This is a genomic window from Actinokineospora terrae, from assembly GCF_900111175.1.
Lineage (GTDB): Bacteria > Actinomycetota > Actinomycetes > Mycobacteriales > Pseudonocardiaceae > Actinokineospora > Actinokineospora terrae.
Map to the genome: position 1 here is coordinate 482,194 of NZ_FOGI01000001.1, position 56,467 is coordinate 538,660.

Consider the following 56,467-nt stretch of genomic DNA (forward strand, 5'->3'; position numbering starts at 1 on the left):
GCAAGAAGCGCCAAGCCTGACGCTCGCCCAAGAGCCGACCCACACGCGCCCCATCGAGCATCCCTCAGCTCACCACCCCCGGCCCGAAGACGCACCCGACCGCCTCACCCGGCCACCGTCATTGCCCCGGCCCCGCCCGTCGAGGCCCTCGCGCGCCCAACTGCTCGATGGGTCGGACTTGTTTCGCGTGGGGGGACGGCGCCCGTAGCGTCGTTCGCGGACAGGGCCCTGCTTTTCGGCCCCTGCTTTGCGGTCCTGCCACGGGTGTCGTAGGGGCCCCGCGCGAAACAAGTTCGCCCCATCGAGCACCCCCACCCCACCACCCCCAGCCCGACGACGCACCCAAGCACCCCGCCCAGCCAGAAGACCCACCCGAGAGCGGCAAAGCCTAGTCGCCCTCCCTCTAGCCCGTTCAGACCATCGCGGCGTGGCGTTCGGACTAATCGCGGTTGGTTTGTCACCATCGGGCGCATGAGATTCCCGGGTTTGCTCAGCCGCTCGCAGCCGCCGCGCCCCGGGATCACCGGGTCGGCCAAGGTGGATCGGCGGACCGGTGACCTGCTGCGACGGCTCTCGCCGGGCGACGTCGTCGTCCTCGACCACCTCGACCTGGACCGGGCCACCGCGGACGCGTTGCTGCGCGCGGACGTCGCCGGGGTCGTCAACGCCTCGCCGTCGATCTCCGGGCGGTTCCCGAACCTGGGGCCGGAGTTGCTGGTCAACGCGGGCATCCCGCTGATCGACGGTGTCGGCCAAGACGCGCTGCGGGTGATCAAGGAGGGCAGTCGGGTCCGGCTGCACGAGGGCGGGGTGTACCTCGGCGACAAGGAGGTCGCCAGCGGCACCCGGCAGACCGCGGAGACCATCGCCGACCAGATGATCGAGGCGAAGGCCGGGATGTCGGCGCAGCTGGAGGCGTTCTCCGCCAACACCATCGAGTTCCTCCGCCGCGAGCGCACCATGATCCTCGACGGCATCGGCGTCCCGCAGATCCCGGTGCAGATGCGCGGGCGGCAGGTCGTCGTGGTGGCCCCGGGTGTCGACCACGTCGACGACCTGCGCGGTCTGCGCCGCTACATCGCCGAGCACCGGCCCGTGCTCATCGGCGTCGAGTCCGGTGCCGACGCGCTGCGCGCCGCGGGGCACCGGCCGGACGTGATCGTCGGCGACCCGGACGGCATCTCCACCGACGCGCTGCGCAGCGGCGCCAGGATCGTGGTGCCCGCCTACGTCGACGGGCACGCCCCCGGCCTCAACCGGGTGCAGGACCTGGGCATCGAGGCGGTCACCTTCCCCGCCTCCGGCAACTCCGAGGACCTGGCGCTGCTGCTGGCCGAGGCGCACGAGGCGACCCTGGTGGTCGGCGTGGGCTTCCAGGCGACGCTGCGCGAGTTCCTCGACCGCGGCCGCTCCGGGTCCAACCCGTCGACCTTCCTGACCCGGCTCAAGCTCGGCGGCAAGCTCGTCGACGGCAAGGCGGTGGCCACCCTGCACCGCAGCCGGGTCTCCGCGGGCGCGGTGGTCGTCATGGTCGGTGCCGCGCTGCTCGCCATCACCGCCGCCATCGCCGTCTCCGGGGTCGGCGCCGCCTACGGCGACTGGTTCACCGACACCTGGTCCGCGGCGTTCTCCTGGGTGAAGGGGCTGTTCTCGTGATCACCTTGCGCTACCACATCACCTCCATCGCCGCGGTCTTCCTGGCCATCGCGGTCGGGGTGGTGCTCGGCTCGACGACGCTGAGCCGGTCCCTGCTGTCCGGGATCACCACCGAGAACAGCGACCTGGGCACCCAGGTGACCCAGCTGGAGCAGGACCGCAACGCGCTCAACGCGCGGCTGGCCGACGGCGACTCGTTCGCGGGCGCCATCGGGCCGCTGGCGGTGCGCGGCGCGCTGGACAAGCGCACGGTCGTGCTGATCACCACCGCCGACGCGCACCCGGCCGACCGGGACGCGGTGAAGGCGTTGGTGACGGCGGCGGGCGGCAGCGTCACCGGCGAGCTGCAGCTCACCGACGCCTTCGCCGACCCGGCCAAGGCCGACCAGCTCAAGGAGATCGTGACCAGGTTGCTGCCCGCGGGAGTGCAGCTGCCGACGGTGACCGACCCGGGGACCCTCGCGGGCGGGCTGCTCGGTCCGCTGCTGCTGATCAGCAAGGCGGACAACAAACCGCAGGCGTCGCCGGAGGAGACCGCGGCCGCGCTCGCCGGGCTCACCGAGGGCGGGTTCCTCGCCGCCGCACCGGACATCGCGCCCGCGCAGCTCGCCGTGGTGCTCACCGGCGGAGCGTCCACAGGGGACGACGCGGGCGACGAGGCGGCCACCATCGCCCGGTTCGCCACCCAGGTCGACCGCGCGGGCGCGGGCACCGTGCTGACCGGTGGGCTCGGTTCCGCCGAGGGTTCCGGCGCGGTCGGGGTGGTCAGGGCCGACACCGCGGCGACCTCCATTCTGTCCACAGTGGACAACGTGGACACCCCGGCGGGCCGGGTGGTCGTGGTGCTCGCGCTGGCCGAGCAGGTGGCCGAGCGGGCGGGCCGCTACGGCAGCGCGGGCAACGCGCAGGCCGCCGCGCCCGGCGCCCCTGCGGAGTAAGGGCATCGCTCGGGAGGGTGACGTGGTCGCGCGGGGTCATGAGCATCCCTCACCAACGCGTGAACGGTACTCCCGGACGGGTACGGACCATGATCAGCTGGTCATTTTCCGACCGTCGGAACCGATGACGCCCGTGGTGGAAGTCCGTTCCGCCACGGGAGGTCAAGGAGCAACCATGGGGCACATCACCAAGGCGCGGATCGCGTTCACCGCGGCAGCCGCGTTCACCGCGCTGATCGCGACCGGCACCCCGGCGCTGGCCGTCGCCGCGCCCGGCACCGCGCACATCGGGTCGGCCAACCTGGTCCGGTTGGGCATCCCCACGACCCTGCAGCCCATCGCCCAGTGCTCGGTCACGGGCCCGAGCACGGGCTCCTCCGGCGTCGTCAGCGCCGCCGGGGTGAAGTTCGGTGGTGGCACCTCGACGTGCACCACCAGAGTCGTCGACGCCGACGAGGGCCTGACCGAGACCAAGTCCGAGGCCACCGGCTCGAACTTCGAGCTGTCCGCGCTGGTGCTGCTCGGCGGGCCGCGGCTCAAGATCGGCACCTGGAAGGTGAGCTGCGTCGGCGACAACGAGGGCTCCACCGCGGGCTGGTCGTTCGGCGGGCTCACCGGCCTGGCCGCGCTGCCCAACCCGCTGCCGACCAACTACGTGCGCGAGCTCAAGGGCGGGCTCAACGAGACCCTGGCGACCATCACCTTCAAGGAGGTGACCACGCCGCCGGACGGCAGCATCACGCTGAACGTGGCGCACATCCGGTTCCTGCCGCCCTCGGGCATCTCCGGGGACGTGCTGGTCGGCGCGACCACCTGCTCGCCGACCCCCTGACCCGATCCGCGGCCCCGCCACCGCCCCCAACCGGGGCGACACGGCGGGGCCGCGCGCTGTGCGGACCCGCGCGCGGCTGGTGTTAGCATGAAACCCCGTGGACCGGCGCGGTCAGAACGCCGCGGCCAGCGCGATAACACCACCGCGACCTAGACCACGGGAGCCCTCTTGGTGCAGCACGCTCGGACGACCAAGCACGTCTTCGTCACCGGAGGCGTCGCCTCCTCGCTCGGCAAGGGCCTCACCGCCTCCAGCCTCGGTCAGCTGCTGACCGCGCGCGGCCTGCGGGTGACGATGCAGAAGCTCGACCCGTACCTCAACGTCGACCCCGGCACCATGAACCCGTTCCAGCACGGCGAGGTGTTCGTCACCGAGGACGGCGCCGAGACCGACCTCGACATCGGCCACTACGAGCGGTTCCTCGACCGCAGCCTCTCCGGCAGCGCGAACGTGACCACCGGCCAGGTGTACTCGGCGGTCATCGCCAAGGAGCGGCGCGGCGAGTACCTCGGCGACACCGTCCAGGTCATCCCGCACATCACCGACGAGATCAAGGCCAGGATCCGGGCGATGGCCGAGCCGGACGCCTCCGGCCGCGCCCCGGACGTGGTGATCACCGAGGTCGGCGGCACGGTCGGCGACATCGAGTCACTGCCGTTCCTGGAGGCCTGCAGGCAGGTCCGCCACGACGTGGGCCGCGACACCGTGTTCTTCCTGCACGTGTCGCTGGTGCCCTACCTGGCCCCCTCCGGTGAGCTCAAGACCAAGCCGACCCAGCACTCGGTGGCCGCGCTGCGCAACATCGGCATCCAGCCCGACGCGATCGTCTGCCGCGCCGACCGGGAGATCCCGGCCGGGCTCAAGCGCAAGATCGCGCTCATGTGCGATGTGGACACCGACGCGGTCGTGGCCGCGCCGGACGCCCCGTCCATCTACGACATCCCGCGCGTGCTGCACGGCGAGGGCCTCGACGCCTACGTGGTGCGCCGCCTCGGGCTGCCCTTCCGCGACGTCGACTGGACGGTGTGGGGCAACCTGCTCGACCGGGTGCACAAGCCGACCGAGACGGTCCGCGTCGCCCTGGTCGGCAAGTACGTCGACCTGCCGGACGCGTACCTGTCGGTGACCGAGGCGTTGCGCGCGGGCGGGTTCGCCCACCGCGCCAAGGTCGAGGTCGTCTGGGTGCCCTCGGACGCCTGCGAGACACCTGCCGGTGCCGCCGCCGCCCTGTCCGGGGTGGACGGTGTGCTGGTGCCGGGCGGGTTCGGCGTGCGCGGCATCGAGGGCAAGATCGGCGCCATCACCCACGCCAGGGTCAACCGGGTCCCGGTGCTGGGCCTGTGCCTGGGCCTGCAGTGCATGGTGATCGAGACCGCGCGCAACCTGGCGGGCATCGCGGGCGCCAACTCCGCGGAGTTCGCCGACGAGACCACCGACCCGGTGATCAGCACCATGGCCGACCAGCAGGACGTCGTCGCCGGTGAGCGCGACATGGGCGGCACCATGCGGTTGGGGTCCTACCCGGCGGCGCTGGCCGCGGGCTCGGTGGTGGCCGGTGTCTACGGTGAGCGCGAGGTCACCGAGCGGCACCGGCACCGCTACGAGGTCAACAACGCCTACCGCGACCGGCTCACCCAGGCCGGGGTGCACTTCTCCGGCACGTCGCCGGACGGGCGGCTGGTCGAGTTCGTCGAACTGCCCGCCGAGGCGCACCCGTTCTTCGTCGGCACCCAGGCGCACCCGGAGCTCAAGAGCCGCCCGACCCGCCCGCACCCGCTCTTCGCCGGGTTCATCGGCGCCGCGCTGACCTACCTGCGCGCCGAGCGGCTGCCGGTCGACCTCGACGAGCCCGAGAAGGTGGACGCGTGAGCACCCGACCGGGCAGTCACGCCTTCGAGGTGGTGTCCACCCGCGACATCCACGTCGGCCGGATCCTGGCGCTGCGCCTCGACGAGGTCGCGATGCCGGGCGGCACGACGGCCAACCGCGAGGTCGTCGAGCACCTCGGCGCGGTCGCCGTGGTCGCGCTCGACGACGACGGTTCGGTGGCGTTGATCCACCAGTACCGGCACCCGGTGGGCGACCGGCTGTGGGAGCTGCCCGCCGGGTTGATCGACCACGCCGACGAGGACCCGCTGGAGGCCGCGCGCCGCGAGCTGGTCGAGGAGGTCGGGCTCGCCGCCGCCGACTGGTCGGTGCTGGTGGACCTGGCCGTCTCGCCCGGGTTCACCGACGAGGTCGTGCGCGTCTACCTGGCCACCGGGTTGTCCACTGTGGACCGGGTGGTGCTCGGCGACGAGGAGGCCGACCTGGTCATCGACCGGGTCCCGCTGGCCGAGGCCGTGCGGCGGGTGCTGGCCGGGGAGATCACCAACGCCGCCGCGGTCGCCGGGTTGCTTGCCGCGCACGCCGTCACCACCGGCGCGGTCGGGGCGCGGCCCGCCGACGCGCCGTGGGAGGGCAGGCCGAGGGCGTTCGAGCGCCGCGGCTGAACCGCGGGGGCGGCGGGGGTCAGTCGCGCAGGCGCCGACCCTCGCCGTCGTGGCCGCCGCTGACCAGCAGCACGACCCCGTCCACCAGGCACCAGATCCCGAAGCCGCCGCAGGTGAGCAACTGGGCGATCGCGATCCCGTAGTGGCCCGTGTAGAAGCGGCCGACGCCGAACGGCAGGAAGATCTGCAGCAGGCCCGCGACCACTTTGGACTTGTCCGACGGCATCATCTCGTACGGGACCGGCGGACCGAACGCCTGGTTGACCGGCGGGTAGTACGGCAGCGGCTGGGGCGGCGGGGCGGCCCAGGTCGGCGGCACCAGGAACGGCGGGTGCGGCGCGGGCAGGTCGGCGAACAGCACCCGCAGGTCGCCCCGGGTCACCGCGTCCGCCGCGGCGCCGACCCGCTGCTCGTACTCGCTGATGGGCAGCCTGCCCTGCGCGAAGTGCTCGCCGAGCGCGCGCATCGAGTCCTCGCGCTCAGTGGTGCCGACGCGCACGGAATCGGGACCACCTGGGACGCTCACGCCGCCCACGATACGTGAGTGCCGCCCCCGGTTCGGCCGGTCCGGCTAGGCTCGGCTGATGGGTTCCGGCGGCGGTGGCACGGTCGAGGCCGCGCTGCGCACCTACCTCGACCACCTCGCCGTCGAGCGCGGCACCGCGACCAACACCCTCGACGGGTACACCAGGGACCTGGGCCGCTACCTCGACCACCTCGCCGCGCACGGGGTCCGCGACCTGGCGGCGGTGGGGGAGCGGCACGTGTCCTCGTTCCTGGTGCTGCTGCGCGAGGGCGACACCGACCACCCGCCGCTGGCCGCGTCGTCGGCGGCACGGGCCGTGGTCGCCGTCCGCGGGCTGCACCGGTTCTCGCACCGGGAGGGTCTCGTCGAGCACGACGTCGCCAGGGGCGTGAAACCACCGATCCCGCCGCGGCGGCTGCCCAAGGCCCTGCCGGTCGACGACGTGCTGCGGCTGCTGGAGGCCCCGCACGGCGACGGGCCCGGCGAACTGCGCGACCGCGCGCTGCTGGAGGTCCTCTACTCCACCGGCGCCCGCATCTCCGAGGTCGTCGGCCTCGACCTCGACGACATCGACGCCACCGACCGCACCGTGCTGCTCGACGGCAAGGGCGGCAAGCAGCGGCTGGTCCCCATCGGACGACCCGCCCTGGACGCCGTCGACGCCTACCTCGTGCGCGCCCGACCCGGCTTCGCCGCCGCAGGCCGCGGTACCCCCGCGGTGTTCCTCAACCGCAGGGGCGGTCGGCTGTCGCGGCAGAGCGCGTGGACCGTGCTCAAGGCCGCCGCCGAGCACGCGGGCATCGCCGCGCCGGTGTCGCCGCACACCCTGCGGCACTGCTTCGCCACCCACCTGCTCGAAGGCGGCGCCGACGTCCGGGTCGTGCAGGAGCTGCTCGGGCACGCCTCGGTGACCACCACGCAGATCTACACCCTGGTCACCGTGACCACCCTCCGTGAGGTGTACGCCACCGCGCATCCGAGAGCGATCGGCTAAGAGTGCTGGTCAGTCGGCGGTTGAGGTGAAAACTCCCCAAGTCAACCTGTTTTCGATGATCCTTCCCCTACTCTGTTCCGCCGGAGGTGCGCGATGGGCGCGATGGGCGAGGTTGACGAACCCGGGCTGGAGCGGCTGACCCTGCCGGAGGTGCTGCACGCGCTCAGCGACCCGACCAGGCTGGCCGTGGTGACCCAGCTCTCGGACGCGGGCGAGATGTCGTGCGGGCACCTGGACGTCTCGGTGGCCAAGTCGACGTTGTCGCAACACCTGCGGGTGCTGCGCGAGGCGGGGGTGACCCACACCCGCCGCGACGGCAACCAGCGCTGGCTCTCGCTGCGCCGCGAGGAGTTGGACCGCAGGTTCCCCGGGCTGCTGGAGTCGGTGCTCGGCGCCGTCATCCGGGTCGACGGCTAGCCGCCCCGGCACCCGGGTGGTCTTGACAACCGGCTCGACAGGTGCGGCGCGCACCGGCGAGCCGCGTTGGTGGCTGACCGGCACCCGCTTACGCTGCGCGTGACAGCAACGCAGGCGACAAGGAGCTAGATCGCCATGTCGACACTTCCGCACGGGGGTGCCGTGGAGCTGAGTATCGCGCCGCGCGCAGCCTCCGACGCTGACGACGACGGCCCGGAGGAGGTAGGCGGCACCGGGGTCGGCCCGACCGGTCGGCCCAAGCGGCACATCCCCGAGCCCGCGCTGCTCGACCACCACGGTCCGGCGCGGGTGCTGGCGATGTGCAACCAGAAGGGCGGCGTCGGCAAGACCACGTCGACGATAAACCTGGGCGCCGCGCTGACCGAGTTCGGCCGCCGGGTGCTGCTGGTGGACTTCGACCCGCAGGGCGCGCTGTCGGTCGGCCTGGGCATCCCGGCCCACCAGCTCGACCGCACCATCTACAACGTGCTCATCGAGCGGTCGGTCGGCATCGAGGACGTCGTGCTGCGCACCGGCGTCGAGAACATGGACCTGCTGCCCAGCAACATCGACCTCTCCGCCGCCGAGGTGCAGCTGGTCTCCGAGGTCGGCCGCGAGCACTCGCTGCTGCGCACCATCCGGCCGGTGCTGCACGCCTACGACTACATCCTGGTCGACTGCCAGCCCTCGCTCGGCCTGCTCACCGTCAACGCCCTCGCCGCCGCCGACGGCGTGCTCATCCCGCTCGAGTGCGAGTTCTTCAGCCTGCGCGGGGTCGCGCTGCTCATCGACACCATCGAGAAGGTGCGCGAGCGGCTCAACCCGAAGCTGGAGATCACCGGCATCCTGGCCACCATGTTCGACCCCCGCACCCTGCACTCGCGCGAGGTGATGGCGCGCGTGGTCGAGGCGTTCAAGGACACCGTGTTCGACACCGTCATCAACCGCACCGTGCGGTTCCCGGAGACCACCGTGGCCGGTGAGCCGATCACCACCTGGGCGCCGCGCTCGGCGGGGGCCAAGGCTTACCGCCAGCTCGCCCGCGAGGTGATCGCCCGGTGACCAACCCGCTCGACCCGGTCCCCGGCGGCACGCCGCGCCAGAAGCACAGCTCGAAGATCACCGTCTACGTCTCCGACGAGGAGCTGCTCGCCCTCGAACAGGCCAGGCTGACCCTGCGCGCCGGGTTCGGCGTCGCCGTCGACCGCGGCCGGGTGGTGCGCGAGGCGGTCGCCACCGCGCTGGCCGACCTCGCCGAGAACGGCGCGGACTCGGTGCTGGTGCGCAAGCTGCGCCAGGACGGCGGCCAGTGACCGAGGAGGAACCCGCGGTCGCGGTGAGCGGTCGGTTCACCGTGCGGCTGTCGAACTTCGAGGGCCCGTTCGACCTGCTGCTGCAGCTGATCTCCCAGCACCAGATGGACGTCACCGAGGTGGCGCTGCACCGGGTCACCGACGACTTCATCGCCCACATCCGCGCGCTCGGCGACGACTGGAGCCTCGACGAGACCACCGAGTTCCTCGTCGTCGCCGCCACCCTGCTCGACCTCAAGGCCGCCAGGCTGCTGCCCGCAGGCGACGTCGAGGACGAGGAGGACCTGGCGCTGCTGGAGGCCCGGGACCTGCTGTTCGCGCGGCTGCTGCAATACCGGGCGTACAAGCAGGTCGCGGCCCTGTTCAGCGAACTGGAGGCGGGGGCGCTGCGGCGGTACCCGCGGTCGGTGGCGCTGGAGGACCGGTTCCAGGAACTGCTGCCCGAGGTGCTGATCGGCGTCGACCCGGAGCGCTTCGCCGCCATCGCCGCCGCGGTGTTCCGGCCCAAGCCGCCGCCGGTCGTCTCCCTCGACCACCTGCACATGGGGCGGGTGTCGGTCCGGGAGACCGCGGCGCTGCTGCGGGTCAAGCTGGCGGAGCTGGGGCGGGCGAGCTTCTCCGAGCTGGTGGCCGACTGCGAGCACACCATCGAGATCGTGGCCCGCTTCCTGGCGCTGCTGGAGCTGTACCGGGAGGCGACGGTGCTGTTCGAGCAGCCCGACGCGTTGGGGGACCTGCACGTGGAGTGGACCGGCGGCGCGCTGACCGAGGCCGCCGCGGCACCGGTCGGCACCGAGGACGAGGACTATGGCTGACAACGACCAGACCGAGACCCCTGCCGTGGTGGACGAGGTGGCAGTGGACGGGGATGCCACGCCGGTAGACCAAGAGGCTCCGGTGGACCAAGAGGCACCGGTGGACCAGGCGGCTCCGGTAGATCAAGACGTGCCGGTGGGCGAAGAGGCTCCGGTGGGGCAAGAGGCACCGGTGGGCGATGAGGCACCGGTGGACCACGACGTGGCGGTGGATGACGAGGCCGCGCCTGAGGCGGACGCTGATCTGGTGCAGACCGGGTCGGGGTTCCCGGACCTCACCGAGGACGCCGAGTTCGAGTCCGCGCTGGAGGCCGTGCTGCTGGTCGTCGACTCGCCCGCGGAGGAAGAACTGCTCGCGACCGCGACCGACCAGCCGGTGCGGCGGGTCCGGGAGACGCTGCGGCGCATCGCGGCCCGTTACACCGAGCAGGGCAGTGGGATCGACCTCCGGCGGGTCGGTGAGGGGTGGCGGTTCTTCACCCGTGACCGGTACGCGCCGGTCGTGGAGAAGCTGCTACTCGATGGCCAGCGGGCGAAGCTCACCAGGGCCGCTTTGGAGACACTGGCCGTCATCGCCTACCGTCAGCCGGTGACCCGGTCCCGGGTCGCCGCGGTGCGCGGGGTGAACGTCGACGGCGTCATCCGCACCCTGGTGGTGCGCGGGCTGATCGAGGAGACCGGGACCGATCCCGAGACGGGTGGGATCCTGTACCGCACGACCGAGTTGTTCCTGGAGCGGTTGGGGCTGTCCTCGCTGGAGGACCTGCCCCCGATCGCCCCGTTGCTGCCAGAAGTGGATGCGATCGACGATGTCAACTAGCCCAGAGGGCGTCCGGCTGCAGAAGGTCCTCTCCAGTGCCGGGGTGGCCTCGCGCCGCGCGGCCGAGGACCTCATCGACCAGGGCCGGGTCAGCGTCGACGGCGAGGTCGTGCGCGAGCAGGGCAAGCGCGTCGACCCCGACGCCGTGGTCATCCACGTCGACGGCGTGCGCGTGGTGGTCCGGGAGGACCGCGTCTACCTCGCGCTGAACAAGCCGCGCGGCGTGCACAGCACCATGGAGGACGACCGCCGCCGCCCGTGCGTCGGCGACTACCTGCGCGACCGCAGCGACCGCCTCTTCCACGTCGGCCGCCTCGACGCCGACACCGAGGGCTTGCTGCTGTTCACCAACGACGGCGACCTCGCCCACCGCCTGATGCACCCCTCGTTCCAGGTCCTCAAGACCTACCTCGCCGAGGTCCCCGGCCCAGTCGCCCGCGACGTGGGCAAACGCCTCCGCGACGGCGTGATGCTCGACGACGGCCCCGCCTCCGCGGATTCCTTCCGCCTGGTCGACAGCTACGCGGGCAAGGCCCTGGTCGAGGTGGTCCTGCACGAGGGCCGCAAGCACATCGTCCGCCGCATGCTGGAGGAAGTCGGCCACCCCGTCCTCCAGCTGGTCCGAACCCAAATAGCCGACGTCCGCCTCGGCAACCAGCGCCCAGGCTCCCTCCGAGCCCTCAACCGCACCGAGGTAGGCGCCCTCTACACCGCCGTCAACATGTAACCCACCCCGGCACCCGCATTGTTCACTGAAGAGGCCGTCAATCATGACGGCCTCTTCGTCGTCGAATCAGCCGACTGCGGCTGGCGGTGATCGCCATGATGTCCGGTCGATCGGTGAACGACGCCCTCGTCCTCTGGCTGGTCCTGTGATTCGGGAGCCGAGCCTGCGAGTAAGATCGAACTTCCGCGCCTGGTGGGCGTTGCCAGGAGGCGAGAGCCTGTGGAGGGTGGTTGAAGTTCAACACGAGCGACCCCGACATCTCGACCATCGTGAACCGCATCGAGGACGGCACATACGACCTTCAGCCGGATTTCCAGCGCGGCGAGGTGTGGACGCGAAGCAAGAAGCAGAGATTGATCGACAGCATCCTCCGCGAGTGGCACATTCCGCCAATCCACCTGGTCGAAAAGGAAGACAATACGTTTGACGTCCTGGACGGCCAGCAGCGCTTGACGGCGATACGCGACTTCGTGCGCAACGAGTTTCCCGTCGATGGCCGGATCGAGCCGAACGATGCCTCGATCGTCACCCTCCATGACTTCACGTACGATCAGCTCCCGCCGTCGCAGATGCGAAAGTTCAACCAGTTCTCCATCCGGGTCTTCGCGTTGACCAACTACACGTCAGACGAGCCGCACGAACTGTTCTTCCGTTTGAACCAGCCCACGATCCTCACTGAGGCGGAGAAGCGCAACGCTTTCATCGGCGGGCCTCGCAACCAGGTTCGCGAGTTGGTCTCCTGGGCCGTCGAACGCGGTCTGGTCGCGGAGCGGATCGGCTTCTCGAACGCGCGGATGGCATACGACGATCTGATCGCGCGCTTCCTGCTGACCCTGGAGAAGCGCACGTTGACGGAGAAGGTGACCGCTCAGCGCATCACCAACCGCTACCGGGCGCCTGTGATGTTTCCCGACACCACAGTGGCCCAAGCGAAGGAGTCGCTCCAGTTCGTGCTCGACCTCCCCTTCCTCGGGCGAGGGGGCTCGCGGCGTCCCAACAAGGCCACGATCCACACCTGGTTGTGCATGGCCGCCAAGTTGCATCGTCACAGCAGCCTGGACGTCTACGGAGCCGCGCTCGCCGACATCATCGACCTCGTCGAGCAGAGCCGGGCCAAGCCCGGCCCGAGTCTCTACCGCGCTCGCCATGTCCTCTCGGTGTTCAACGATCGCGCCACATCCCGCGTTGCCGACGTGTCATCGGTCGTCTTGCGGGATCTCACGGCGTGGATGTTGTTCGTTGAACGCGTTCCCATGGCGGCGGCCGCGGGGCCGTTTATCGACGAACTCGAACAGGCCTGGAAACACGTTGATCAACCCGATTTGGATCGGTCGCTGTACGAGTTCGCGGTGAGGCAGAAGTGGGGGGACAACCCGTGGCTCTGAGGCAGGCGGCGAGAGAGCGCACGCTCCGGAAGATGTCGAACCGTCCGTACACCACTCGGCTCGCGAAGGCCGAGTTCCACGGGGGCGGACAGGTCTTCGAGCTCACTTTCGGGCCTGGCGTCACCGTGCTGTGCGGCGGAAACGGTGCCGGGAAGTCCCGAACCCTGGGTGCGTTGATCAGGTGTATCGCTTCGGGTGATGATACAGATAACCAGGTGTACTCGCCGGAGTTGCCGCATTGGCTCTCGTCTGTCTCCGTCGCCGGGAGCACGGCGGGCGAAGAGTGGACGATCGAGTTCGACGGCAGGACGCACAACCGATCGGGCCGGGTCCCCGCAGCGGTCGTCTACATCGATCCTTCGATGGAGACTGAGACGCTGATTCGGAGATTCCGCGATGACGACAACCGGGAAGACCTCAAGGAAGGCGTCGACCCGGCTCCGCTGCACGACAACGACGTCCTGCGGATCGGCTACATCCTGCGCCGCTCGTACACGGCCATCCGGGTGTACGAGGTCACAGCATTCAGCGAGGACGACACCCCCACTCCCTACTTCGAGGTCGACGCCCACGGTCACTCCTACGACCTGCTCGGAATGGGTCGCGGTGAACTGATGGCTACTTACCTGCTGTGGCGGCTGCGTGACCTCGAGCCGGGCACGGTGGTGCTCATCGAGGAGCCGGAGAGCCATCTGGCGGCCTTCTCGCAGCGAGCGTTGATCGACGCCATGGTGTCGTTCGCCGCCGACCGGGATCTCACCATGGTCATCTCGAGCCACTCGCCCGGCTTGATCAACTCCCTGCCCGACGACAATGTCGTGCTCCTCAAGGGACCGCCGGAGCAGGGCTTCCGGCAGGGCATGGGCATTCCCGCGATCACCGGTTTCCTGGGGATCCCAGCCACTCGAAACGCAATTGTGGTGGTGGAGGACCTCGTCGCCGCGCAAGTCCTGCGGGCCCTGCTCCAAGCCGTTGCGCCCGCCTTTGCCGCTGTCGTGAGTATCAGGTACGCGCACACAGGCGAGTCAGGAGTGCACAGGGTCCTCGGCGAGCTGCGGCACATCGCCCCGGACGGGTTCGCGCTGGTCGGCATCCTCGACGGCGACCAGCGCGGCAAGACCGATGATACGAACCGGCTTTGGCACCTCCCAGGCACTGTGGCGCCGGAGGCGTTGCTGCGCGGTGCTGCGGAGCGGTGGAGGGCTGACACCGCCACGACGTGGACCCCGAATCTCCCCGGCGGCGTTGAACGTCTTCGGATGGCGCTGGAGAACCTGGCGGGTCAGGAACACCACGATTGGCTGATGGGGCTCGGCAAGCACTACGGCGACACCGCTCAGGTGATCAGCGCCGTGGTGGACCTCGTCCTTGACGACGAGCAGCACCGACGTGAAGCCGAGGAACTCGCGGACTGGTTGAAGCAACGATGCGACCCCGCACCGTGACACCTTCGCCCAGGTCGGCGCTTGCTCGCGGCCCGCGTACGAGTTGTGACGCACAGTGTGAGATCCCCCCACTCTGTCAGTCCCCCACGGCATGATCCCCCCATGACCGACGAGGGGTTCTGGCAGTTGATCGGTCGGGCCACGGAGCAGCCTGGGGATCGGGACGAGCAGAGCGAGTGGCTGACCGAGGAGTTGACGCGGTTGCCGGTGGGGGAGGTGGTGGAGTTCGCGCGGCGGTTGGCGGAGGTCAGGCGGCGGGCGGACACCTGGACGATGTGGGCGGCGGCGCACCTGATCGAGGAGGGGTGTTCGGCGGACGGGTTCTGCTACTTCCAGTTGTGGTTGTTGACGCTGGGGCGCGAGGTGTTCGAGCGGGCGGTCGCGGATCCGGACAGCCTGGCCGAGGTGCCCGGGGTGTTGGCGTTGGCGGGGCGGCCGATGCGGGAGTGGTCGGACCAGGACTGGCCGGAGTGGGAGAGCCTGGACTTCGCCGCGCACGAGGCGCACCAGGAGGTGACCGGGGTGGAGTCCGGGCTGGAGCGGCTCGGGTTGCCCGGGGCGGCGGCCACGCCGGTCGACGCGGAGTGGGACATCGAGGACGAGGACGAGGTGCGGGCCAGGCTGCCGCGGCTGTGGTCGCTGTTCGCCGCGGCACGCGCGCACGTCTGAAGGAACGAAACGGGCACCGGGCTTGTTACCGTGGTGTGGTGAACGTCGAGGTGACCCCGCTGCCGGGGATCGGGACCCGTCATGACTTCGTGTCGCGCACCGGGCGGCGCATCGGTGTGATCACGCACCGGGACGGCCACTTCGACCTGGTCGTGTCCCGCCACGACGACCCGGACTCGTGCGTGGCCTCCATCCCGCTGACCGTGGAGGAGTCCGCCGCGCTGGCCAACCTGCTCGGCGCGCCGAACCTGGTCGCCCAGCTGCGCGACCAGGCCCCCGGGGTGAGCACCCGGCAGCTGCCGATCGCGCCGAACTCCCCGTACGACGGCCGCACCCTCGGCGACACCGCGCTGCGCACCCGCACCGCGGTGTCCGTGGTGGCCGTGGTCCGCGCGGGCACCGTGCACCCCTCGCCGCAGCCCGACTTCGCGCTCGGCGGCGGCGACCTGTTAGTGACGGTCGGCACGGGCGACGGCCTGGCCAAGGCCGCCGAAGTCCTCGAACGCGGCTGAGCGGGGCAAGGCTCTTGCACGATTCCTCCATCTCGTTGATCGAGCTGGGCGCTGTCTTCTTCGGGCTGGGTGTGCTCGGACGGCTTGCCTGGCGCATCGGCGTGTCCCCGATCCCGCTGTACCTGGTCGGCGGGATCGCGTTCGGCGCTGGCGGCCTGGTGCCTTTAGAAGGCATCGAGGGGTTCACCGAGATCGCCAGCGAGATCGGCGTCGTGCTGCTGTTGCTGCTGCTCGGCCTGGAGTACTCGGCCGCGGAGCTGGTGACCGGGCTGAAACGGTCCTGGGTCGCCGGGGTCGTCGACATCGTGCTCAACGCCGTGCCCGGCGCCGCGGTCGCGTTGTGGCTCGGCTGGGGTCCGGTCGGCGCGCTGGCGATGGCGGGCGTCACCTACATCTCGTCGTCCGGGATCATCGCGAAGGTTCTCGGCGACCTGGGGCGGCTGGGCAACCGCGAGACGCCCGTCGTGCTGTCGATCCTGGTGTTCGAGGACCTGGCGATGGCCGTCTACCTGCCGATCCTCACCGCGCTGCTGGCCGGGGCGACCCTGCTCGGCGGGCTCACCGCGGTCGGGGTGTCACTGGTCGCGGTCACCGTCGTGCTCGTGATCGCGCTGCGCTTCGGCCGGTACGTCTCGGTGCTGGTCGACAGCCCGGAGCCCGAGGTGTTCCTGCTGCGCGTCCTCGGCGCCGCGCTCCTGGTCGCCGGCCTCGCCTCGCAGTTGCAGGTGTCAGCGGCGGTGGGCGCGTTCCTGCTCGGCATCGCCATCTCCGGTTCGACCGCGGAGAACGCCACCAAGCTGCTCGAACCCCTGCGCGACCTGTTCGCCGCGATGTTCTTCGTGGTCTTCGGCCTCAACACCGATCCCCGCAGCATCCCGCCGGTCCTGGGCTTCGCGGTGGCCCTCGCCGTGGTCACCACGGTCACCAAGATCGGCACCGGCTGGTTCGCCGCCAGCAGGCAGGGCATCGCGACCCTCGGCAAGGCCAGGGCGGGGGCCGCGCTGGTGGCGCGCGGCGAGTTCTCCATCGTCATCGCGGGCCTGGCGGTCAGCGCGGGGGCCGTGGACAACCAACTGGCCGCCCTCGCCACCGCGTACGTGCTGCTGATGGCCATCATCGGCCCGGTCGCCGCGCGCGTCGTCGAACCCGTCACCCGTGTGTTCATGCGCAAGCCCCGCCCTGCCACGGCCTAGCGACCTCCGGCGCCAAGCCGTGGCAGGCGAGTCTCAGCGGTCGAGGTCGGCCAAGAGGAGTCCGCTGCGGGGCTTCGGCGTGAAGTAGGTGCTCTTGCGGGGCATCCGCCCGCCCGCCGCGTGGACGGCCAGGACCTGGGCGAGCGGCACCGGGGCGAGCCTGAGCACGGCGTCCACCTCGGTGTCCGGTGCGCGGCCCTCGGGCAGGGGGCGGACGTGGGTGCCCTCCGGGTCGAGGTGCAGGGCCTGGCGCAGCAAGAGCGTCTCGACCTGGGCGTGGTCGAGGGCGGTGGACGGCGGCAGGTCGACGCACAGGGTCCGGCCGTGGGTCTCGACGACCACCGAGCCCGGGTGCTCGGGCGGTGCCGCGGCGGCGACCTCGGTGACCTGCAGGCCGATGGCGCGCCAGGCGGCGCTGAGGGCGTCCGCGTCGAGGCCGGTGCCGGTGAGGACGCGGTGGTAGCCGCCGATGCGCAGGCCGGGGCCCGCGGTGACCAGCGCGAGCAGCCCACCCAGGTCGGCCGCGGCCGCGGCGGCGACGCGGTGGTTGCCGTCGGCGACCATCAGCGGGCGGGCGGCGACCACCGACAGCACGGCGTCCTGGATCGGGCCGGGGCCCAGCAGCCACACCCGGTGCCTGCGGCCACCGCTGTCCACTGTGGAGATCGCGGGCGCCCCGGCCGCGGCGATGGCCTGGTCGACGGTGTCGGTGAGCACCTGGCCGTCGACCACCGGGATCAGCAGCGCGGCACTGGTGGCGCACCCGAGTCCGGTGAGGACAGCGGCCCGCTCGGCCACGACCTCCGGGTAGACCTGCTCGCTGTGGCGCACCCACGACACCCCGTCCGCCCCGACCGCGGCCGGGTCGACCAGGCACAGCACGCCGGTGGCCGACCCGTCCGGACCGTCCACCCGGTAGGGCGCGATCACGTCCGCGACCGGCCGGTACGCGGTGCGGGTCAACTCCCGCAGCGTGCGCCGCGCCTCGGCGAGGACGTCGAGCAGGTCGTGCCCGGCGGCCAGCGCGGTCGGCGTGCGGTGCGGGTGCTGCACGGCCAGCAGCGACCCCCGGGTCCCCGGCCGCGCCAACGCCGCCACCACCCGGTCGGCGTCAGCGAACTCGTCGACATCCGGCCCGGGCACCTCGCCGCGGACCAGCCAACCCCGCCTGATCGGGCGGACCCACTCGGTCATGCCCGCTATCGTGCCGCACCCATGATCGCCCCCGCCAAACTCACGCCGCCTCGACCACCAGGTAGACCACCTCGGCGCCGCTCCCGTCGCGCACGAACCGGACAGAACGCCGCACATCGGTGTCCGCGGGCGTCACCCCCGTCGCGGGCTCCGGCTCCCACCCGGGGTCGGCATCACTCGCCGGATTCCGGAAAGCCCCCTGCACCGGCGCGGGTTCCGCCAACCCGTTGTCCTTCCTGAACCGGTCAACCGACCCGACCCTGACCCGCGCGGCCAGGTGCCACTCCTGGAAGTACGAGTACCACCCGGCCACCAGCTCATCGTCCTCGGCGAACACCAGGTCCGACACCTTGGACACTTCCCCCAAACCCACCCGCCGCGGCGGCTCCCCCAGGCCCACCCGCTCAGCAGGCGCCGACTGGCACCCGGCCACGAGCGCCAACACCACCACCCACCACATCCGCATACCGGTGGGAGCCCCTGATCCCGCACTCGGTTCCCACCCGGCACCGGTTCACACGGTGCGCGCCCTGGGGGCTACTTGCGGAAGAGGGCGCGGGCGATGATCTCGCGTTGGATCTCGGAGGTGCCCTCGTAGATCCGGGGGGCCCGGACCTCGCGGTAGAGGTGTTCGAGGAGGTGGCCGCGTTCCAGGGCCTGGGCGCCGTGGACCTGGATGGAGAGGTCGACGGCGTGCTGGGCGGTCTCGGTGGCGAAGAGCTTGGCCATGGCCGAGAGGGACGCGGTGGTGCCGGGGGCGGCGTCGTAGGCGGTGGCGGCGTCGTGGACCAGGAGGCGGGCGGCGTGCAGGCGGGTGGCCACGTCGGCCAGCTGGTGGGTGAGGCCCTGGAAGGTGGCGAGGGGTTTGCCGAAGGCGTGCCGGTGGGTGGCGTGGGCGATGGCGGCGTCGAGGGCGGCTTGGGCCATGCCGACGGCGAAGGCGCCGACGCTGGGGCGGAACATGTCGAGGGTGCGCATGGCGACCGACCAGCCGCCGTCGACCTCGCCGAGGACGTTCGCGCGGGGCACGCGGGCACCGGTGAAGCGCAGGCGGCCGATGGCGTGCGGAGCGAGCAGGTCGAGCTGCTCCCCGTCGAGGCCGGGGGTGTCGCGGGGGACGGCGAACGCGGTGATGCCCTTGGCGCCGGTGTCGCTGGTGCGGGCGAACACCGAGTAGACGTCGGCATCGGGGGCGTTCGAGATGTAGGTCTTCTCCCCGGTCAGCAGGAAGTCGTCACCATCGGGAACCGCCCGCAACAACAGGTGCGCCGCGTCCGAGCCCGCCTCCGGTTCCGTCAGCGCGAACCCCACCACGGCATCCCCAGCGGCCACCCGGGGAACCCAGTAGTCGACGATCGAGGCACTCCCCGCCAGCACGATCGGGTACGCACCCAACCCCTGCAACGCGAACGCCGTCTCCGCCTCGGTGCAGTGCCGCGCGAGCGCCTCCCGGATCACACACAGCACCAACGCTTTCGGGGTCTGGTCGAAGACCTCCGCCAACACCCCGTGCTCCGCCAGCGCCTTCACCAGCCCCCGGTTCACCCGCCCCGGCGCCCCCTGCTCGGCGGCCGTCCGCAGTGGACCCTGGGCCAGGGCTTCGCACCGCGCGCGCAGGTCGTCGAGTGAACTCACGCCGCACCCCCTGGGATCACGGCGGTGGCGACCAGCTCGATCAGGGCCTCGTCGTCGAACAGGCGGGTCACGCCGAGCAGGGCGACGGCTGGGTAGTGGCGGGTGAAGTGTTTGCGCCACAACGGGCCCAGCTCTGGGAGGGCGTCCTTGTACGCGGCCACGTCGGTCACGTAGATGATGAACGACACCAGGTGCGACGGCTGGGCTCCCGCTGCCGTCAGCGCGGACACGACGTTGCTCGCGGCCTGGTCGAATTGCTCCGCCATGGTCGTGCCGACGATCGCCCCGGCCGGATCCAGGGCCGTCTGGCCGCCCAGGTACACGGTGCTCCCCGGTGCCGCGACCACCGCGTGGGCGAAGCCCACCGGCGGGGCCAGGTCCGGTGCCGTCACGACGCGGTGCGGGGTCATCGGCCCCTCCAGACCGGGGGGCGGCCCGCCGACCAGGCCGCGTAGAACTCGGCGTGGTCGGTGGACTTCATCAGCAGGGCCTGGCTGATCGCCTCCAGTTCGATCGACGACGCCAGGTCCAGGTCCTGTTCGCGGGTCAGCAGCACCTTGGTCATGGAGTACGCCAGCGCGGGCCCGTCCGCGAGCCGGCGGGCCAGCGAGTCCGCCGCCGCGGGGAGATCGTCGACCACCGTGCCCAACCCGAGCTGCTCCGCCCTGGCCGCGTCGACCTTCTCGCCCAGGATCAGCAGTTCCGTCGCCCGCCCGAGCCCCACCAGCCGCGGCAACAGGTACGCCGAACCCATGTCGGCACCGGCCAGCCCGACCTTGGTGAACAGGAAAGAGAACGACGCTTCCTCTGCCAGCAAACGGAAATCCGCCGCCAGTGCCAGCACCGACCCCGCGCCCGCCGCGACCCCGTTCACCGCCGCGATCACCGGCATCGGGCACTCGCGCAGCGCCCGCACGACGGCCCCGGTCATCCGGGTGAACTCCAGCAGCTGCGCCGCCGCCATCGACTGGAGCTCGCCGATGATCTCCTCGACGTCCCCGCCCGAGCAGAACCCGCGCCCGGTTCCCCGCAGCACCAACACCTTCGCGTCACCGCGGTGCGGCAGCTCGGCCACCAGGTCGCGCAGGTCCGCGTACACGTCGAAGGTGAGCGCGTTCAGCTTCTCCGGCCGGTCCAGGGTCACCGTGGCGACCCCGTCCTCGACCGCGAACCCGAAGTGGCCCCACTCGCCGGTCACCCCGGGTGACGCCCGGAACGGGCTCATCGACTGCCTCCAACACCGGTCACTGGACTCCTCCTCCGTCGAGCACGAGCGACTGCCCGTTCACCGCGCCCGCCTCCGCCGCGGCCAGGAACACCACCGCGAACGCCACCTCGTCCGGTTCGAGCAACCGCCCCAGCGGGGATGCCGACGCCAGCGCGGCCTCCGCGTCCTCGGGTGTGCGCCCGGTCCGGTCCACAATGGTGCGCACCGCCTCGGCGGCGATGTCGGTGCGGGTGAACGTCGGGCACACCGCGTTCGACGTCACCCCGGTGCCCGCGACCTCCGCCGCGACCGCCCGCATGAGGCCGATCGCGGCGTGCTTGGCCGACGAGTACGCGGCGGTGTACCGCTGCCCGACCTTGCCCGCGGTGGACGCCACGAACACGACCCGCCCGGTGTCGCGCTCCAGCATCCGCGGCAACACCGCCCGGGTGCACAGGAACCCGCCCAGCGCGTTCACGTCGTGCTGCGTGCGCCACTGCGCGACCGTGGTCCTCGCCAGCGGCGCGCTCGAGGCGATCCCGGCGTTGTTGACCAGCACGTCGACCGGCCCGAGGTCGGCGAACAACGCCGACACCGCGGCTTCGTCGGTGACGTCGCAGTCGCCGCGGCCCAGCGCGAGCACCTCGTCGCCCGCGTCCCGGAACCGGGTCGCGATGGCCGCGCCGATGCCCCTGGTGCCACCGGTGATGACGACGCGTCTCATGAGGACACATCCAACGCGCGCAACGCCCTGCGGTCGAGCTTGCCGTTGGTGGTGCGGGGGAGAGTGGCCACGAAGACCACCCGTTCGGGGGTCTTGTGCGGCGACAACCGCTCGCGGACGAACCGGCGCAGGTCGTCCTCAGTGGCCTGTCCGGTGACCACCACGAACGCGTACGGCCGGATCAACCCGTCGCGGTTGTGCCCGAGGACGGCGCACTCCACGACATCCGGGTGCCCGATCAGGCAGTGCTCGATCTCGCTCGGTGCCACCCAGATCCCGCTGACCTTCAGCAGGTCGTCCGCGCGGCCCCGGTAGTGGAACTCGCCATCGGGATCGCGCACGACCAAGTCTCCCGTGTGGACGGTGTCGTCCCCCGGGAAGGTGGTCGCGGACTTCGCCGGGTCGCCCACGTACTCGGATGCCGCCGTGGCGCCGGTGATCTCCAGCGTCCCGACCTCACCGTCCGGGACCTCGACACCGTCCGGGTCGACCACGCGCGCGGTGTAGCCGGGGACCAGGGACCCGATGCTGCCGGTTTTGGCCGCGCCGGGCCGGTTGGAGATGTAGATGTGGTATGCCTCCGACGAGCCGATCCCGTCGATCACCTCGACGCCGAAGGTGGTGTCCCACTTGCGGTGCAGCTCGGGCGGCAGCGCCTCGCCCGCCGACGTGCACAGCCGAAGGCAGCTCAGGTCCTGGTCGGCGGCCAGCGGGTGCGCGACCATCGCGGCCATCATCGTCGGCACGTTCACCAGCACGGTCGGCCGGTACCGGGCGATCAACGCGAAGACCCGCTCCGGCGTGGTGCGCTCCGGGAACACGATCCCGGCGCCGCCGACCCCGAACGGGAACAACGCCGTCAGGTCCCGCGCGTAGCCGAAGAACAGCTTCGGCACCGGCAGCACGATGTCGTCCTCGGTCAGGCCCAGCACACCGCGCGCGTACCACTTGTGGCTGTTGAGCGGACTGCGGACACCGTGCGGACAGGCTTTCGGCGCACCGGTGCTGCCGGTGGTGAACTTCCACAGCGCCACGGCCCCCTCGGCGCGTGGCACAGGGTCCAAAGTGGACTCAGCGCCCAACGCCAGCGCGTCGAGGTCGTGCTCGGTGGAACGCAACTCGCCCGCGCCGACTACCAGAACGGTCCGATCCTGGACGCCCGCCTCGCGGAGCCGGTCGAGCGTGAGGGAGTCGGCGATGATCACGGTGGCGTCGGTGTAGTCGAGGAAGTACGCGTAGTCCTTGGCGGTCAGGAAGGTGTAGACCTCGGCGGTGATGGCGCCGACCTTCTGCGCCGCGTACCAGGCGGCGACGAACTCGACGCCGTCGGACAGGGCTAACAGCACCCGATCCCCGGGTGCGACGCCGAACCCGAGCAGGACGTTGCCGATCCGGTTGGTGAGCGCGGCGAGGTCGGCGTAGCTGGTGGGGCCGGTCGGGCCGAGCAGGGCTGGGCGGTCCGACCGGCCCTGGTCGAGGTTGCGGTCGAGGAAGTGGCTTGCGAGGTCGAGCTGCGTCGGCGGCACCGTGCTCCTCTCAACTCACCTGGTCGCGGATGGCCTCGACCAGCAACTCGGTCAACCGGGCGAACGTGTCGCGCCCCTCGTCGGCACTCGCCTCGGCCGGGGCGCCGCAGTAGGCGTCCCCCATGCCCATCTCGGCGAACCCGTGCGCCCCGGCCCCCATCGCGGCGGGCATGTCGACCCGCAGCGGGGGAAGGGTCGCCATCACGTCTGTGTCGACGAGTTCGGGGCGGTCGGCGAGCACGAGCGAGGTCTCGTACCGGCCCGCGTGGCAGGAGCCGGACTGGAACTCCTCGGTCAACCGGGTGACGGCCGCGCGACGGAGCAGGTCGAGGTAGGTGGTGCGGATCCCCTTGTCGGCCAACGTCCTCACGGCGGTCCGCAGCGCCGTCACATGCCCGGGCTCGAAGTGGTTGTTGACGACGACGACCCTGGGGAAGCCCTGCGCGGCCAACGACGAGCAGATCTCGACCACCAACCGCCCCAGCGTCTCCGCGCTGATCCCCACCGCTCCCGCGAACCCGGCCCCGAACTCGGTGACCCCGTAGGAAAGCGCGGGCAGCACCTTCACCGTGACCGGATCCCCGGCGAACCGCTCGGCCGCCCGCGTGCACATCCCCGCCGAGATGAGCGGATCGGTGTCCAGCGGCGCGTGCGGCCCGTGCGGCTCCACGGCTCCGACCGGCAGCAGCAAGACGGTCGTGCCTTCCCGCAGGGCGGCGGCTTGCGGTGAGGTGAGGTCCGCGAACTGGTGGCTCACGGCGCCTCCGTGAGCACGCACAGGTCGGCTCGCCCAGCGGCGACAACGGTGTTGACCTCGTCGAGCGTGGTCAGGTACCCGCCCACGAGCGTGGGGATGCCCGCCTCGTTGCGGACGCGGTCGGACAGGGTGGTCAGGTAGCCGCGCCGGTAGTCGGGCCGGAAGTCCGGGGTGGTGTGGCCCGCGCGGACGTGGACGAGGTCGGTGCCGTGGGCGTGGAGTCGGCGGGCGAAGGCGATGCCGTCCGCGATCGTTGTGCCGCCGGGAGACCAGTCGGTCACCGTGAGTCGGACGGACAGGGTGCGGGGGAAGGCCGCGCGGACGGCGTCGAGCACCGACAGCGGGAACTTGTGCCGGTCACCCCACTCGTCGGTGCGGCGGTTCGTCAGGGGCGACAGGAACCCGGCGAGCAGGTGCCCCTCCGCCATGTCCAGCTCCAGCAAGGCGAATCCGGCCTCGGCGGCCCGCGCCGCGTGATCGGCGAACGCCTGCCGGACCTCGTCCAGGTCGGTCAACTCCACCGGCACCGGCGCGCCGGGTCCGTACGGCACAGCGGAAGCGGCGATTGGCTCGGCCCCACGCGCGCCGAAGTGCGTCAGCCGAACCCCGAGCGGCGCGTCGATCCCGGCCCAAGCCTCCAACGGAAGAGAATCCTGCCCCGTGACCCCGACGGGCCCCGTGAGCACGAGTCCGTACCCGTCCACGGCCCTCGCGGCAGCTTCGTCCGGTGTGGACACCTCGGCCACCAACCGGTTCGCGAACTCCTTGAACGGCGCGAACACCGGCGGCGGTGCGATGGCCCGACCGGCGATCCACGAGTCGACCCGCCGTACCAAGCGGGGATCGCGCTGCGCCAGGTTCGCGTGCGTGACCCGTCCGCTGCGGGTCAGCAGGTTCACCGCGAACTGCACGGGCTCGAACGACGTGTAGTTCGCCGTGCGCCCGAAGTACGCCGCGCTCTCCGCCGCCGCCTGCTGGAAGCGCTCCACGGCAGGCTGGCGCTCCAGCTCGTAGTCCGTCAGCGCTGCCTCAAGCGAAGGCGTGCGGGCCAGCGAGTTCGCCAGCGCGATCGCGTCCTCCATGGCCAGCTTCGTGCCGGAGCCGATGGAGAAGTGCGCGGTGTGCGCGGCGTCACCCAGCAGCACCAGGTTCCCCCTGTGCCAGCTCCCGCACCGCACCAGCGGGAAGTCCAGCCACAGCGAGCGGTTCGACCGCAGCGTCGCCCCCGCGAGGTCGTCGGCGAACAGCCGCTCGCAGAACGCGATGCTCTCCTGCTCGGAGGCGGTGTCGAGCCCCGCGCGCCGCCACACCGGCTCCGCGCACTCCACGATCCAGGTGCTGGTGTGCTCGTCGAACGGGTACGCGTGCGCCTGGAACAGCCCGAACTCGGTCTCCCGGAACGCGAAGGTGAACGCGTCGAGCACCAGGTCCGTGCCGAACCACACGTACTTGCCGCCCTGCGTGGACACCTTCGCGCGGAAGTGCCGCTGCCGGGTCCTGCTGTTCGCGCCGTCGGCCGCCACCCGCAGGTCGGCGTCCGGCGGTTCGTCCACCTCGGACCCGAAGCGCAGGTCGGCGCCCAGCTCGATGGCCCTGGCCTGCAGGATCGCCAGCAGGTGCCGCCGGGCGATGGCGGTGAACGAGTGGCCGGTGGAGCGCACGACCTGGCCGCGGTGGCGGATGTCGATGGTCGACCAGCGGGCGAACGAGTCGGTGATCTCCAGGTGCGTCGGCGGGTCGGCGTCGCGCAGCGCGCCCAGCGTCTCCTCGGAGAACACCACGCCCCAGCCGAACGTGGCGTCCGGGGCGTTGCGCTCGTGCACGGTGACGGTGTGGCCCGCCTTGCGCAGCAGGATCGCCAGGTACAGCCCGGCCGGTCCGGCACCGAGGATCGAGACGTCCATCAGATCGCCTCGGCCAGTCGGTCGATGTCGGCGACGTCGAGCGTGGTGGGGAACAGGATCAGCTCGTCGCAACCCGCGTCGGCGTAACCGCGGATGTAGTCCTTGATGGCCCGCACGCTGGTCAACGCGCCCGCCGCGATCTTGTCGGCGAACGGACCGGTGAAGGCGTAGTAGTCGCTCAGGTAGTCCCGCCCGCGATCCGGGTCGCTCACCGCGAGATACCCCTGACCCCACAACACAGGCTGGCCAGACCTGCCGTGGTCGTACCAGGCGGCCCTGGCCTTGGTCGCCGCCGACGCGAACGCCCTCGGCGGACCACCACCATGCGCGTACCCGTCGGCGTAACGGGCCATGCGCGCCAACGCGGAGCCGGAACTGCCGCCCACCAGGATGTCCATTGAGGACTCGCCGTCCGCGCGCAACGCGGCCAGCTGCGTCGACAGCGCGGCGCCACGGGTGGACGGGTCGACACCGGCGGCCGCGTAGTCGTCGTGCCTGGCGCCGATGCCGAGACCGAGGGTGAACCGCCCGCCCGACACCTCGTGCACCGACTGCGCCTGCTTGGCCAGCACGCCGGGGGAGCGCAGCGGCCCGATCGCGATCATCGTGGCCAGCCCGATCCGCTCCGTCACCGCCGCGGCCGCGGTCAGCGCGATGAACGGGTCGACGCTGTCGTAGCGCAGCCGGTCGAGCACCGCGAGCGTGGCCAACCCCGCCGCCTCGGCGCGACGGGCCCAGTCGAGCAGGGTCCCGCCGTCGCGGGCGGGGACCGTGTTGGGGAGTCCGATACCGACCTTCACCAGCGTCACACCCTTGTGGCCGGGGTCACTGGCGAAAACGTTACGGTTGATCCCGCTTAGGTGTCAACTAAGCTCACCCCCATGTTCGACGCCGCGCCGCAGGACCTCGTGCTGACCATCCTCGGCGCCCACCTGCGCCCCCGCGAGCGCACCACGGTCTGGTCCGGCGGCCTGGTCTCACTACTGGGCGAGTTCGGCTCCACCCCCGGCGCCGCCCGGGTCGCCCTGACCCGGCTCGTGCGCCGCGACCTGCTCGAACGCGTCCGCGACGGCCGGATGGTGCACTACCGGATCACCCCGCGCGCCGCCGCCGTGCTCGCCGAGGGTGACCGCCGGATCTTCAGCCTGGGCAGCCGGACCAGCGACGCGGGACAGTGGACCGTGCTCTGGCACGCCATCCCCGAGGACCAGCGGGTCGCCAGGGCCAGGCTGGTGCGCAGGCTGCGCTTCCTGGGCTTCGGCTCGGTCCAGGACGGCACCTGGCTGGCCCCGCACGACCGCGCCGCCGAGGTCGCCGCCCTGCTGGCCGACCTCGGCGTCGCCACGCACGCCGGGGTCCTGGTCGGCGCCCCGGCCGCCGTGCCGGACTTCGCCGACTTCGTCACCCGGGTGTGGGACCTCGACGCCCTGGAACGGCGCTACCGCGACTTCGTCACCGAGTTCGCCGACCGCGACCCGGACCCCGACCCGGCCACCGCCTTCGGCTTACGCGTGCGGCTCACCCACGCCTACCGCCAGTTCGCGCTGCTCGACCCGGAACTGCCCGAGGGCATCGCCCCGCCACCGCCGCACCGGCGGGCCGCGGTCGCGCTGTTCCACGACACCTACCCCGCGCTGGCCGAGCAGGCCCAGCGCCACTTCGACGGAGCGATGACCCCGTGACCGAGACCGGCACCAGCCCTGCCGATACGGCAGCCGCCCTCACCTACACGTCCTACCTCGCCCTCGACGAGGTCCTCACCGCCCAGCGCCCGCGCTCCGACGAGCACGACGAGCTGCTGTTCATCGTCATCCACCAGGTCTACGAGCTGTGGTTCAAGCAGCTGCTGCACGAGCTGATCCACCTGCAGGCCGTGCTGCTCAAGGGCGACACCGCGCACGCCACCCGGGTGCTGCGCCGGGTGCTCACCATCCTCAAGGTGATCGTCGCCCAGATCGACGTGCTGGAGACGATGACCCCGCGCCAGTTCACCAGCTTCCGGGCCAGGCTCGACGCCTCCAGCGGCTTCCAGTCCGCCCAGTTCCGCGAGCTGGAGGCCGTGCTGGGCCGCCGCGACCGGCGGGCGTTCGCGCACTACCCGGAGGGCGGCGAGCAGCGCGCCCGCATCAGCGACGCCATGTCGCGGCCGTCGCTGTTCGACTCGTTCCTGGCCTACCTGGTCAAGCACGGCTACACCGTCCCGTCGGACGTGCTCGACCGCGACGTCAGCCTGCCCGCCGAACCCTCGCCGGAGCTGCAGCGGGTCCTGCTGGCGGTCTACGCCGACGACGGCGGGCCGTCCACGGTCGCCGAATACCTCGTCGACCTCGATGAAGGCCTCCAGGAATGGCGGTACCGGCACGTGAAGATGGTCGAGCGCACGATCGGCACCAAGCAGGGCACCGGCGGGTCCGCGGGCGCGGCCTACCTGCGCGGCACCCTGTTCGACCCCGCGTTCCCCGACCTGTGGGCCGTGCGGAGCGAGCTGTGAGCGACCTCGCCGCGCACTACACCCGGTTCCGCGTGGCGGACCGGCTGCTGCTGACCGGGCACTCGCACCAGGCGTGGCCGGATGTCGCGCTGGAGGGCCAGGTCGAGGCCTTCGACGACGCGGCGCTGGAGGTGGACGACAAGTGGGGGCGCGCGTTCGCCAAGGCGGACCGGGTGCGGGCCGCGTACGGCGAGCTGCTCGGCGACCCGGGCGGCGACATCGCGCTGGGGGCCAACACGCACGAGCTGGTGGTGCGCTTCCTGTCCGCTGTCGACATCACCGGGCGGCCGAAGCTGGTGACCACCGATGGCGAGTTCCACACGCTGCGCAGGCAGCTGGGCAGGCTCGCCGAGGAGTTCGTCCGGATCGTCCGGGTTCCCGCCGAGCCCGCGGACACGCTCGCCGAGCGGCTGGCGTCCGAAGTGGACGATCGGACGGCGGCGGTGCTGGTGTCGTCGGTGCTGTTCGAGACGTCGCGGATCGTGCCGGGGCTGGGTGCGGTGGCTGCTGCTTGTGAGCGGCACGGCGCGGAATTGCTCGTCGACGCGTACCACGCCCTTGGTGTCGTGCCGTTCGACTTCGACGGGCTCGCGGACGCGTGGATCGTTGGTGGCGGCTACAAGTACCTGCAACTCGGGGAGGGCAACTGCTTCCTGCGGCTGCCCGCGCACGCGCAGCAGACCCGTCCGGTGATCACCGGGTGGTTCGCCGAGTTCGACGCCCTCGCCGATGAACGCGACCCGACGCTCGTCGCGTACGGGCCGGGCGCGACCAGGTTCGCCGGGTCCACCTACGACCCGACCAGCCACTACCGGGCCGCGCGGGTGCTGGACTTCTTCGCTGAACAGGATCTCACCCCGGCTCGGCTGCGGGAGATCTCGCTGCACCAGAACGGCGTGCTGGCGTCGGCGTTCGACGAGCTGGGACTGCCGGACCCCGTCGTGACCCGCGACCGGGACACGCCGCGCGAGCGGTTCGCGGGGTTCCTGTCGCTGGTCTCACCCCGTGCGCAGGAGTTTCAACGCGTGTTGGCGCAACGGGGTGTGCTCACCGACAGCCGGGGCGTCCACCTGCGGTTCGGGCCCGCGCCGTACCTGCGCGACGACCAACTCCGGGCGGCCATCGGCGTGCTGGGGGAGATCGCGACCTGAGCGGGGTGCCGCGCGGCGACCTAGGATCGCCGCGTGGCGGAGGAGAAGGAGGAGAGCACCCTCACCGTGGTGCTCGCCGGGTCGGTCAACCTGCTGATCGCGGTGCTGAAACTGGTCGCCGGGCTGGTCACCGGCTCGGCGGCGATGCTGTCGGAGGCCGTGCACTCGTTCGCCGACACGATCACCGAGGCGCTGCTGCTGACCGCGCTGCGCGTCTCCCGCCGCCCGGCCGACCGCGCGCACCCGTTCGGCTACGGCAAGGCCCGGTACTTCTGGTCCCTGCTCGCCGCCGTGTCGATCTTCGCGTCGGGGGCGATGTTCGCGCTGTACGAGGGGATCTCGACGGTCTTCGGCGAGGCGGAGGAGCAGACCTCGCCGCTGGTGGCGTACCTGGTGCTGGCGGGGGCGTTCGCGCTGGAGTCGGTGTCCTGGGGGCAGGCCCTGCGCCAGGTCCGGCGGGACGCGGCCGAGCAGGGGCGCACGTTCCGGCACCAGCTGCGCTTCAGCGACGACCCGACGGCGACGACGGTGTTCTACGAGGATTCGGCCGCGTTGTCCGGTTTGCTGCTGGCCTTCGCCGGGGTGGGGCTGCACCAGCTGACCGGCGAGTCGCTGTGGGACGGGGTGGCCTCCATCGCCATCGGCGTGCTGCTGGCCGGGGTCGCGTTCCTGCTGGGACGGGCCAACGCCGCGCTGCTCATCGGCCGCCAAGCCGCGCCGGACCTGGTGTTCGGCATCCGCGACCACCTGTCCGCCGCGCCCGAGGTGGACGCCGTGGTGGACCTGCAAACCATGCTCATCGGCACCGACAGCGTCCTCGTCTGCGCCCGCGTCGACTTCGACGACACCCTGACCGCCGGTGAGCTCGAACGCGTCTGCGTGCGCCTGGCCGCGGAACTCCAATCGGCGCACAACGACGTCACCGAGGTCTTCATCGAACCCGTCCCCCGCAGCAACACCGACCTCCGCGCCGCAGTCCTGGCCCGCTACGGCGAACGCCCCGGCCTGTCCACACCAGACTCCGACGCCTCCACAGTGGACGATGGACCCGTCGCGTAGCAGGACTTTGGGGGCGGGTGAAACCGGCGGTGAAGGTGGACCTTGGCGGGATCGCCTTCGCCGTGCGCTTGTCCTCCGCGTGATTGCCTACCTCCGGCCACGGCGAGCCCGAGCGAATCGCCTGCTGGGCGGGCCCACGGGGTTCGCGCCGCCCGCGGGGGACATGGGTCACACGCGGGTGAACCAGGCGGTGAAGGTGGTGCGGCCGTCGGTGACGGCGAGGTTCACCTCTTCGGCGAGGGCGCGGACGATGGCCATGCCCCGGCCCGCGAGGACGACGCCGGAGGCGGGGACGCGCCAGCCCGCCTCGTCCACCACCGTCACCACGACCACGTCGTCGTCGAGGTGGGCGCTGACGCCCAGGACGGTGGCCGCTCTGCCCGCCCGGCCGTTGTTGGCGATGGCGTTGCTCATCGCCTCGTCGGCCGACCACACGGCGTCGTCGCACGTGTGCTCCGGGACGCCGGACCCGGTGAGCCAGTCGCGCAGGGCGTGCCGCGCCAGGTGCAACTGACCGGGTTCGGCTGGCACCGCCACCGACCACACCGCCATCTCCGTCATGCTCCGGGAATACCTCGCTGGTCGAGGGTGAAACGGGCGCCTCGGGGTGAACCGGTCAGGCGGCGTCGGAGCCGACCAGCTCCCAGCGGTGCTCGCGCAGCGCCAGCAGCAGGCCCTCGGTGGTCGACCACGGGCTGACGGTCACCGCGTCGTGCCCGGTCACCTCCATCAGCGCCCGCGCCGCCACCGCGCCTGCCAGCGACTGGCCCGCGCGGTGCCGGGAGATGCCCGGCAGCTTCGCCCGCCTGCGGGTCGACAGCGCCGCCAGCCGGGGGATCCACCGGTCGAGGTCGGACACCCGCACCGTGCGGCGGCCCGCGAGCTTGGCCAGGCCGCCGAACACCTTCGAGCAGCCCACCGCCTGCCCCCGGTGCAGCGCGGCCAGGTCGCGGGCGGTGAGCGCGTCGCGGATCAGGTCCTCGACCAGGTCCTCGCGGTGCGCCAGGCCCAGCGCGGTCAGCGCGCGGGCACCGTAGGGCAGCGACGTGGCGACCTGCGGCTGGTCGGCCGACCCGGTCGCCAGCTCCACCGTCCCGCCGCCGACGTCGAGCACGGTGAGCCTGCCCTGCTGGCCCGACCACCGCCGGGCCGCCAGGTACGCCAGCTCGGCCTCCTGCTCGCCGGTGAACGTGCGCAGGGTCATGCCGGTGCGGCGCTGGATCTCGCGCACCGCCACCTCGGCGTTGGCCGCGTCCCGCACCGAGGACGTCGCGAACGGCAGGAACTCGCCGACCGGCACCCCGGCCCGCCGCACCCGCCTGCGCACCGCCGCGATGGCCGCCGCGATCGCGTCGATGCCCTCTTCGCGCAGGTTGCCCTTGTCGTCGTAGGCCCGGTCGAGCCGCAGCGGCACCTTGTCCGAGTGCACGGGCTGCAACGGGGAGCCCTGGCCGCCGGTGACCACGACCAGGTGCGCGCTGAAGCAGCCGACGTCGAGCACACCGACGGTGTCTTCGCGCATGGGCTGGTCCTCTGTTCCCCGGGGGTCACCTGGCGTATCAGTGCTGTGAAATGAATTGTTACCCATAACCCGGATCGGGCAAACCTCAGATCCCGGGCTCCACCGAGTGGGTGACACGAAACTGGTATACAGGGGTTTGCCCAGGTCACCCGTGTGGCACAGTGAACCGGGTGACGACCGAGGAAATCCGCGACGGGGTGTCGCTGACGAACCTGGACCAGCCGCTGTTCGATGGCGCCGACGCCACCAAGCGCACCCTCGTGGACTATTTGGCCGCTGTGGCCGACCGCATGCTCCCCGGCCTGCGCGACCGGCCGCTGTCGGTGGTCCGGATCCGGCCGGGGCAGCCGCCGTTCATGCAGAAGAACACCCCGAAGTACACCCCGCCCTGGGTCCGCACCACCCCGGTCTGGGCCGAGACCAGCAAACGCGAGATCAACTACGCCGTCTGCGACGACCTCAGGACCCTGCTCTGGCACGGCAACCAACGCGCCGTCGAGTACCACGTCCCGCTGTTGCGGCTGGGGGAGTCGGTCCAGACGCACCTGGTGCTCGACCTCGACCCGCCACCGGACGCGGGCTTCGCCCCCGTCGTCGCCGCGGCCGCCGTGGTCCGCCGCGCGTTGGCCGACGAGGGGCTGTCGGCGGCGGTGAAGACGAGCGGCTCCAAAGGCGTCCACATCATGGTCCCGCTCGCTCCCACTGGCGCTGATGACATCGCCGCCGCGACCCGCGCCCTGGCCGCCCGCGCGGAACGCCTGGACCCGTCGGTGGCGACCACGGCGTACATCAAGGACGACCGGGAGGGGAAGGTCTTCCTGGACTCGACCCGCGCTTACGGCGCCACGATCGCGGCCCCGTACAGCCCGCGCATCCGCCCCGGGGTGACGGTCTCGTTCCCGGTCCCGTGGGACACCCTGGAACACGTGACCCCCCAAGACTTCACCATCCGCACCGCCCTGGACCTATTGGGCGACAAGGACCCCTGGGTCGACCTGATGCCCTCACCCCAAACCCTCCCGGCCGACCTCATCGCCGAAGGCCACACCATCCCCGTCGCCCGAGTCGTCGCCATGCACGAGGGCAAACGCCGAGCCCGAGCCCGCGAAGCCTCCGAGGGCGAAGGCAAGTCGTAGCTCCAGGACCGTCGCTTGTGGACCATCGGCCTGCGGCGGGGAGGGCGGGGGTGGTCGGTTCTGGTTGGGGGGCGGGTTGTGCAGGTGGTGGGGGTGGTCAGGTGGACCATTCCCGGTCTGTGGTGGGGGGTTGGTAGTGGCGGTGGAAGGTGTGCGGGTCCAGGACGTGTAAGCCCTGGTGGTTGAGGACCAGGTAGGACTTGGGGTCCAGGACGTGGTGGCCTGTGTTGTCGGTGAGGGTGGCGGTGGGTGGGGTGTCGGTGGTGAGGGTGAAGGTGACGTCCGGGGGGATCTTGCCCTGTTGGCGCAGGGCGGTGACCCAGTGGCTGATGGCGGGGAGGACGGTCGGGTCGGTGTAGTGCGCTGCCTGGACCGGAGCGGGCCAGGGTAGGTAGTACCTGGCCACCGTGGAGCGTCTCACGGGCCCGAGCCTAGCAGAGTGTTCGAACACGTGTTCGAACTTCAGGCGAGTTTGCGCACCTCACCGGCCAGCGCGGGCAGCTCCTCCGCCGGGTCGCGGTAGCGGTGCAGGGCGTCGCGGCCCGCGGGTCCGCGCAGGGCGGTGGCCAGGCGGGCGGGGACGGCGATGGTGAACAGCAGGCCGCGGTTGTCGAAGCCCTCCACGATCCACGACACCCAGGGCAGTTGCAGGTTCGAGGTCGGGCTGAAGAACACCGGCTGCTTGCCGCCGAAGGTCACCTCGTAGATGCCGAAGCGGCTCCAGTTGGTGATGGTGAACGTCCTGCGGTCCGGGTCGAAGCCGACCGGGACGCACTCGCGCAGCCGGGAGCGGCCGATCGACTCCAGGAACGCGCGGTTCGCCCGCAGGTTGAGCTGCGCGCGCGGGAAGTCCTCGACCGCGGCGCGGATCCGGGTGGCGATGTCCTCGACCGGCGCGCCCGGCGGGCAGGTCACGTACATCTCGCCCACCAGGTTCCCGATGACGCCCTCGTCGAGCCCCAGGAACCGGCGCACGTTCACCGGCATCGCGATCGCGCGTTCCTCCGAGGTGTCCCCGGCGAGCGCGCGCACCACAGAGGTCACGTGCCCGCACAGCACGTCGTTGACCGACAGCCGACGCCCCGCCGCCGCGCTCACTTCCCGTTGCAGCGCCGCGACTTCCGCGTCGGTGAAGTACACCTGCACGGTCCGGTTCGCCCGCACCGCCCCGGCGAACTCGGCCCCGAGCCGCTCGGCCTGCTCCGGGGTGGGCAGCCGGAACCCCGGGCGCCCGGAGTCGACCGGCGGCAGCACCTCGTCGAGGAACGCGTCCGGGTCGGTGAGCAGGGTGATCTCCGGCGGCTCGGTTCCCTCGGTCGCCGCCGACCAGGCGCGGACCAGGAACATGAAGCTGGCCAGGTCGCCGACCGAGTGGTGGAACGAGCAGCCCAGCGCCGAGGTGCCGTCGGACAGGTGCGTCAGCCGGACGGTGAGCAGCGGCAGCCCGCCCAGGCGCGCGGCCGGGGCCTGCACGTGGTCGACGAAGTCGGCGCCGGGCAGGGTGACCCGGCCGATCGCCTTGGGCAGCGTCTCGTCCAGGTCGTAGGTGTCGAACGGGATGCCCGAGTCGTCGCAGACGATCTCCAGGACGTCGCCGGTGGTGCGCAGGCGGCCCGCGAAGCCGGGGACCGCGGCCAGCGCGGTGGCCAGGCCCTCGGCGAGGCGGTCCTCGTCGAGCGGGTGGCCGAAGAAGAACACCACCGACACCGGGACGTCGGCGATCACCGTGTCGGTCACCCCGCAGGTGACCACGGTGCCCGGCGCGGACCCGGCCCGCACGGTCCGCGACGAACGCAGGTGGGGCCATCCGCTCATTGCCTGGTGTCCTTTCCCCGGTGGGTTGGGGGAACCGTAGATCAGCGGCGGGCCCGCCGACAGACTCCATTCGCCCTACACGCGAAGGGGTCCCCGGCGGGCAACCGCCGGGGACCCCGTTACGCCACTCGTCCTAACAGGACAGTTCGTCGTACAGCGCCTTGATCAGCTCGCCGTCGCTGGTGTCCGCGTCGAGCGACCAGATCATCGCCCCGGCCAGGCCCTGCTTCTCGATGTAGCGGGCCTTGCGGCGGATCTCGGTCGGGTCGTCGTAGGTCCAGAACGTGGTGCCGTCGAACAGCCAGGCGTGCCCGGCCTTCTCGTCGCGGTACACCTTGTACGCGCCGACCTTGGTCTTGAGGACCTTGTAGTCCTCACCGCCCGCCTCCCAGGTGCCGGGGGCCGGGCCGGTGGCCTTCTGGTACAGACCGTTGTTGACGTTCGCCACACCGGTCCACCCGCGACCGAAGAACGGCACGCCCAGGGTGAGCTTGTCCTTCGGCGCGCCGCGCTTGACCCACGCGTCGATGACGACCTGGCTGCTGTAGCCCGGCGCCGGGGTCGGGTCGCCCTTGGCGGTGCGCAGTGCCGACTGCTGGTTGGTGGTCGGGTCCCAGCCGCCGTGGTAGTCGTAGCCCTGCAGGTTGCCGAAGGTCAGGTAGCGCATGACCTTGGCGACCTCGAAGCCCGAGTCGATCTCCCTGGTGTTGGCCGGGAGGTAGGCGGTCAGGTCGCGCTTGCCGCGCGGCAGCCGGTCGAGCTGGGTGCGGTACTCCTTGAGCAGCGCGGTGTAGTTGACCTTGTCCTCCGGCCTGCTGATGTTGTTGGGCTCGCCCGCCTTGCTGTTGGGCCACTCCCAGTCGACGTCGATGCCGTCGAAGACGCCCGCGGCGGCGCCGGGCCCCGCGATGTCGCCCTTGATCCACTGGTTGATGCAGGACGTCACGTGCGCCTTGCGGGACTCCGGGGTGAGCGCGGCGTTGGAGAAGTACTTCGACCCCGACCAGCCGCCGAGGGAGATGTAGACCTTCAGCTTGGGGTACTTCTTCTTCAGCTTGCGCAGCTGGTTGAGATTCCCGGACAGCGGCTGGCCCTCGACGTCGGCGACGCCGTCGACGCTCTGCTCCGCGGCGAACGGCTTCTGGTAGTCGGCCCAGGCGTCCGCGCTGACGCAGGAGCCCTTCTCGTCGAGGAAGCCGAACGCGTAGTTCAGGTGCGTCAGCCGCGCCGCCGTGCCGCTGTCGACCAGGTTGCGGATGGTGAAGTTGCGGGCGTAGATGCCCCACTGGGTGAAGTAGCCGATCACCTTCGCGTCAGCGCCACCGTGACCGTGGTCCGGCTGGTGGGCCTGGGCGGCGGGCGCGGTGACGACCGCCGCGGCGACGGCCGCGCCGGTCAGCAGCGCCGCGGTGCGCCATTTTCTCGCGGACATGGTTCTCCTCGCTCATCAGGCGGCAGGGATCCGCCCTTTGGTCTGGACCAAACTAGGGCGGAGGTCTAAACCACCGCTTCCACCGAACGGCGCAATTCGGGCGCGCTCCCACGATCCACAGTGGACCATGGGGGACTTCTCAGGGTTCGCCTACCCCATCGGGGGGACGAGCCGGACCCGGGGCCGACCTACCGTCATCGCCATGGGTCGCAGGGGATCGAGCGGGGGAGCCGTGGGGACGTTGGCGGGGCGGGTGGCCGGGATGGCCAGACAGGTGTGGGCGGCGGTGCGGCCGGTCGGTGGCGCGCAGGTGTTCCTGTGGTGGTGCGGCACGCTGCTGCTGGTCTCCGCGGCGGTGCACGGTGTGGTGGCATTGGTCGACGGTGGACCGTGGCTGGGTTCGGTGACCTGGCGCAAGCCGGTGGTGTTCGGCGCGTCGTTCGGGTTGGTCACCTGGTCGGCGGTGTGGGTCATGCGGCAGCTGGGCAGGCGGTGGTTCGGCTGGCCGTTCGCGCTGGTGTTCGGCGGGTCCTCGCTGGTGGAGGTCGCGCTGATCACCATGCAGAAGTGGCGGGGTGTGCCGTCGCACTTCAACTCCGGCACCCCGTTCGACGAGGGCGTGTTCAGCGCCATGGGGATGACGGTACTGCTGGTCGCCATGGCGACGGGGTTCCTGCTGGTGTGGGCGCTGGTGGACTTCCGGGGCGCCGCCGTGGCCCGCGTCGCCGCTGTCGGGGGCCTGCTCGCACTGGCCGTCGCCGGCTACATCGGCACGGACCTGATCGGCGAGGGCGACAAGATCTACGCGGCCACCGGGCACGTCCCGGAGGACCTGGTGTTCGGCGCGGCGGGCAGCGCGAAGCTCGCGCACGCCATCGGCATCCACGGCATCCAGGTGCTCATCGTGCCGGCGGTCCTGCTGGAGGGCACCGCCCTCGCGACAAGGGCGCGCTTGTGGACGATGCTGGTGGCGACCGCGGGGTACGCGGCGGTGTTCGCCGCGGTCACGGTGACCGCCTACGCGGGTCGCGCCTGGACGGACCCGACCCTGCCGGTCGCGGTACTGGGCCTGGTCGGCGTCGTGGGCGTGGGTGTGGGCTTCTGGCAGGCCCTGGTGACGAGGGAAGTGGCTGATGAGCGTTGCGCGGTGGCTGTCTGAGCGGCGGTGGCTGTTCTTCGACGTCCTGCTCGGCGTCGTGGCGTTCGTCGCCGTCGCCCAGACCGGTCGCGGTCCCCTCTGGATCGCGGCCGGGGTGGGCGTGGGCCTGGCCATGCGCACCCGCGCGCCGTTGGCCGGGTACCTGCTGGGGACGGCCGTGCTGATGACGGGCGGCCTGCTCGGCTTCACCGACGTGGTCAGCCCGTACGCCAACGTGATCGGCATCCACGCGCTCGGCACCCACCCCTCGGCGCGGCGCTCGCTGTGCGGCCCGGTCCTGGTGGTGCCCGGGGTGCTCGCCTACTACTCACAGGAGGCGGCGTCCACCGCGGCCATCGCCGGGACGGTCTTCTTCTGGCTGCTCGCCTGGGCCGTCGGGTTCGCCACGGCCAGGGCGAGGGAGCGCTCTGAGCTGGTCAACCGCGCGGCGGTCGCGGAGGAGCGGACGAGGATGGCGCGCGAGTTGCACGACCTGGTGGGGCACACGGTGAACGTGATGCTGGTGCAGGCCGGGGCGAGCCGGGTGGTGCTCGACTCCGACCCGGCCAAGGCGAAGGAGCTGCTGACCGCTGTGGAACGCACCGGGCGCGAGGCGCTCGACGAACTGGACCGCGTGCTCTGCGCGCTGCGCCCGGACGACCCGGACCTGACCAGGCTGGCGTCGCGGATGACCGAGGCGGGTATGGCGGTCGACCTGCGGGTGGAGGCGGGCGGGCTGTCGGGTCCGCTCGAGCTCGCGGTGTACCGGATCGTGCAGGAAGCGCTGACGAACGCGATGACCCACGGCAAGGCGCGGTCGGCATCGGTGTCCGTGGTGTCCTCGGCGGAGGGGGTGGAGGTCGAGGTGGCCGACAGGGGTCGTGGTCCGCGCCCGGGGTACCGGGTCGGCCGGGGGCTGACCGGGATCACTGAACGGGCCGAGGTGCTCGGCGGGTCCGTGGTGCACGGGGGAGGTGACGGGGGCGGGTTCCGGCTGCGGGTCGTGCTCCCGCTGGCGTGATCCGGGTGGTGCTCGCCGACGACGACCCGCTGCTGCTGGCGGGCGTGAAGGTCGTCCTCGGCACCGCGGGCGACATCGAGGTGGTCGGCGACGCGTGCGACGGGCTGGTCGCGGTGGCCACCGCCGCGCAGCTGCGCCCGGACGTGCTGCTGATGGACGTGCGGATGCCCGGGGTGGACGGGGTCGAGGCGACCAAGCGGGTGCTGGCGGCGTGCCCGTCGGTCGCGGTGCTGGTGCTGACCACGTTCCGCCACGACGAGTACGTGTGGGGCGCGCTGCGGGCCGGGGCGCGCGGGTTCCTGCTCAAGCGGGCCTCCCCGGAACGGCTGATCGACGCGGTGCGCACCGTCGCCGCGGGGGAGAGCGTGCTCGACCCGGCCGTGACCGGCGACCTGGTGGACCGGTTCGTCCGGCAGCTGCCCGCGCCGGTCACCGACCCGCGGCTGGCCCGGCTGACCGACCGAGAGACCCAGGTGCTTCGGCTCATCGCGCTGGGCAACACCAACGCCGAGATCGCCGAGTCGCTGGTGATCGCGGAGTCGACGGCCAAGACGCACGTCAAGCGGGTGCTGGCCAAGATCGGGGTCCGGGACCGGGCGCAGGCCGTGGTGGTCGCCTACCGGACCGGGCTGGTCACGCCGGGGTGAGCGCGTAGCGGTCCAGGGTCTGCTGCTTGAGCCGGGAGAACTCGGCGCTGCCGGTGTGCCCGGAGTCCTCGACGACGACCAGCTCCGCGTCCGGCCAGGCCCGCGCCAACGACCACGCGACCTCGACCGGCCCGCCGATGTCGTGGCGCCCGTGCAGGATCGTGCCCGGGATCCCGGCCAACCGGTGGGCGTCGCGCAGCAGCTGCCCGTCCTCCAGCCAGGCGTCGTGCGACCAGTAGTGGGTCACCAGCCGCACCATGGTGTGCATCGCCGCGGTCGGCCTGCCGCCGTAGGGCGCCGTGTGCCCGTTGGGTTCCAGGGACACGACGGTGTCCTCCCAGGCAGTCCAGTCCCGGGCCGCCTTGTCGCGCACGGCCGGGTCGGGGTGCGCCATCAGGGCGTTGTACGCGGCGATCACGTTGTCCGCGCCCGCCACCCCGGCCCGGAACCGCTCCAGGGCCTCGGGGAAGAACCGCCCGACCCCGTTGGTGATCCAGTCGTGGTCGGCGTGCCGGGACAGGGTCGCGGCACTGATGACGATCTCGGTGACGCGGTCGGGGTGCTTCTGCGCGTAAGCCAGGACCAGGGTGGATCCCCACGAGCCACCGGAGATCAACCACCGCTCGACCCCCAGGTGCTCCCTGAGCAACTCCATATCCGCGACCAGGTGGTGCGTCGTGTTGTGCGCCAACCCCGTCGCCGGATCCCCGGCGTTCGGGACGCTCCTGCCGCACCCCCGCTGGTCGAACAGGACAACCCGGTACCGCTCAGGATCGAAGTACTCCCGACTCCCGCGATTGCTCCCCGACCCCGGACCACCGTGAACGATCAGAGCCGGCTTGCCGTTGGGATTCCCCGACTCCTCCCAGTAGACCTGGTTGCCTTGGCCGACATCGAGCAGACCGTGCGCGCGGGGATCGCCGTGTGAGTAAGACACCCGAGCAATGTAACAGCGCTGTTGTATCGATGGCGACAGGTCGAGGGTTAGGCGAGGGTTGAGCCTTCTAGGGCCAGGAGGAGTTGCTTGGCCGGGAGGCCGCCGCCGTAGCCGACTAGGGCGCCGGTGGAGCCGATTACCCGGTGGCAGGGGATGACGATGGAGATGGGGTTGCGGCCGTTGGCCATGCCGACTGCTCGGGAGGCGGCGGGGGTTCGGCCGAGTTGGTGGGCGAGTTGGCCGTAGGTGGTGGTGTGGCCCCAGGGGATGGTGGTGAGGGCGGCCCACACCTGGCGTTGGAACGGGGTGCCGCGGGGGGCCAGTGGAAGGTCGAACTCCTGGAGCTCACCGGCGAAGTAGGCCGCCAGTTGGGCCTTCACCTCGGCGAACGGCGCCGCGTCGGACAGCCAGTCCGCGCCGATCCCGGCGAAGTGGCGGTGGCCGACGCCCATGTAGAGGCCGGTGAGGGAGGTGCCGTCGCCGGTGAGGAGGAGTTCGCCGACCGGGGTGTCGACGAAGGTGTAGCGGGTGGGGCCGTCCAGCGCCTCGGCGAGCGTCGTCGGGTCGAGCAAGAGCACGGTTCTCCTTGGTTCGGGGACGGAAAGCGTCCCAGTCGGTGCCGCGGGTCAGGTGGGGAGGTGGTTGATCGGGTGGTTTCCGGTCGCCCACAGGTACTGCACGGCGTAAGAGCGCCACGGACGCCAGGCAGCGGAGTGGGCGATGAGTGCGGCAGGAGCGCTAGGTAGACCTAACTCCTTCGCCGCTGCCCTAATGCCTAGGTCGCTGGCGACGAATGCGTCCGGGTCGCCTAGAGCGCGCATCGCGATGGTCTCCACTGTCCACGGTCCGATGCCCGGTAGTGCCGCCAGGTCCTCCCGCGCCGCACGCCAGTCACCGCCGGGGGACAGGTCGATCCGGGGCAACGCGGCCACCAGGCCCAGCAGGGTCGCCCGCCGGGACCGGGGGAACGCCAGCGTCTCCGGGTCGATCTCCGCCAACGCCGCCGTGTCGGGGAACAGGTGCGTGAGGCCGCCGCCAGGGTCGGCGATCGGCTCGCCGTGCGCCAGCACCAGGCGGGCGGCGTGGGTGCGGGCGGCCTGCGTGGACACCTGTTGCCCGAGCACCGCGCGCACCGCCATCTCGTCGCCGTCGACCGTGCGCGGGACCCGCCTGCCCGGGGTGCGGCGGACCAGCGGCGCCAGCAGCGGGTCGGCGGCGAGCAGGTCGTCGACGGCCACCGGGTCCGCGTCCAGGTCGAGCAGGCGCCTGCACCGGCTGATCGCCACCGGCACGTCGCGCAGGTCGGTCAGCGCCAGGTCGCAGCGCACGTGGTCGGCCTGCGGGCGCAGGCTCACCACCCCCGGCCCGTTCGGCAGCCGCATGCTCCGCCGGTACGCCCCCGCCCGCCACTCCTCGACACCGGGCACCGCGGTCGCGGCGAGGTGGCCGAACACGTTGCTCGGGCTGAACGGCGCCCGGAACGGCAGCCGCACGGTCAACCCGCCCGACACCGGACGCGCCTGCGCGCCTGCCCGCCTGCGCAGGTCGGTCGGCGAGAGCGCGAACACCTCGCGCACGGTGTCGTTGAACGTCCGGATGCTGCCGAACCCCGAGGCCATCGCCACCTCGGTCATCGCGAGCCCGCTGGTCTCGATCAGCACCCGCGCCGTCTGCGCCCGCCGCGCCCTGGCCAGCGCCAACGGCCCCGCGCCCAGTTCGGCGCGCAGCTGCCGCTCCACCTGCCGGACGCTGTAGCCCAGCCGCGCGGCCAGCGCGGGCACCCCGCCGGTGTCGACGACGCCGTCGGCGATCAGCCGCATCGCCCTGCCGACCAGGTCGGCCCGCTCGTTCCACTGCGGGGACCCGGGCGAGGCGTCGGGCAGGCACCGCTTGCACGCCCGGAACCCGGCCTGCTGCGCGGCGGCCGCGCTCGGGTAGAAGCGCATGTTGCGGGCCTTGGGCGGCAGCACGGGGCAGCTGGGCCTGCAGTAGATCCCGGTGGTGAGCACGGCGGTGAAGAACCACCCGTCGAACCGCGCGTCCCGCGACTGCACGGCGCGGACGCACCGCTCGGTGTCGGAGTGCATGACCCCAGCATCTCGGGTTCCGCGCGCCGACTCCAGCGGGAAAACGACATCACGCTCGGCGGGGTTGCGCCGCCCGGGTGGTGTACCGACCGGAAAACCCCGTTCGGCCCAGCGCCGCCGCCTTTTCGACTACCGAACGTGCGGGATTTCGGCCCGTTCTTGGAATTCCCCAGCGGCCATTGTCGGTGGTGCACTGGAAACGCCGGAGCGGCGTGTCGCTGGATCGTGTCGTGAGTCGCGGGAATGGGTAACGGGGTCCTGACCGACCGCGATGCCCGGCTCGAACGGGAGGAGACGCGGTGGGCGGGCAACAGGTGCTGCTGGTGCACCCGGGGATCTACGACGACGGCAATCCACTCGCGTTCCCGCCGTGGGGCGCGCTCACCGTCGGGCACGCACTGCGGGCGGCCGGCCACGACGTGGCGGTGCTCGACCTCAACGGCGCGGACCTGGCGGCCAGCCTGGACGCGGCGCTGGCGGAGTCGAGTCCGGCGGTCGTGGGCGTGACCGCCAAGCAGGGGGTCGGGGCGCGCCGGTTCCGGGCCGTCGTCGACCACCTCGCCGCGGTCGCCCCCGGGCTGCCCGTGGTGGCCGGTGGGCCGCTGGTCAGCACGTTCCCCGACCCGGACGCGCTGATCTGGCGCGGTGTGCACACCCTGGTGCTCGGCGACGGCGAGCAGGCGATGGTGGCCTGGCTGGACTCCCGGCCGCGCCGCGGCGGGCTGGTGCACGGGGTCGAGCCGCCGGACCTGGACGCGGTCGGCGTGCCGTCGTGGTGGTCGGGCCTGCCCGACTACGTGCACCCCGCGCGCAGTTGGCCGAACATGGCCGTCCCGGGTATCCACGTCGCTTCCGCGCGCGGTTGCACGCGCCGCTGCACATTCTGCTACCTCAACGCCCAGTACCCGCACGCGCGGTTCCGCTACGTCACCGCCGGGAAACTGCACGAGGACCTCGCGGAACTGAACTCGGTCACCGGGGCGCGCGGATTCTACTTCGTCGACGACTGTTTCATCGACACCAGACAACGGCGGGTACGCGACTTCTGCGCTCGCGCGATCGCCGATGGCAGCCCATTCCGTTACGGGTGCGATGTCCAGTTGTCGGATCTCGACCGCTATCCGGACCTGCTCGCCCTGATGCACCGCGCCGGGTTCCGCGCGCTCTACGTCGGGGTGGAGTCGGCCTCGGCGGAGACCCGCGGGCGGCTGGCCAAGGGCACGCTGCGCGGCGGGGTCGCCGACGTGCTCAACCGGGCCATCGACCTGGGCTACGTCATCCGGGCCTCGATCGGCATCGGCTGGCCGGGGGAGGGGCGGGCCGACGCCGAGGCGACGCTGGACCTCATCGACTCCGTGCCCCGCCTCGCCTTCGACGCCTACCGCTACTACCCGCTGCCGCACACCCCGCTCGGCGAGCGCTCGCACTGGGCGTCGGCCAGGGCGCGGTTGACCCCGGAGGCCCTGTCGGACACGGCGTTCCAGGACTACTCCGACCACAACGACAACCACTCCGCGATCCCCACGCGCGACTACGACGCGCTGTGGTCCCAGCTGCGCATGCGCGAGGACGAGCGGCTCGCCGCCTACTTCGCCACCGAGCACTGAAGGGGGCACCGGTGTCGACTCCCACTGTCGTGCTGTCCGGCGTGCACTCCGGCCCGAACCCGTCGCCCGGGCTCGGCCTGGCCCGGTCGCTGCGGTCGGCGTGGCCGCGGCTGCGGCTGGAGGCGGTGGACTACTCGCCGCGCTCGACCGGGCTCAGCGCCTCGGAGTTCGACCGGGTGCACGTGCGGCCCGGCTGGCACACCGCCGACCTGGACGCGTTGTGCGCCGGTCTGGTGTCGATCGTGGAGTCGGCTGGCGCGGTGTTCCTGCCCGGCCTGGACTTGGAAGCCGCGCTGCTCGCCGATCGCCAGCCCGGGCACCCCGCGCTGCTGCTGCCCCCGAGCGCCGCGTTCGACGCCGTCGTGAAACCGGGGGAGACGGCGGCGTCGCTGCTGGGTCTCGCGGTGCCCGAGTACCGCTTCGCCGAGGGCGTCGAGGACGGCGCCGACTTCGCGGTCCGGCACGGCTGGCGGGTCTGGGTGAAGGGGTCGCGCTACGAGGCCGTGGCCACCAACGGCCGCGCCGAGTTGGCGGCGGCCATCGCCGGACTGCGCGCGACCTGGGGTGGGGAGACGTTGCTGCAACGGCACGTCGACGGCGCGGAGGAGTCGGTGGTGTTCGCCGCGCTCGACGGCGAGCTGCTCGGCGCCTGCGCGATGCGCAAGACGATGGTGACCGCCGAGGGCAAGACCTGGGCGGGGTCGGTCGACCTGCTCGACCCGCCGAGCAGGGCCCGGCTGGTCGACCTGGTCCGGGTCACCCGGTGGACCGGCGGCGGCGAGGTCGAGATCGTCCGGGAGACCGACACCGGCATCCCGTACCTGCTGGAGGTCAACCCGCGGTTCCCGGCGTGGATCCACGGCGCCACCCTCGCCGGGGTCAACCTGCCCGCGCGGCTGGTCGCGGCCGCCACCGGGATCCCCCGCCAGGAACGGGAGAAGGCGCACTCCACCGGGTTCGTGCGCGTCGTCGAGGAGATCCCGGCCGGGCCGCACGCGATCGGCGTCGTGCCCACGGGACAGCACGGCCTGTCCTGCGACGGTGAGCTCCCCGGGCACCGCTGCGCCGACAGCCCGGTACCCGCTCCCGGCGGCAAGCACCCGTCGGGCATGCCGGTGCTCTCCCGCAGGCTGGCGCTGCCCCGCCCGCGGCCGCGGCCGGTCGACCTCGACCACCGGCGGGCCGCCGACATCGCCGACGCGCTGCTGGTCGACCCGTACGAGTCCCCGGCGCGGGTCTACTTCGGCGGGGTGCTCGACCGGGGCCTCGACCGGCTCGCCGGGGTGTGCCGCGACGTCGAGGACGCCACCGGGGTGCCGACCAGGTTCGCCTACTCGGCCAAGACCAACCCGGACCCGCGGGTGCTCGGCGCGGTGCTGCGGCGCGGCGCGCTGGTCGAGGTGATCTCGCAGGCCGAGGCCCGCCGGTGCGCGGAGGCCGGGTTCCCCGGCGACCGGGTCGTGCTCGGCGGTCCGGCCAAGTGGTGGCGCTTCGACGGCGGCCCGGTCAAGTTCGGCGCGGTGTTCTGCGACTCGGTCGGCGACCTGCGGCGGACGCTGGCGCTGGTCGCCGAGGGCGGCGTCTACGCCGACGTGCTCGGCCTGCGGCTGGCCCCGCCCGGCGTGCCGTCCCGCTTCGGTGTCGACGTCACCTGCCCGCGCGCCTACCGGGCGGTCGCCGACGCACTGCGCGGCGCCCCGGTGGGCAGGCTCGGCCTCCAGTTCCACCACGCCGCCAGCCAGATCGGGCTGCGCGCCTGGCTGCGCGAGTTCACCGCGGCGATCACCGTGGCCGCCGACCTGCTCACCCGCGCCGACGTGCGGGCCAGGTGCCTCGACCTCGGCGGCGGGTGGCCGCCCGGGCTCGGCCGCGCCGAGCTGGGCGCGCAGCTGGTCCGGGCGACCAGGGCGGCGGTGCGCGAGCTCGGCTCGCTCGACCAGGTGCTGTTCGAGCCGGGCAAGTACCTGGTCGAACCGGCGATGGCGGTGTTCACCACCGTGCTCGACGTGCGCGAGGGCAGGCACGGGCGCGCCGCGGTCGTGGACGCCTCGATCGCCGAGCTGCCGGACTGGGGCTCGCACCCGCACCCCGTGCTGTGGCGGGCCCCCGGCGCGCCGTGGCGCAGGCTGCCGCCCGGCGATGAGTCCGTGTTCGGGCGGCTGTGCATGGAGCACGACCGCCCGCGCGCGGGCCTCACCCTGCCCGACGGCATCGCCGAGGGCGACCACCTGCTGTTCCTCGACGCCGGCGCCTACGACGCCAGCATGAGCTTCCGGTTCGGAGTGTGATGACCGTGTCCGCACCAGGCGTGCCAGACCACCCGCCGTCGACCCTCACCGAGCACGCGGACTGCGCCGCCTGCGCGGACACCCGGTCCTGGCTGCTGGCCCACGACCGCGCCGAGGCCACACCCGCGCGCGAGTGGGACACCACCACCTTCGGCCTCGGCTGGCTGTTCCGCTACTTCCGGTGGGGGCCGAGCCGGTGGCCGTTCGCCTGGTGCGACGTGCCCAGCGCCGAGCACGTCGACTGCGGGGTGCTGGCCTGCGTGGCGGGCATGGTCCTCGCCGCACGGGGGTTGCGGGTCGAGCGCGTCCAACTGGTGGAACGGGCGGCGGTGGAGGAGACCGCGCTGTGGCGCGGCCGCTGGCTGGCGGCGGGGTGCAGGCCGGACTGGATCCTGTCCGACCGCGAGGTCTACCACGAGGTGCTGCTGGTGCACGCCGACGCCGGTCCGGTGCTGTTCGACCCCACCGAGCTGCGCCAGGTCGGCCAGGGCCGCGACCGTCCACTGTGGATGCGGCAGTGGGCGCTGTGAGCGGGGGCGTGGCGCGAAAGGTGGGCAACGCGTCGTTGACGCCATCGCCGTGCGGCGCACACGATTGCCGGTGTGCGCAACGTCCTGCTGATGCTCTACGACGGCGTCAAGGGGCTCGACGTGGTCGGGCCGGTCGAGGTCTTCTCCTCGGCCAACGACGTCCTCGCCGAGCACGGCAAGGCGCCCGCCTACGCCATCACCACCGGCAGCCTCGGCGCGGCCGCGGTGCGCACCTCGGCCAGGATGCGGCTGGCGCCCGACATCGACCTCGACGGCGCCCCGGTCGCGGACACGCTGGTCGCCCCGGGCGGCTGCGTACCGGGTGAGCTGGACCTGTCGCTGGTGGCGTGGCTGCGGGCCAACGGGGCGCGTGCGCGGCGGCTGGTGTCGGTGTGCACCGGCGCGTTCGTGCTCGCCGAGGCCGGGTTCCTCGCCGGGCGCCGGGCCACCACGCACTGGCAGTACTGCGCCGACCTGGCCGAACTGCACCCGGACGTCACCGTGGACGCCGAGCCGATCTTCGTCCGCGACGGCAACATCGCCACCTCGGCCGGGGTGACCGCGGGTATCGACCTCGCGCTGGCGCTGGTGGAGGACGACCTGGGCCGCGACGTCGCGCTCGCGGTCGCCAGGCACCTGGTGGTGTTCCTGCGCAGGCCGGGCAACCAGGCCCAGTTCAGCGCGCAGATGTCGGCCCAGGTCGCGCACCGCGCGCCGTTGCGCGACGTGCAGCGCTGGATCGCCGAGCACCCCGAGGCCGACCTGGCGGTCACCGCGCTGGCCCGCCGCGCCGGGCTCTCGCCCCGGCACTTCACCCGGGCGTTCACCCAGGAGGTCGGGGTGGCGCCGGGGCGCTACGTCGACCAGGTGCGGTTGGAAGCCGCACGGTTGCGGTTGGAGGACACCGACGACAGCGTCGGCAGGATCGCGCGCGCCTGCGGCTACGGCACACCGGAGGCGATGCGCCGCGCGTTCCTGCGCGGGCTTTCGGTTGGGCCTGCGGAATACCGGCGGCGGTTCACGTCCACTGTGGCCGGTCAAGAGACCTGATTGCGCGCTGGGGGTGCGCCCCGGCCCCCGGGCGTGCCGGGGGCCGGGGCGGGATCTCCAGTGCTGGCAAGGCGATCGGGCCAACCGGGTACTTGGGCCATTCGGAGGTACCTGTGCCCGGTGGTGTTCTTCTAGCGTGACCGGCGTTCGCTGGCACTACCGCCGCCTCGGTGGGAACGCCGGGCCGTCGGGGAACGAGGGCGAACCTGTGAACTTGGCCAAGGGCGGCGACGATGAGTCCGCCGCCGGAGACGAACGCGCGGCCACGCCGGTCGGTCGACGCCGGGTGCCGGCGGTGCTGGTCGGCAGCGGGCTCGGCGCGGCCGCGTGCGTGCCGGTCGCGGTGTCCGGTTTGGCCGGTTCCGGGCTGCTCGGCGCGGACGACGAGCAGCCACCGCCGCCCCGACCGCGTGGACCCCGCCCCGCGGCGGAGTTCTACGCCGGTCCCGCCGCTGCCGCCGCGGCGACCAAGGTCACCGTTCCGACCATTGTGGACACCTCGAACCCGGTGTCCCACTTGCTGTGCAGGGTGACCTTCGGGCCGACCCCGCAGTTGCCTGCCGAGGTCTCCTCGACCGGTATCGACCGGTGGCTCGCCACCCAACTGGACCCCGAGGCCGACCTGGTGTGGCAGGCCTTCCCGACCGCGGCGATGTCCGCGCGCCAGGTGCGCGGCGCGGTCAAGGAGTACAGCTGGGACGCGATGGTGGCCTATGCCCAGGCCACCCTCGCGCGCCAGTTGTCGGTAGCACAATGACGTGATGCCAACGAACTGGGGCCCGCCGAACGGCTACCCCGGTGTAGCGAGCCCACGACCGACAACCGGGGAATCCACCCCGACTGCCCCGACCTCGACCGGCTGGGCCCGAACCGCGCGGAGGCCCGGCCGCGGGCCGAGGCCGCCCGGGTCGCCCACGACGGTGAACACCGGCGTCGGTTGTGGGACAGGGGTTTCACCCGTCGCCGCGTGATCACCGGAGCCGGTGCGGCGGGTGTGGCGGCGTTGGGCGGACAGCTGGTCACCCTCTACACCGGCATCGACCATCCGCCGGCCGCCCCAGGCCACGACCACCCTCGCCGCACTCGACGCGTTCGCCACCGACCTCGGCCCGGCGCTCGACACCACGACCCCGGTGACCACGACCGAGTTCGGCCGCCGGGTCCAGGAGAACGGCAGCGGCGGCGCCGACCACGGCCACGGCGGCGTCGCCCTGCTGCTCGGCGGCGGGCTGCGCGGCAAGACCGTGCCCGGCGCCTGGGAGGGCCTGGCGCCCGCCGCGCTCGACCACGGCGACGTCCCCGGCAGCAACGACTACCGCGACCTGCTCGGCGAGCTGGTTTCCACCCGATTGGGGTTGTCCCCGGCAGGCCTGGCGAAAGTGTTCCCCGGCCACGACTTCCGGCCGCTCGGCGCGTTCCGCCGGCCGCCCGGTTCCCCCACCGGGGTGGGTGAGGTTGCTGGCTTCCGCCCCCTGTGGACGGTACGACTCTGGGTGCCGCGCCGATCGGCGCGGCGGTCCTTCCCCGAGGAGCAGATTCGATGAGGCGTGCCCACGTCACCAGACTCGCCGCCGTCCTGGTAGCGCTGTTCTGCGCCGCGACCGTCCCCGCCCAGGCGGCACCGCGCGCCCCGTTCCAGTGGGCGGCGTTGGGCGACTCCTACACCGCGGGGGCCATCCCGGCGGCGGGCGTCGAGGTGCCCGTCCCCGGTGGCCGCGACGGCTGTTCGCGGACCGCGGGGTCGTACCCGGAGGTGCTGCGCACCCGCCTCGCCGACGTGTACGACCTGAGGAACGTCTCCTGCGGCGGCGCCACCCTGGCCAACCTCTACAACCAGTCGCAGGAACCCACCGGCTACCACCTGCCGTTCTTCGACGTGCTCGACCCCGGCTTCCCGTTCGGTCCGGTCCCGCCGCAGATCGATGCCGTCACCGAGAGCACGAACCTGGTGACCATCGGGGCGGGCGGCAACACGTTCGGGTTCGCCGAGGTGATCTACGCCTGCCTGCAGCTCGGCGCCTCCGCGGACAAGGACACCGACCACCCCTGCGCCGACTACTTCACCACCGGCGGCGACGGCGTGCCGACCGTGAACGACCGCCTCGCCCTGGTCAGCCAGGAGTACGGCGAGCTGATCGAGGCGATCAAGGCCCAGGCGCCGAACGTCACCGTGGTCGCCGTCGGCTACCCGTCGATCATCCCCGCGGACGTGTCCACCTGCGCGTACGGCTTCAGCGCCGAGGGGGTGCGCAACTTCGCCACCGTCACCTACCCCGACCTGGCGTGGCTGCGCTCCGACGTGCTGATCCGGCTCAACGACGTCATCGCCCAGCAGGCCGCCACCCACAACGCCCGCTACGTCAACACCTTCGCCGCCACCGAGGGCCACGACGTCTGCCAACCGGACGGCGTCAACTGGATCGAGGGCATCCTCGACCGCACCGGCGGCTGGGCACTCATCCACCCCAACGCCTCCGGCCACCAGAGCATCGCCGACGCGCTGGAGGCCGTCCTGCCCCGCGACTGAGCCCCGCGCCCGGCCCGTCCCGTGCTCGCGGGGCGGGCCCGGGCTGCTGGACTTGACGAGGTACTGGCCTTGACCGTGCCCGGTCCGCCGCCGAATGCTGGGTGGGTCGGGGTGTGGAGGGAGGCCGTCGGTGCGTGCCGTGGTGTTCGAGCGGTTTGGTGAGGACCCGCAGGTCGAGGCGGTGCCGGACCCGTGCCCGTCGGCGCGCGGGGTGGTGATCCGGGTGGCCGCGACCGGGCTGTGCCGCAGCGACTGGCACGGGTGGATCGGGCACGACCCCGACATCCGGTTGCCGCACGTGCCCGGCCACGAGCTGGCGGGCACGGTGGCCGCGGTCGGGACCGGTGTCACGCGGTGGCGCGAGGGGGACCGGGTGACGGTGCCGTTCGTCTGCGCGTGCGGGCGGTGCCCGTCCTGCGCGGCGGGGGAGCAGCAGGTGTGCGAGCGGCAGACGCAGCCCGGGTTCACGCACTGGGGGTCGTTCGCGGAGTACGTCGCAGTGGAGGACGCCGAGGTCAACCTGATCGGACTCGCGGGGGACATGCCGTTCGCGACCGCCGCCGGGTTGGGCTGCCGGGTCGCGACGGCGTTCCGGGCGGTGATCGCGCAGGGGCGGGTCAAGCCGGGGGAGTGGGTCGCGGTACACGGCTGCGGCGGGGTGGGGTTGTCCGCGGTCGCCGTCGCCGCGGCGGCCGGTGCCCGGGTGATCGCCGTCGACATCTCGTTCGCGGCCCTGGAGATGGCCGCGTCCCTGGGCGCGGTGGCGTCGCTCAACCCCGTCACCACCGTCGACATCCCCGCCGCCATCACCGATCTCACCGGCGGTGGCGCCCACCTGTCCCTCGACGCCCTCGGCAGCCCCGCCACCTGCGCCGCCTCCATCACCAGCCTCCGCCGCCGCGGCCGCCACGTCCAGGTGGGCCTGCTGCCCAAGGACCCACCCGTCCCCATGTCCCGCGTCATCGCCTACGAACTGCACCTGCTGGGCAGCCACGGCATGCCCGCCCACGCCTACCCCGAGATGATGTCCATGGTCACCACCGGCACCCTCCGCCCCGACCTCCTCATCACCAGGACAATCCCCCTCGACGCCGCCCCCACCGCCCTCACCGCCATGGGCAACACCCCCGGCAACGGCGTCACCATGATCGAGCCCTGACCGTTTCCGCCGGATATCTGCTCGCGGTCCGCCGTGGTGTTGACGGAAAGCCGGGGAAAGAGACAAAAGGACGACAGTTCCGGCTCCTGCCCTTTTTCGCCGAAGCCCTGCGCTTTTCCGGATAGCATCGCCGCGTGATCGATCCAGGCAACGTCGACCCGACTCCCCGCGCCGCGAACGACATCGATTCCCAGCACGGCGGGTCCGCGGTCCAAGCGGCCGACATCGGTGGCGACGCGGTGGCGCCCCACCAGTCGGCGCGGGGCATCGCGGGTCCGGCCGTGCTGGTGGGGCGAGACCTGCACGTCCGTTCGTTCGCCGCGGGTCCCCTGTGGGGCGTGGTCGTGCTTGTCGTTGTCTCGCTGGTCATCGCGGCGATCGTGGGTAGGCCGTGGGGTTCGGTCCTCTTGCTCGGCACCGCCGAGATCTCGCTGGCGGTGGTGCTCGCGGGCGGCCCGCGGCGACCGCGCGCGGCTTTGCGCGTGATCTTGCTGGCGTTGGTCCCCGCGCTGCTGTCCGGTGCGATCGCCGTTCCCGCCAGTCGCGGGGCCGCGCTCGCGATCCTGTTCGACGTCCACCCCGAGCCGAGCGGGGTCGAGATCCAGCAGATCGCGACGTCGAGGAACGAGGCAATGGACCGGGTGGCGATCACCGTCAGGAACAACCGCCGGGACGTCGTTCCCCTGCTCGAATTGACCGTCTACTCCGAGTTCGACGCCGGGCACTGGGTGAACAACCTCGAAGAATGGGCTTTCCAGGTGTCCGACGACCTCGTCGCAGGCCCGGTGGGCGCGGACGGAAACCGCAGGCTGCACGGGCAGGTAACCCTCGCCGACAGCCGCTTCGACCTCCCCCTGACCGGCGGGGCGTTGCTCCACGGCGACCGCAGTTGGGAACGCCGCTTCACCTTCACACCCCAGATCGCACTCCCAGCCGCCGAGGCCGTAGTACTCACCGTCGACATCCCGGTAGAGCTGCGGGTAAGGGAGGTAGGCGGAAGCCGAGCAGAAACCCGCCCCTTCTCCACCGCCCCACCCGGCTCACTACAAACCCACGTCGAACTGCACACCACGGCCGGAGATGCCCACGCGTGCTCGAACCTCCGCACCCCGCCGGACCGCCAGGTATGCCCCGACACCATCCCCCCGGTCCCCGAGCCACCGGGCTGACCACCGGGGCATCACAGCTCGGACTCCTCGGCGAGGGCTGCTCGGAGGCGGGTGTAGATGTCGTCGAGGGCGGTGAGGTCGGCGGGGGTGAGGTGGTCGATGAAGGTGCGGCGGATGTCGGCCACATGGGTGGGGGCGGCGGCGGTGATGGCGGAGATGCCGTCGGGGGTGATGCGGACCATGGCGCCGCGGGCGTCGTCGGGGCAGGTCTCGCGGGCGATGAGGCCGCGGCGTTGCATGCGGGTCAGGTGGTGGGAGAGCCTGCTGCGCTCCCAGCCGACCGACGCCGCCAGGTCGCGGGCGCGGACCACGCCGTCCGGGGACTCCGAGAGCGGGACCAGCAGGGCGTAGTCGGCCAGGGACAGGCCGGAGTCGGCGAGCAGCCTGCGCTCGAGGACGGCCTGCAGCTCGGTGTGCAGCGCCAGGTGCGCCCGCCAGACCCGGGACTCGCGTTCGTCGAGCCAGCGCGGCACGGTGGGCCTCCCTCGGCGCGGTTGTTTGTTGATGTGTCATCATAAGTCGCATGGAACTCGGCATCTACAGCTTCGCCGACCGCCACCCCGACCCGGGCACCGGCGAGCAGGTCTCGGTCGCCGAGGCGCTGGCGAACACGCTGGAGCGCATCAGGCTCGCCGACGAACTGGGCCTCTCCTTCTACGGCCTCGGTGAGCACCACCTCGACACCTACGCCATCTCCAACCCCGGCACCGTCCTTGCCGCGGCCGCGTCGATCACCGAGCGGATCACGCTGAGCAGCGCGGTGACCGTGCTGAGCACCGAGGACCCGGTCCGGGTGTACCAGCAGTTCACCACCCTCGACCAGCTCAGCCGCGGCCGGGCCGAACTGCTGGCCGGGCGCGGCTCGTTCACCGAGTCGTTCCCGCTCTTCGGCGCGGACCTCGGCGACTACGAGGACCTGTTCGACGAGAAGCTGGCGCTGCTGCTGCGCCTGGACCGCGAGGACCCGATCACCTGGTCCGGCCGGTTCCGCCCGCCGCTGGACAACGCCCACGTGCTGCCCCGGCCCTACGGCGAGCACCTGCGCATCTCCATCGGCACCGGCGGCAACCCGCAGTCCTCCGCCCGCGCGGGCCTGCTGGGGCTGCCCGTGGTGTACGCGGTCATCGGCGGCCAGCCCGAGCGGTTCGCGCCGCTGGTCGACCTGTACCGGAGCGCCGGGGAGAGCGCGGGCCAGACCGGCCTGCACGTGACCATGGGCGCCATCGGGTTCATCGCCAAGAAGTCCCAGGAAGCCAAGGACACCTTCTACCCGTACTGGCTCGAGACCATGAAGTACGGCGCCCGAGCCCGCGGCTGGACCGTCCCCTCCCGCGCCGACTACGACGCCTACACCCACGACGCCCAGGCCATCTTCGCCGGTAGCCCCGACGAGATCGCCGACCGCCTCATCACCGTCGGCCGCCTCCTCGGCGCCGACCGCTACGCCATGCAGATGGACTGGGCAGGCGTCCCCCACCACCACGTCATGTCCGCCATCGAACTCCTCGGCACCGAGGTCCTCCCCCAGGTCCGCGCCGAACTGGGCTAGGTCACCCACCACCGGTTTCCCCTCATTGGCCGAGGAAGCCGACCGCTAGCGCTATGCGGGCGCCGGACCTTCGATGGCCCGCGCACACCGGGTCGAGCGGCTCCCGGCGGCTGGCGTCGCCGTGGCTGGTCCGTCGCCGGGATGCCGCCGGAACCCAACGCGGCCACTGTGGGCGCCTGCATTCGCTAGTTGGTGACAGCCCCGATCGTGCTGTGAGCCGCGGCCGTGGAGGTTCGGGCCTTGGGTCCGTGGATCGTCGACTCCGTCGCGGTCCTCTGCGGCGTGCGAGGGTGGGGGGGTGGCGGAAGGGGCTGGTGTGGACGCGCGGGGTGTGGTGTGGGGGGCGCGGGCGGTGGTGTTCGACCTGGATGACACCTTGTTGCTCACGCGGGTGGTCAAGTGGGCGCACCACCAGGCCGTGGCGGCGAGGTTCTACGGGATCGACCTCACCGAGGACGTGCTGCGGGAGCACTGGGGCAAGCCGTACGACGAGTTGATCACCGCGCTCTACCGGGGTTCCGCGTCCCTCGCGGACATGAAGGCCGCCAACCTCAGCCTGGAGCACCTCTACCGCAAGTCCGCCGCCGCCGGGGCGTGTGAGCTGGTCACCGCCCTGCTCGACCACGGGACCCACGTCGGCGTCGTCACCTCGGCCAACACCGATCCCACCCGCGCCGACCTCGACTTCTCCGGCTTCCCCGTCGACCGCCTGGCCTTCGTGCACGGTGCCGACCTCACCGCCAGCCACAAGCCGGACCCCGCCGTGTTCGACGATGCCAAGCGCGTCCTCGGCGCCCACGGCGTCACCTCGGCCGACACCGTCTACGTCGGCGACGCGCCCATGGACCGGGTGGCCGCGGAGGGTGCCGGGTTCGGGTTCGTCGGGGTGGGATCCGCCCTGGGGGCGTTGTGGGTGGCCGACCTCTCGGAGTTAAGGTAAGGCTCACTTAACCTGGGAGGCGTGGGTGCGGTTGGGGCTGCTGGGCGCGGGGCTGGTCCTCGTGTGCCTGTTCAGTGTGGCCATCGGGTCGCGGACCATTCCGCTCTCGACGGTCTGGGACGTGCTCACCGGGGTGGTGCCCAGCGGCGACGAGGCCACCATCATCTGGGACCGGCGGGTGCCCAGGACGCTCATCGGCCTGCTGGTCGGCGTCGCGCTCGGGGTCGCGGGGGCGCTCATGCAGTCGCTGACCCGCAACCCGCTGGCCGACCCGGCGCTGCTCGGCGTCGACATCGGCGCCTCGACCGCCGTCGTGGCCGCCATCGCGTTCTTCGGGATCACGACCGTCAACGGCTACATCTGGTTCGCGTTCCTCGGCGCCGCCGTCGCCTCCGTGTTGGTCTACGTCCTCGGGTCGACCGGGCGCACGGTCACCCCGGAGCGGATGGTGCTGGCCGGGGCGGCGATCAGCGCGACCCTCGGCGCGTTCGTGGCGGCGACCACCGTGCTCGACCCGGCCGCGTTCCAGCAGTTCCGGTTCTGGCAGATCGGCTCACTCGAAGGACGCGACATGACCGTCGTGGCCGACATCGCGCCGTTCGTGCTAGCCGGACTCGTTGTCGCTGCTGGGCTCGCCTCGCCGTTGAACGCCATCGCCCTCGGTGACGAAACCGGGCGGGCGCTCGGGGTGAACCTCACTACGGTCCGCGTCAGCTCCGCGGTGGCCATCACGCTGCTGTGCGGGGCCGCGACCGCCGCCGTTGGGCCTATCGCGTTCATCGGGCTGACCGTGCCTCACATGGCGCGCGCGATGGTCGGGCCGGACCAGAGGTGGGTGCTACCGGTCAGCGCGCTGCTGGCGCCGGTGCTGCTGCTCGGCGCGGACGTGGTCGGACGGCTGATCATCGCGCCGCGGGAGATGGAGGTCGGGATCATCACCGCCTTCGTCGGCGCCCCGGTGTTCATCGCGCTGTGCAGGCGCAGGAAGCTGGCGCACCTGTGAGCGTCGTGTCCGGTGTCCCCGTCCGCGTCGGGGCGCTGTCCTTCCGCGCACACCCGCGCGCGGTGATCGTCGTCGTCGCGCTGCTGTTCGTGGTCGCGGGTCTGGCGCTGCTCGGCCTGCTGACCGGTGACTTCGCGCTGAACCTGGCGCAGTTGTGGAACACCCTGCAGGGCGCGGGCACCGGCGGCCAGAAGTACATCGTGTTCGACCTGCGCCTGCCCAGGGTTACGACCGCGGTCCTGGTCGGTGCCGGGCTCGGGGTCAGCGGCGCGATCTTCCAGAGCCTGTCCCGCAACCCGTTGGGCAGCCCGGACATCATCGGGTTCTCCACCGGCTCGGCCACCGGCGCGATCCTCGTGCTGATCGTCTTCGGCGGCGGCATGACCCAGATCGCCCTCGGATCCATCCTGGGCGGGGTCATCGCGGCGATCATCGTCTACGGCCTCGCTTACCGCACCGGCGTCCAGGGCTACCGACTGATCCTCATTGGTATCGGCGTCACGGCGGTTCTTGGCTCCCTTAACACCT

58 protein-coding genes (1 of these 58 cut by a window edge) are annotated in these 56,467 nt (G+C 71.9%); 38 read left to right on the forward strand and 20 right to left on the reverse strand.

The annotated features are described in order from the left end of the window. Positions 1-471 precede the first annotated feature (471 nt). From steA to BMY07_RS02000, 5 genes are all read left to right on the forward strand, one after another. A complete protein-coding gene (gene steA, locus BMY07_RS01980; protein ID WP_092774638.1) occupies positions 472-1,656 on the forward strand; it encodes a putative cytokinetic ring protein SteA in 1,185 nt (394 codons plus the stop codon). Continuing rightward, a complete protein-coding gene (locus tag BMY07_RS01985; RefSeq protein ID WP_092774639.1) occupies positions 1,653-2,594 on the forward strand; it encodes a copper transporter in 942 nt (313 codons plus the stop codon). Before steA ends, BMY07_RS01985 begins: the two co-directional genes overlap by 4 nt. A gap of 175 nt (positions 2,595-2,769) precedes the next feature. After that, complete coding sequence (locus tag BMY07_RS01990) at positions 2,770-3,426, forward strand: hypothetical protein (protein WP_092774640.1); 657 nt, start codon at positions 2,770-2,772, stop codon at positions 3,424-3,426. Positions 3,427-3,597: 171 nt separating this feature from the next. Beyond that, positions 3,598-5,295 carry a CTP synthase gene (locus tag BMY07_RS01995; RefSeq protein WP_092774938.1) on the forward strand — a complete coding sequence of 566 codons (1,698 nt, stop codon included), beginning with the start codon at positions 3,598-3,600 and terminating at the stop codon, positions 5,293-5,295. Further along, complete coding sequence (locus BMY07_RS02000) at positions 5,292-5,918, forward strand: NUDIX domain-containing protein (RefSeq protein ID WP_245782140.1); 627 nt, start codon at positions 5,292-5,294, stop codon at positions 5,916-5,918. The genes BMY07_RS01995 and BMY07_RS02000 overlap by 4 nt, the downstream gene beginning before the upstream one ends. 19 nt (positions 5,919-5,937) lie before the next feature. On the opposite strand, the gene BMY07_RS02005 is transcribed toward BMY07_RS02000, so the two are convergent. Further along, on the reverse strand, positions 5,938-6,444 hold the full coding sequence (locus BMY07_RS02005; protein ID WP_281245019.1) for a DUF1707 domain-containing protein: 507 nt from the start codon (positions 6,442-6,444) through the stop codon (positions 5,938-5,940). Positions 6,445-6,502: 58 nt separating this feature from the next. Here BMY07_RS02005 and xerD point away from each other — a divergent pair, with 58 nt between their 5' ends. The 12 genes from xerD to BMY07_RS02065 all read left to right on the forward strand — a co-directional run bounded on the left by xerD (position 6,503) and on the right by BMY07_RS02065 (position 16,734). Further along, complete coding sequence (gene xerD, locus BMY07_RS02010) at positions 6,503-7,438, forward strand: site-specific tyrosine recombinase XerD (protein WP_092774641.1); 936 nt, start codon at positions 6,503-6,505, stop codon at positions 7,436-7,438. Between the two features lie 102 nt (positions 7,439-7,540). Further along, complete coding sequence (locus BMY07_RS02015; protein ID WP_092774941.1) at positions 7,541-7,855, forward strand: ArsR/SmtB family transcription factor; 315 nt, start codon at positions 7,541-7,543, stop codon at positions 7,853-7,855. Between the two features lie 135 nt (positions 7,856-7,990). Then, on the forward strand, positions 7,991-8,917 hold the full coding sequence (locus tag BMY07_RS02020) for a ParA family protein (protein ID WP_092774642.1): 927 nt from the start codon (positions 7,991-7,993) through the stop codon (positions 8,915-8,917). After that, the gene (locus BMY07_RS02025) at positions 8,914-9,168 is read left to right on the forward strand and encodes a hypothetical protein (protein WP_092774643.1); all 255 of its coding nucleotides are present in this window, start codon (positions 8,914-8,916) and stop codon (positions 9,166-9,168) included. The genes BMY07_RS02020 and BMY07_RS02025 overlap by 4 nt, the downstream gene beginning before the upstream one ends. Continuing rightward, positions 9,165-9,983 (forward strand): segregation and condensation protein A, encoded by an 819-nt coding sequence (locus BMY07_RS02030; RefSeq protein ID WP_092774644.1) that lies wholly within the window; start codon positions 9,165-9,167, stop codon positions 9,981-9,983. Before BMY07_RS02025 ends, BMY07_RS02030 begins: the two co-directional genes overlap by 4 nt. Continuing rightward, on the forward strand, positions 9,976-10,803 hold the full coding sequence (gene scpB / locus BMY07_RS02035; RefSeq protein WP_245782141.1) for an SMC-Scp complex subunit ScpB: 828 nt from the start codon (positions 9,976-9,978) through the stop codon (positions 10,801-10,803). The genes BMY07_RS02030 and scpB overlap by 8 nt, the downstream gene beginning before the upstream one ends. After that, complete coding sequence (locus BMY07_RS02040; protein WP_092774645.1) at positions 10,793-11,530, forward strand: pseudouridine synthase; 738 nt, start codon at positions 10,793-10,795, stop codon at positions 11,528-11,530. Before scpB ends, BMY07_RS02040 begins: the two co-directional genes overlap by 11 nt. Positions 11,531-11,760: 230 nt before the next feature. Next, complete coding sequence (locus BMY07_RS02045) at positions 11,761-12,915, forward strand: DUF262 domain-containing protein (protein ID WP_092774646.1); 1,155 nt, start codon at positions 11,761-11,763, stop codon at positions 12,913-12,915. Beyond that, positions 12,906-14,360, forward strand: a complete 1,455-nt coding sequence (locus BMY07_RS02050) for an AAA family ATPase (RefSeq protein WP_092774647.1) — start codon at positions 12,906-12,908, stop codon at positions 14,358-14,360. Before BMY07_RS02045 ends, BMY07_RS02050 begins: the two co-directional genes overlap by 10 nt. Positions 14,361-14,462: 102 nt before the next feature. Further along, complete coding sequence (locus BMY07_RS02055; RefSeq protein ID WP_092774648.1) at positions 14,463-15,029, forward strand: DUF4240 domain-containing protein; 567 nt, start codon at positions 14,463-14,465, stop codon at positions 15,027-15,029. Between the two features lie 38 nt (positions 15,030-15,067). Further along, positions 15,068-15,541 (forward strand): cation:proton antiporter regulatory subunit, encoded by a 474-nt coding sequence (locus BMY07_RS02060; RefSeq protein ID WP_092774943.1) that lies wholly within the window; start codon positions 15,068-15,070, stop codon positions 15,539-15,541. Positions 15,542-15,555: 14 nt separating this feature from the next. Further along, the gene (locus BMY07_RS02065) at positions 15,556-16,734 is read left to right on the forward strand and encodes a cation:proton antiporter (RefSeq protein ID WP_092774649.1); all 1,179 of its coding nucleotides are present in this window, start codon (positions 15,556-15,558) and stop codon (positions 16,732-16,734) included. 33 nt (positions 16,735-16,767) lie between these two features. On the opposite strand, the gene BMY07_RS02070 is transcribed toward BMY07_RS02065, so the two are convergent. From BMY07_RS02070 to BMY07_RS02115, 10 genes are all read right to left on the reverse strand, one after another. Next, complete coding sequence (locus BMY07_RS02070; protein ID WP_092774650.1) at positions 16,768-17,928, reverse strand: DUF1015 family protein; 1,161 nt, start codon at positions 17,926-17,928, stop codon at positions 16,768-16,770. Between the two features lie 40 nt (positions 17,929-17,968). Next, a complete protein-coding gene (locus tag BMY07_RS02075; protein ID WP_092774651.1) occupies positions 17,969-18,394 on the reverse strand; it encodes a hypothetical protein in 426 nt (141 codons plus the stop codon). 71 nt (positions 18,395-18,465) lie between these two features. Continuing rightward, complete coding sequence (locus BMY07_RS02080) at positions 18,466-19,563, reverse strand: acyl-CoA dehydrogenase family protein (protein ID WP_092774652.1); 1,098 nt, start codon at positions 19,561-19,563, stop codon at positions 18,466-18,468. After that, complete coding sequence (locus BMY07_RS02085) at positions 19,560-19,973, reverse strand: RidA family protein (RefSeq protein WP_092774653.1); 414 nt, start codon at positions 19,971-19,973, stop codon at positions 19,560-19,562. Before BMY07_RS02085 ends, BMY07_RS02080 begins: the two co-directional genes overlap by 4 nt. Then, positions 19,970-20,788, reverse strand: a complete 819-nt coding sequence (locus tag BMY07_RS02090) for an enoyl-CoA hydratase family protein (protein ID WP_092774654.1) — start codon at positions 20,786-20,788, stop codon at positions 19,970-19,972. The genes BMY07_RS02085 and BMY07_RS02090 overlap by 4 nt, the downstream gene beginning before the upstream one ends. A 19-nt stretch (positions 20,789-20,807) precedes the next feature. After that, the gene (locus tag BMY07_RS02095) at positions 20,808-21,494 is read right to left on the reverse strand and encodes an SDR family NAD(P)-dependent oxidoreductase (protein WP_092774655.1); all 687 of its coding nucleotides are present in this window, start codon (positions 21,492-21,494) and stop codon (positions 20,808-20,810) included. Continuing rightward, the gene (locus BMY07_RS02100) at positions 21,491-23,020 is read right to left on the reverse strand and encodes a benzoate-CoA ligase family protein (protein ID WP_092774656.1); all 1,530 of its coding nucleotides are present in this window, start codon (positions 23,018-23,020) and stop codon (positions 21,491-21,493) included. Before BMY07_RS02100 ends, BMY07_RS02095 begins: the two co-directional genes overlap by 4 nt. Before the next feature lie 10 nt (positions 23,021-23,030). Next, a complete protein-coding gene (locus BMY07_RS02105; RefSeq protein ID WP_092774657.1) occupies positions 23,031-23,777 on the reverse strand; it encodes a creatininase family protein in 747 nt (248 codons plus the stop codon). Then, complete coding sequence (locus tag BMY07_RS02110) at positions 23,774-25,681, reverse strand: FAD-dependent monooxygenase (RefSeq protein WP_092774658.1); 1,908 nt, start codon at positions 25,679-25,681, stop codon at positions 23,774-23,776. The genes BMY07_RS02105 and BMY07_RS02110 overlap by 4 nt, the downstream gene beginning before the upstream one ends. Continuing rightward, positions 25,681-26,481, reverse strand: coding sequence for an LLM class flavin-dependent oxidoreductase (locus BMY07_RS02115; protein ID WP_177215383.1), 801 nt, complete (start codon positions 26,479-26,481; stop codon positions 25,681-25,683). Before BMY07_RS02115 ends, BMY07_RS02110 begins: the two co-directional genes overlap by 1 nt. Before the next feature lie 81 nt (positions 26,482-26,562). Between BMY07_RS02115 and BMY07_RS02120 the strand changes: the two genes are divergently transcribed. From BMY07_RS02120 to BMY07_RS02135, 4 genes are read left to right on the forward strand one after another with little or no spacing between them, the layout of a single operon-like run. Continuing rightward, positions 26,563-27,363, forward strand: a complete 801-nt coding sequence (locus BMY07_RS02120) for a PaaX family transcriptional regulator (protein ID WP_092774660.1) — start codon at positions 26,563-26,565, stop codon at positions 27,361-27,363. Further along, positions 27,360-28,172: a tryptophan 2,3-dioxygenase gene (locus BMY07_RS02125; protein ID WP_092774661.1), complete on the forward strand. Its 813-nt coding sequence runs from the start codon at positions 27,360-27,362 to the stop codon at positions 28,170-28,172. Before BMY07_RS02120 ends, BMY07_RS02125 begins: the two co-directional genes overlap by 4 nt. Continuing rightward, the gene (locus BMY07_RS02130) at positions 28,169-29,323 is read left to right on the forward strand and encodes an aminotransferase class V-fold PLP-dependent enzyme (protein ID WP_092774662.1); all 1,155 of its coding nucleotides are present in this window, start codon (positions 28,169-28,171) and stop codon (positions 29,321-29,323) included. Before BMY07_RS02125 ends, BMY07_RS02130 begins: the two co-directional genes overlap by 4 nt. Positions 29,324-29,356: 33 nt before the next feature. Beyond that, positions 29,357-30,382 (forward strand): cation diffusion facilitator family transporter, encoded by a 1,026-nt coding sequence (locus BMY07_RS02135; RefSeq protein ID WP_092774663.1) that lies wholly within the window; start codon positions 29,357-29,359, stop codon positions 30,380-30,382. 168 nt (positions 30,383-30,550) lie between these two features. On the opposite strand, the gene BMY07_RS02140 is transcribed toward BMY07_RS02135, so the two are convergent. Together BMY07_RS02140 and BMY07_RS02145 are read right to left on the reverse strand one after the other, a co-directional pair. After that, the gene (locus tag BMY07_RS02140) at positions 30,551-30,943 is read right to left on the reverse strand and encodes an ATP-binding protein (RefSeq protein WP_092774664.1); all 393 of its coding nucleotides are present in this window, start codon (positions 30,941-30,943) and stop codon (positions 30,551-30,553) included. Between the two features lie 55 nt (positions 30,944-30,998). Continuing rightward, positions 30,999-31,904, reverse strand: coding sequence for a Ppx/GppA phosphatase family protein (locus tag BMY07_RS02145; protein ID WP_092774665.1), 906 nt, complete (start codon positions 31,902-31,904; stop codon positions 30,999-31,001). Between the two features lie 170 nt (positions 31,905-32,074). Here BMY07_RS02145 and BMY07_RS02150 point away from each other — a divergent pair, with 170 nt between their 5' ends. After that, on the forward strand, positions 32,075-33,040 hold the full coding sequence (locus BMY07_RS02150; RefSeq protein WP_092774944.1) for a DNA polymerase domain-containing protein: 966 nt from the start codon (positions 32,075-32,077) through the stop codon (positions 33,038-33,040). Positions 33,041-33,137: 97 nt separating this feature from the next. Here BMY07_RS02150 and BMY07_RS02155 read toward each other — a convergent pair whose 3' ends face one another. From BMY07_RS02155 to BMY07_RS02165, 3 genes are all read right to left on the reverse strand, one after another. Next, the gene (locus BMY07_RS02155) at positions 33,138-33,461 is read right to left on the reverse strand and encodes a hypothetical protein (RefSeq protein ID WP_143073306.1); all 324 of its coding nucleotides are present in this window, start codon (positions 33,459-33,461) and stop codon (positions 33,138-33,140) included. 41 nt (positions 33,462-33,502) lie between these two features. Next, on the reverse strand, positions 33,503-34,855 hold the full coding sequence (locus BMY07_RS02160; protein WP_092774667.1) for an acyltransferase: 1,353 nt from the start codon (positions 34,853-34,855) through the stop codon (positions 33,503-33,505). 133 nt (positions 34,856-34,988) lie between these two features. Then, complete coding sequence (locus BMY07_RS02165; protein WP_092774668.1) at positions 34,989-36,287, reverse strand: glycoside hydrolase family 18 protein; 1,299 nt, start codon at positions 36,285-36,287, stop codon at positions 34,989-34,991. A 202-nt stretch (positions 36,288-36,489) separates the two neighbouring features. Here BMY07_RS02165 and BMY07_RS02170 point away from each other — a divergent pair, with 202 nt between their 5' ends. From BMY07_RS02170 to BMY07_RS02180, 3 genes are read left to right on the forward strand one after another with little or no spacing between them, the layout of a single operon-like run. Further along, entirely contained in the window at positions 36,490-37,446 is a 957-nt protein-coding gene (locus BMY07_RS02170; protein ID WP_143073307.1) for a hypothetical protein, read from the forward strand. Beyond that, positions 37,421-38,446 carry a sensor histidine kinase gene (locus BMY07_RS02175; RefSeq protein WP_092774670.1) on the forward strand — a complete coding sequence of 342 codons (1,026 nt, stop codon included), beginning with the start codon at positions 37,421-37,423 and terminating at the stop codon, positions 38,444-38,446. Before BMY07_RS02170 ends, BMY07_RS02175 begins: the two co-directional genes overlap by 26 nt. Continuing rightward, positions 38,443-39,093, forward strand: a complete 651-nt coding sequence (locus BMY07_RS02180; RefSeq protein ID WP_092774671.1) for a response regulator — start codon at positions 38,443-38,445, stop codon at positions 39,091-39,093. The genes BMY07_RS02175 and BMY07_RS02180 overlap by 4 nt, the downstream gene beginning before the upstream one ends. On the opposite strand, the gene pip is transcribed toward BMY07_RS02180, so the two are convergent. Genes pip through BMY07_RS02195 form a run of 3 tightly spaced genes read right to left on the reverse strand, consistent with a single transcriptional unit; the run spans position 39,080 to position 42,117 of the window. Next, the gene (pip, locus tag BMY07_RS02185; protein WP_245782142.1) at positions 39,080-40,030 is read right to left on the reverse strand and encodes a prolyl aminopeptidase; all 951 of its coding nucleotides are present in this window, start codon (positions 40,028-40,030) and stop codon (positions 39,080-39,082) included. The two genes, BMY07_RS02180 and pip, sit on opposite strands and share 14 nt — an antisense overlap. A 47-nt stretch (positions 40,031-40,077) precedes the next feature. Continuing rightward, on the reverse strand, positions 40,078-40,602 hold the full coding sequence (locus BMY07_RS02190; protein WP_177215411.1) for a methylated-DNA--[protein]-cysteine S-methyltransferase: 525 nt from the start codon (positions 40,600-40,602) through the stop codon (positions 40,078-40,080). 54 nt (positions 40,603-40,656) lie between these two features. Further along, positions 40,657-42,117: a DNA-3-methyladenine glycosylase 2 gene (locus BMY07_RS02195; RefSeq protein ID WP_092774673.1), complete on the reverse strand. Its 1,461-nt coding sequence runs from the start codon at positions 42,115-42,117 to the stop codon at positions 40,657-40,659. A gap of 299 nt (positions 42,118-42,416) precedes the next feature. Here BMY07_RS02195 and BMY07_RS02200 point away from each other — a divergent pair, with 299 nt between their 5' ends. From BMY07_RS02200 to BMY07_RS02240, 9 genes are all read left to right on the forward strand, one after another. Continuing rightward, positions 42,417-43,724, forward strand: coding sequence for a B12-binding domain-containing radical SAM protein (locus BMY07_RS02200; RefSeq protein WP_092774674.1), 1,308 nt, complete (start codon positions 42,417-42,419; stop codon positions 43,722-43,724). A gap of 11 nt (positions 43,725-43,735) precedes the next feature. Next, a complete protein-coding gene (locus BMY07_RS02205; RefSeq protein ID WP_143073308.1) occupies positions 43,736-46,012 on the forward strand; it encodes an ATP-grasp domain-containing protein in 2,277 nt (758 codons plus the stop codon). Continuing rightward, positions 46,012-46,542 (forward strand): hypothetical protein, encoded by a 531-nt coding sequence (locus tag BMY07_RS02210; RefSeq protein WP_092774676.1) that lies wholly within the window; start codon positions 46,012-46,014, stop codon positions 46,540-46,542. Before BMY07_RS02205 ends, BMY07_RS02210 begins: the two co-directional genes overlap by 1 nt. A 72-nt stretch (positions 46,543-46,614) precedes the next feature. After that, on the forward strand, positions 46,615-47,592 hold the full coding sequence (locus BMY07_RS02215; protein WP_245782143.1) for a GlxA family transcriptional regulator: 978 nt from the start codon (positions 46,615-46,617) through the stop codon (positions 47,590-47,592). Between the two features lie 136 nt (positions 47,593-47,728). Next, positions 47,729-48,349, forward strand: coding sequence for a hypothetical protein (locus BMY07_RS02220; protein ID WP_092774677.1), 621 nt, complete (start codon positions 47,729-47,731; stop codon positions 48,347-48,349). A 235-nt stretch (positions 48,350-48,584) separates the two neighbouring features. Next, complete coding sequence (locus BMY07_RS02225) at positions 48,585-49,136, forward strand: DUF1501 domain-containing protein (protein WP_218150563.1); 552 nt, start codon at positions 48,585-48,587, stop codon at positions 49,134-49,136. Further along, a complete protein-coding gene (locus BMY07_RS02230) occupies positions 49,133-50,119 on the forward strand; it encodes an SGNH/GDSL hydrolase family protein (protein ID WP_092774679.1) in 987 nt (328 codons plus the stop codon). The genes BMY07_RS02225 and BMY07_RS02230 overlap by 4 nt, the downstream gene beginning before the upstream one ends. 130 nt (positions 50,120-50,249) lie before the next feature. Beyond that, entirely contained in the window at positions 50,250-51,278 is a 1,029-nt protein-coding gene (locus BMY07_RS02235) for a zinc-dependent alcohol dehydrogenase family protein (protein ID WP_092774680.1), read from the forward strand. 134 nt (positions 51,279-51,412) lie between these two features. Then, positions 51,413-52,447: a hypothetical protein gene (locus tag BMY07_RS02240; RefSeq protein WP_092774681.1), complete on the forward strand. Its 1,035-nt coding sequence runs from the start codon at positions 51,413-51,415 to the stop codon at positions 52,445-52,447. A gap of 11 nt (positions 52,448-52,458) precedes the next feature. Here the strand turns inward: BMY07_RS02240 and BMY07_RS02245 are convergent, their stop codons facing one another. Then, positions 52,459-52,920, reverse strand: a complete 462-nt coding sequence (locus BMY07_RS02245) for a MarR family winged helix-turn-helix transcriptional regulator (RefSeq protein ID WP_245782144.1) — start codon at positions 52,918-52,920, stop codon at positions 52,459-52,461. Between the two features lie 50 nt (positions 52,921-52,970). On the opposite strand from BMY07_RS02245, the gene BMY07_RS02250 reads away from it, so the two are divergent. From BMY07_RS02250 to BMY07_RS02265, 4 genes are all read left to right on the forward strand, one after another. Beyond that, the gene (locus BMY07_RS02250; protein WP_092774683.1) at positions 52,971-53,996 is read left to right on the forward strand and encodes an LLM class flavin-dependent oxidoreductase; all 1,026 of its coding nucleotides are present in this window, start codon (positions 52,971-52,973) and stop codon (positions 53,994-53,996) included. A 316-nt stretch (positions 53,997-54,312) separates the two neighbouring features. Next, positions 54,313-54,936 carry an HAD family hydrolase gene (locus tag BMY07_RS02255; protein WP_177215385.1) on the forward strand — a complete coding sequence of 208 codons (624 nt, stop codon included), beginning with the start codon at positions 54,313-54,315 and terminating at the stop codon, positions 54,934-54,936. Between the two features lie 25 nt (positions 54,937-54,961). After that, positions 54,962-55,939 carry a FecCD family ABC transporter permease gene (locus BMY07_RS02260; protein ID WP_092774685.1) on the forward strand — a complete coding sequence of 326 codons (978 nt, stop codon included), beginning with the start codon at positions 54,962-54,964 and terminating at the stop codon, positions 55,937-55,939. Continuing rightward, positions 55,936-56,467: the 5' portion of a FecCD family ABC transporter permease gene (locus BMY07_RS02265; RefSeq protein WP_092774686.1), read on the forward strand. The gene runs 509 nt beyond the window's last position; 532 of the gene's 1,041 nt are visible here — the first part of the coding sequence; its start codon is at positions 55,936-55,938; its stop codon lies beyond the right edge, outside the window. The genes BMY07_RS02260 and BMY07_RS02265 overlap by 4 nt, the downstream gene beginning before the upstream one ends.

Excerpts from the sequence above, each read along its gene's own strand:
- BMY07_RS02145 (WP_092774665.1), bottom strand. The coding sequence starts at position 31,904 with ATGCGCGAAGACACCGTCGGTGTGCTCGACGTCGGCTGCTTCAGCGCG.
- BMY07_RS01990 (WP_092774640.1), top strand. The coding sequence starts at position 2,770 with ATGGGGCACATCACCAAGGCGCGGATCGCGTTCACCGCGGCAGCCGCG.
- BMY07_RS02175 (WP_092774670.1), top strand. The coding sequence starts at position 37,421 with ATGAGCGTTGCGCGGTGGCTGTCTGAGCGGCGGTGGCTGTTCTTCGAC.
- BMY07_RS02090 (WP_092774654.1), bottom strand. The coding sequence starts at position 20,788 with ATGAGCCCGTTCCGGGCGTCACCCGGGGTGACCGGCGAGTGGGGCCAC.
- BMY07_RS02250 (WP_092774683.1), top strand. The coding sequence starts at position 52,971 with ATGGAACTCGGCATCTACAGCTTCGCCGACCGCCACCCCGACCCGGGC.
- steA (WP_092774638.1), top strand. The coding sequence starts at position 472 with ATGAGATTCCCGGGTTTGCTCAGCCGCTCGCAGCCGCCGCGCCCCGGG.
- BMY07_RS02015 (WP_092774941.1), top strand. The coding sequence starts at position 7,541 with ATGGGCGAGGTTGACGAACCCGGGCTGGAGCGGCTGACCCTGCCGGAG.
- BMY07_RS02075 (WP_092774651.1), bottom strand. The coding sequence starts at position 18,394 with ATGCGGATGTGGTGGGTGGTGGTGTTGGCGCTCGTGGCCGGGTGCCAG.
- BMY07_RS02120 (WP_092774660.1), top strand. The coding sequence starts at position 26,563 with ATGTTCGACGCCGCGCCGCAGGACCTCGTGCTGACCATCCTCGGCGCC.
- BMY07_RS02070 (WP_092774650.1), bottom strand. The coding sequence starts at position 17,928 with ATGACCGAGTGGGTCCGCCCGATCAGGCGGGGTTGGCTGGTCCGCGGC.
- BMY07_RS02170 (WP_143073307.1), top strand. The coding sequence starts at position 36,490 with ATGGGTCGCAGGGGATCGAGCGGGGGAGCCGTGGGGACGTTGGCGGGG.
- BMY07_RS02165 (WP_092774668.1), bottom strand. The coding sequence starts at position 36,287 with ATGTCCGCGAGAAAATGGCGCACCGCGGCGCTGCTGACCGGCGCGGCC.
- BMY07_RS02110 (WP_092774658.1), bottom strand. The coding sequence starts at position 25,681 with ATGGACGTCTCGATCCTCGGTGCCGGACCGGCCGGGCTGTACCTGGCG.
- scpB (WP_245782141.1), top strand. The coding sequence starts at position 9,976 with ATGGCTGACAACGACCAGACCGAGACCCCTGCCGTGGTGGACGAGGTG.
- BMY07_RS02140 (WP_092774664.1), bottom strand. The coding sequence starts at position 30,943 with ATGACGGAGATGGCGGTGTGGTCGGTGGCGGTGCCAGCCGAACCCGGT.
- xerD (WP_092774641.1), top strand. The coding sequence starts at position 6,503 with ATGGGTTCCGGCGGCGGTGGCACGGTCGAGGCCGCGCTGCGCACCTAC.
- BMY07_RS02230 (WP_092774679.1), top strand. The coding sequence starts at position 49,133 with ATGAGGCGTGCCCACGTCACCAGACTCGCCGCCGTCCTGGTAGCGCTG.
- BMY07_RS02040 (WP_092774645.1), top strand. The coding sequence starts at position 10,793 with ATGTCAACTAGCCCAGAGGGCGTCCGGCTGCAGAAGGTCCTCTCCAGT.
- BMY07_RS02195 (WP_092774673.1), bottom strand. The coding sequence starts at position 42,117 with ATGCACTCCGACACCGAGCGGTGCGTCCGCGCCGTGCAGTCGCGGGAC.
- BMY07_RS02085 (WP_092774653.1), bottom strand. The coding sequence starts at position 19,973 with ATGACCCCGCACCGCGTCGTGACGGCACCGGACCTGGCCCCGCCGGTG.
- BMY07_RS02055 (WP_092774648.1), top strand. The coding sequence starts at position 14,463 with ATGACCGACGAGGGGTTCTGGCAGTTGATCGGTCGGGCCACGGAGCAG.
- BMY07_RS02160 (WP_092774667.1), bottom strand. The coding sequence starts at position 34,855 with ATGAGCGGATGGCCCCACCTGCGTTCGTCGCGGACCGTGCGGGCCGGG.
- BMY07_RS02020 (WP_092774642.1), top strand. The coding sequence starts at position 7,991 with ATGTCGACACTTCCGCACGGGGGTGCCGTGGAGCTGAGTATCGCGCCG.
- BMY07_RS02210 (WP_092774676.1), top strand. The coding sequence starts at position 46,012 with ATGACCGTGTCCGCACCAGGCGTGCCAGACCACCCGCCGTCGACCCTC.
- BMY07_RS02095 (WP_092774655.1), bottom strand. The coding sequence starts at position 21,494 with ATGAGACGCGTCGTCATCACCGGTGGCACCAGGGGCATCGGCGCGGCC.